The following is a 57,281-nucleotide window of genomic DNA, read 5'->3' on the forward strand; positions in this document are numbered from 1 at the left end:
GCGCGCGCTCGACGCTGCCGCTGCGGGCGTTCAGCGACGACCCCGACCTGCACGATGATCAGCGGGCCGCCGTGACCATGGCGCTGACCAGCACGATCTCCGTCCTCACCGGCGGCCCTGGGTGCGGCAAGAGCCACACGGTGAAGGTGATCGCCTCGACCGTGCGGGCGATGGGCGGCGCCGTCACGCTGTGCGCGCCGACGGGCAAGGCGGCCAAGCGGCTGTCGGAGCTGACCGGGCTGCCCGCGACGACGGTGCACCGGATGCTGGCCGTACAGCCCGATCCTGAGAAGCTCTTCGACCAGACGCCCGCGCAGGCCGACCTCATCGTGGTCGACGAGGCCTCCATGCTCGACCTCCACCTGGCCACGCGGCTGTGCTCGGCGATCCCGGCGGGCAGCCATCTGCTGCTGGTCGGCGACAGCGACCAGCTGCCGAGCATCGGGCCGGGCAGCGTGCTGTCCGACCTGCTGCGGGTCGAGGCGATTCCCCGGATGCGGCTGACGCACGTCTTCAGGCAGGCCGAGGGCAGCGGCATCGTCCAGGCCGCCCACCAGATCAGGGCGGGGGCGGTGCCGTACACGCCGGGTGGCGGAGGGTTCTGGTTCGAGGAGCTCGACGACCCCTCGGCGGTGGCGGCGCGGGTCGTGCACCTGTCGACCGAGGCGATCCCGGCCAAGCAGGGCGTCCGGCCCGACCAGGTCCAGGTGCTCTGCCCCATGCGCAAGGGCGACGCGGGCACGGCGGAGGTCGGCCGGCTCATCCAGGAGCGGCTCAACCCCGCCCGTGACGGCACGCCCGAGCACTGGTCGGGGGCGTCGGTCTACCGGGTCGGCGACCGGGTCATGCCCATCCGCAACAACTACGACAAGGGCGTCTTCAACGGCGAGACGGGCACGGTCGTCGCGCTCGACAGGGAGGAGCGCGTCGTGGAGGTGCTCATCGACGAGGGCGAGGTGGTGTCCTACGGGTTCGACGAGCTCGACGACCTCACCCACGCCTACGCGATCAGCGTGCACCGGTCGCAGGGCAGCGAGTACCCGTTCGTGGTCGCGCCGCTGGTGGTGGAGGCGGGCGGCGTGATGCTGCGCCGACGGCTGCTCTACACGCTGGTCACCAGGGCCAAGGCCTGGGTCGTGCTGGTCGGGCAGCGCGAGGCGCTGGAGCTCGCCGTCCACCGGCTCGGCCAGCGCCGCAACACCGGCCTGACGCGCCGCCTGGCGCTGACACTGGCCCGGTGACCGCGGGCCAGCCGGGCCTCGGCACTGGGCGGGGGTTCCTACGATGAGACGGTGAGGATCCTCGACGAGCGGGAGTGGCAGGCGCGGGCCGAGGCGCATCAGCGGCGGGTCGACGCCTGGGTCGGGCCGCACCTGAGCCGTCGCAGGGAGGGCACGGCCCATCCGGTCGAAGACTTCCTGTTCGACTACTACGGCTACCGTCCCGGGCGGCTGCGCAGGTGGCATCCGGGCGCGGGCGTCGTGCTGACGCAGGCGCAGGGCTACGGGGCCGACTACCTCGACACCGACGAGGGCGCCACCGTCGACGTCGACCGGCTGCTGGCCAAGCGCAGGCCCATGGTCGAGTGGACGGCCGCGCTGCTGTCGGCGACCGCGTCGCGGCAGGGGCAGTTCGGCTGCTTCGGCATGCACGAGTGGGCGATGGTCTACAAGCAGCCCGCCGACGAGGTACGGCACGCCGCCCAGCCGCTGCGCATGCCCCCCGAGGAGATCGCCACCGTCGTCGAGCGCAGGGGCGCCCGCTGCAGCCACTTCGACGCGTTCAGGTTCTTCACCGAGGCAGCCAGGCCGCTCAACGCCCTGCGGCCGACCCGCGAACGCCAGGTGGAGCTGGAGCAGCCCGGCTGCCTGCACGCCAACATGGACCTGTACAAATGGGCCTACAAGCTGTCGCCCCTCGTGCCGAGCGAGCTGGTCGCCGACTGCTTCGAGCTGGCCCGCGACATCAGGACCCTCGACATGCGCGCCAGCCCCTACGACCTGAGCGCGCTCGGCTACGAGCCCGTCCCGATCGAGACGCCCGAGGGCAGGCTCGCCTACGCGGCCGCCCAGCGGCGCTTCGCCGAGCGGGCCGCGCCGCTGCGCCGTACGCTCCTGGAGCTGTGCCAGGCCCTGCTCCTCAGCGCGGTTGGCGAAGGTCACGGCGCGGGGGCTTCCCACGAGGGCTCCAGCGCGGGCGCTCCGCGCGAGGGCCACGCTCCTGGCGAAGGCCACGCCTCGCGCGAAGGTCACGCTCCCTGCGAAGGTCACGCTTCGCGCGAGGGCTTCAGCGCGGGGGCTGCTCGCTGAGGTCGAAGGTGGCGTGGAAGCGGGCGCGGTCGCCGTGCCCGCGCAGGAGGAGGACGCCGAGCGGGCGTCCGTTCGGGTTGCCCGCGGCGGTCGCCGCGTAGGCCTCGAACCCCTCGGGTACGGCCAGCGCCAGGCGGGGCGCGCCGTCGACGTCCCAGGTGCCGCGCAGGACCCGGTCGGGCGGGACGGGGAGCGGGCGGAGGTCACGCAACCCCGCTTCCCCCTGGATCGGCGCGCCCGCCCGTCCGGAGGCGGCGAAGCGGCCGTCGCCGTGGAAGACCCACTCGATCCGGCCGGCCGTGGCCAGCGTGACCGTGAACTCGTCGGTCCACCCGTCGGCCGTCACCTCGACCGAGCGGCGCAACACGGTCCCCTCCCACGCCGACTCCGCCACGAGGTGGCGCGCGGACGACTCCAGCAGGCGTCCCGTGTGCGCGGGCTGGCGGGCCCCGTCGACGATCACCAGGTTGTGGGCGAGGGGCGAGCGCATCCAGGTCGTGAAGTCCGAGCCGTAGCCGCTGGTCCCGAGGTCGAGGCTGGTCCAGCCGGAGGAGGTCTCGACGTCGACGTTGAGCTTGTCGCGGTGGTCGTGCCAGCCGCCGTCGGGGCCGAACCGCATCGCCAGCCGTACCGAGGGGGAGCGCAGCAGCCCGATTCCCGCGTGCGGCCACACGAACGACGCGCGGTCGCGGGAGCCCGTGGGCACGTCGTCAGGACCGAAGACCAGGGCGGCGACGGACGATCGGCCCTCGACCTCCACGCAGCCCCGCACGGTGGCCGGGTTGCCGAACCAGGGACGCACCGGGCCCGGCAGGGAGCGTTCGTAGTAGGGAGCGAGGTCGATCGCCGCCTCGGGCAGGATCGCGCAGGCGGCCTCGGCCTGGGGGGCGAAGTCGCCGACGTGGCACGCGGCCCAGCCGTCGCCGTAGGCGGGCAGGCGGGTGTCGGCGTAGGCGAGGGACGGTGGCGCGGCGATCGCGCGCGCCAGCCGCAGCGCCGCCCGCTTGGACAGCCCCTGTGGCCCCGCGGCCTCGCGGTAGGACAGGAGGGCGGCGAGCGCGTAGTAGTGGTAGTGGGCGTTGACCTCGTACCAGAGGCCCTCCGGCTGGAGACCCTCGATGATCTGGGCCTCCGCGCCGAAGGGGGAGTCGCGGCACCAGGCCATCAGCTCGTGGTCGCCCAGCCGGGCGGCGCACTCGGCCAGCGCGGCCAGCAGCCAGCAGTGGATGTTGTGGACCATGCCGACCTGCGGGCGCAGGAGCTCCGCGATCGCCCTCGCCATGGCGTCGGCCGCGAGGGAGGTGGAGGGGCTGAGCACGTCGCCCGCCCACCGCAGCGCGCGCAGCACGCCGACGGCCCAGACCGCCTCGTCGAGCGACTGCGGCAGGACCCTGCCCTGGCCCGCGTTGACGCCGTGGGGTTCGTAGGAGAGGTAGTCGCGGGCGTAGGCGGCGGCGATCCGTTCGAGCTCGGCCGCCGGTTCCGCGCCGTCCGACAGGCGGATCAGCAGGGCGGCGCGCTGAGCCTGGACGGCCGCGGCGTTGTGCATCGTGGTGCGCCACGCGCCGTCCCACGGCTCGCCGAGGTAGACCCTGTCGCACAGGGAGCAGCCGTGCCGAGCGGGAGCGGCCGCGTCGAACACCAGCGGCGCGCCGTCGCTGTCGCAGAAGTAGTGGTGGGTCCAGGCCGACTGGTGCTCGGGGCCTGGGATGACCAGGTCGTGCGACCAGCGGGTGAAGTCGGTTTCGATGGCGGCGAGGATCGTGGCGGCCCACGGCCTGGTCTCGGCCCTGTGCCGGATCACGGGCCACTGCGGCGTGTACGCGGCGCTCATGTCACCATCGTGGCGCGCCGCCAGCGTCGCGCCACGAGATCGACCCCGGCGTCAGCTCGTCGAGCCGTTCTTGGTGACGGTGCCGTCCTTGGCGTCGACGTAGACCTCGTGCTTGGTCCCGTCAGGGGTCATGAGGACGGCTTCCCAGGCCACCTTGCCCATGTGCCGGTCCAGGTACAGTTCGTTGATCTTGCCTTCTGGCACCGACTCGGTCGCCTTCTCCGCCGCCTCCTTGTAGGTGAGCATGGCGCTCTTGACCATGGTCATGCGCTTGGCCTTCTCCGCCTCGTCGGCCTTCTCGGCCGTGGGTCCCGAGGCGACGTTGCCCGATTCGGCGTCGACGTCCATGCTGTGCTCGGTGCCGTCCGTGCCGACGACGTGAACCTCCCAGGTCTTGCCGTTGTCCTGTGCCTCGATGGAGATGAGCGTGGAGCCCTCGACGGCTTCCACGGCCGCCATGCCCGCCTTCTGGAGGCTCTCCATGTCGCCCGCGCCCATGCTCGGAGCTCCGCTCGGCTCCATGCTGGGAGCTCCGCTCGGCTCCATGGTGTAGCTCGGCTCCATGCTGGGTGCGCCCGAGGGTGACAGGAGGCCCGCGAAGGCGCCTCCGGGGGCGGGCGCGGGAACGTGCCTGGCCACGGCGGTGCCGGACTCGGGGCTGTCGGTCCCGCAGGATGCCGCCCCCAGCAGGACCGAGCCGACGAAGATAGTACCGATGATGGTCTTTGTCCGTTTTCCACCATTCATACTGATGACGCTGCCCGGAACGTCGTAAAGGCACGCCCAGAGGTCAGGCAATACGGTTCAGGCCCGCTGACCGATCACTGCCCGGTCGACCGTCCACTTCGCGGCCCGCTCGCTCAGCGTGAGGCCGAGCCCCGGACGTGAGGGCACCGGCGTCCGGCCGTCGCTGATCTCCAGGCGCTCGTCGAACAGCGGCTCCAGCCACTCGAAGTGCTCCACCCACGGCTCCGAGCCGTACGCGGCCGCGAGGTGGAGGTGGATCTCCATCGCGAAGTGCGGCGCCAGCTGGACCCGGTGGTGTTCGGCGACGCTGGTCAGCATCTCGCCGGTGGCCACAGGCGTGTCGAGCACCTCCTCGAGCGGCGCGTGCAGGAACCCGCCCGAGGTGTTGTAGCAGCGCACCGAGTCGCGGTGCGAACTGAGGAGCTTGGCCAGGGACAGCCCGGCCCGCCTGGCCTTCAGGTCCCACAGCGCGATGTCCACGGCCGCGATCGCCTGCACCGCCGGCTCCAGCCGTGGTGACGCGGCCGGGGACCGGCCCCGGCCGCGGGACCCCTAGTCTCGCGCCCTGCCCTCGGCGGCGTGCAGGCGGCGCCGGTGCTCGTCGAAGACCTCGTCGTTGGACGACACCGAGGCGCCCGGCACGGTCGGCGAGACGAATGTCGGGACCACCACGCCCTTGCCCGCCAGCGCCGCGGCCGTCCTGGTGACGATCTCGTGGCTGACCACGCAGGCCACGACGGTCGACGCGCCGCCGACGGGACGGTCCCATCCGTCGACGTCGACGATCGCGTCCTGCACGGGCACACCTGTGTCGATCGTGACGTCGCAGACCTCGGCGATGCGCCTGCCGCTGGAGTGCTCGGCGGGGCGCTCCAGGTTGGCGACGGAGGTGACGGCCACGGTGAACAGGCCGTGCTTGGCGCCGTACATGGCCGCCTCGACGGGCGCCGCGTTGCGCCCGCCGTGCGAGTAGACGACCAGCACGTCGCCCGCGGTGAGCGGCTCGTGGTCGAGGTACTGCTCGACGTAGCCCTCGGTCCGCTCCAGCCACAGCAGCTCTCGCACGCCGCCGGGGCCGAGCACGTTGTGCCACATCAGGCGGGGATCGGTCAGCGGGTGCAGGCCGGCGAAGCTGCCGTAACGGGGGAAGGCGTCCATGGTGGGGATCACCGAGTGGCCGCTGCCGTACAGGTGGATGAGGCCGCCGTTCTGGACGGCGTCGGCGCAGCGCTCGGCGACGGTGTCGAGGGCGGCTCCCTGGGTGGAGTCGAGGCGGTCGAGCAGGTCGATCATCAGGCGGGTGTAGGTCACGAGATTCCTCTCATCGCAGGGCCAGGCGGATCTGGTAGCGGTCGCCGCGCATCACGCTGCGGACGTACTCGAAGGGGCCGTGGGCGTCGAAGGTGAGGCGCTCGACGTAGAAGGCGTGCGCGCCGGGCGCGACGCCGAGCGTGGGGGCGTCCTCGTCCAGCACGCCGCCGACGGTGAAGGTCTCGATCGCCTCGCGCGGCACGAGGCCGTAGTTCTCGCGCAGCGTCTCGTACAGCGAGCGGTCGGTGAAGTCGAGCAGTTCCAGGCCGGGGAAGCGCTCGAGCGGAAGCAGCGCCGTCTGCACGCCGACGGGGCGGGCGGTGTCGGTCCTGAGCCTGCGCAGCCGCAGCAGCAGGTCGCCGGGGCCGAGGCCCATCTCCTTCGGCAGGTCGCAGTCGGCGGCGGGCACCACGCCCTGCTCCAGCACCTTGGCGCCCGACGGGTGCCCGAGCCCCGCCAGCTCAGCGGTGAAGGAGGTGACGCCGCGAGCGCCCGCGGTCAGGCTGGTGTCGCGGACGAACGTCCCCCTGCCCTGCTCGCGCACCAGCACCCCGCGGTCGACCAGCCTGGCCAGCGCCTGGCGGATCGTCACCCTGCTGACGCCGTAGGCCTTGCCCAGCTCGTCCTCCGTGGGCAGCCGGGCGCCCGGCACCCACTCCCCGGCGTCGACGCGTTGCCGCAGCGACCGCTCCACCTGCAGATAGAGCGGCACACCCGAAGTCGGGTCGAGCCCTCTCATGTTCACCAGTCCACCCCGATCCTGGCCGCGAGCAGCGCGCCCACGACTCCCGCGCTCGATCCGAGGCCCGCCGCGATCACCGGCACCCGCCGCCCGTCGGGCGAGGCGAGCCGCTCGATGTGGACGGCGAGCATGGGGCCCAGCACGTCCATCGCGTCCGCCATGCCGCCGCCCACCAGGACGACCTCGGGATCGAGTGTGCTGGCCAGCGCGGCGATGCCCCGTGCCAGCCGTACGGCGTAGGCGTCGAGCTCGGCGGGCACGCGGCCGGCGCGGGCGGCGGCGACCAGCTCGGGACCTCGCCCGCCGAGCGCCGACCCGGAGGCGGCCCGCTCGAACCCGCCGTGCGCCGATCGGCCGCCAGGCCCCGAGGACCCGCCGTGCGCCGACCCGCCCCCAGGCCCTGAGGACCCGCCGCGCGCAGTGCCGTCAGCGGCGGGGTCGGTGCCGTCGGGGAGCCAGCCCCACGAGCCCGCGCTGCCGTGCGCGCCGCGCCAGATCCTGCCGTCGACGAGCAGCGCGCCGCCGATCCCTGTGCCGACCGCGACCAGCACGGCCGAGCGCCGTCCCTTGGCCGCGCCCTCCACCGACTCGGCGAGCAGGGTGAGGTGGCCGTCGAGGCCCAGCCGTACCGGGGCGCCGAGCCGGGCCTCCAGGTCGGCGGCCAGCGGACGGCCCTCCAGCCACGGCAGCGCGGGCACGAACACAGGGGTCCCTCCGGCCGACGTGCCGGGCAGCCCGATCCCCACCGCGTCGGCCCGCCCCGCGAGCTCGGCGATCAGGTCGAGCAGCGCGTCGTAGGAGCGGGGCACCTCGTGCGTGGCCACGGCCTCCCGCACGCCGTCGCTCTCGGCCAGCCCCCGCAGCAGGGTGCCGCCGAGGTCGAACCCGACGTGCCTCATCCCTTCACCCCCGTCCTGGACAGCGAGGCCACGAACACCCGCTGGGCCAGCAGGAACACCACGATCGTCGGCAGGGAGGCGATCAACGCCCCCGCCATGACCACGTTCTGGTACTGCACGGAGGTGCTGTAGTTGAGCAGCTGGCTCAGCGCCAGCACGACGGGGAACTTCGCGTCGTCCTGCAGGATCGACAGCGGCCAGATGAAGTTGTTCCAGTAGAAGACGAACGAGAAGATCGCCAGGCTCACCACGGCGGGCCGCAGCAGCGGCGTGACCACCCGCCACACGATGCGCAGCTCGCCCGCGCCGTCGATGCGTGCCGCGTCGAGCAGCTCGTCCGGCACGTCGGAGATGAACTGCCGCATCAGGAAGATGCCGAAGGCGTTGGCCAGCCACGGCAGCAGCACGCCCAGGTAGCTGTCGGCCAGGTCCATGGACGACACCAGCCAGTAGAGCGGCACGAGCGTCACGACCGGCGGTAGGAACATGGTCGCCACCACCCCCCAGAACAGTGCCTCGCGACCGCGGAAGCGGTGCTTGGCGAAGACGTACCCGGCCAGCACGCTCGTGACCAGCACCGACACTGTCGCCACCCCCGACAGCAGCAGGCTGTTGGCGAACGCCGTGCCGAACGGCACCGCCTCGAACACCTCGGCGAACGCGCCGAACGACGGCTCGCGCGGCCACCAGGTCGGCGGGACGGTCTGCAGCTCCTCTGGCCCCTTGAGGCTGGAGATCACCATCCAGTACAGGGGGAACAGCGCGGGCAGCATGGCCAGCGCGATCGCCGCCGCGGCGGCCGTACGCCTCATGACCGCCTCCTGGCCGCGGCGAGGAACACGCCGCCGAGCGCCACCAGGAGCACCAGCAGCGTGAACGCCATCGCGCTCGCCTGCCCCGCCATGCCGTGCTGGAAGGCGGCCCGCTGGATCGCGAACGACAGCACGCTCGTGCTCTCCGCGGGACCGCCCTGCGTGAGGATGTAGACGGGGTCGAACACCTGGATCGCGTTGATGATCGCGACCAGCCCGATGAAGACCGTCGTACGGCGCAGCAGCGGCAGCGTGACGTGCGCCGTCTGCCGCCAGAACCCGGCGCCGTCGATGCGCGCCGCCTCGTAGAGGTCGGCGGGGATCTGGGTGAGCCCCGCGATCACCAGCACCGTGTAGTAGCCGGTCATCTGCCAGACATGGAAGATCACCAGCGCTGCCAGCGCGGTGTCGGGCGAGCTCAGCCAGGTCGGGTCCCATGCGCCGAACAGCTGCGACAGCGGCCCGTAGTCGGGGGCGTAGAGCCCGCCCCAGACGATGGAGATCGCCACCGTGGGGATCACGTACGTCGAGAACAGCACCGCCCTGGCCGCCCCCCTGCCCATGACGCGGGGGAAGTACAGGAGCATGCCGAGCGCGACGGACAGCGGCAGCGTCACGACGACCACCAGCGCCACGTACAGCGCGGTGTTGCCGAGGGCGGTGAAGAAGCCGTCGTCGCCGACCAGGTCGGTGTAGTTGCCGAGCCCTCGCCACGACATCTCGCTCAGCGGGGTGTACATCGACCACTCGTGCAGGCTGATCCAGAACGTCAGCCCGATCGGGACCACCGTGAACAGGCCGATGACGAGCATGGCGGGTGACAGGAACGCCACGGCCGCCATGCTGCGACGATGCCGCGTCACGCGCCTGCCTTGGTGAGGATGTCGGCGACCTCCCGCTGGGCCGCGCCCATCGCCGCCTCGGGCGTCTCCTTGCCGAAGACGACGTTCTCCACGTGCTTCTGCACGGCCTGGCTCATCGCCTCGCCGCCCAGCACCGCGGGGAACGGCACGGCGTTGGCCAGCTCGGCGACGTACACGGACAGGAACGGGTCGGACAGCTCCGCCTGGTGCGCCTTCAGGTCGCCGGCGCGGCTCGGCAGGATGCCCATCGAGGTCAGGATGTCGCCCATCGCCGAGGAGCCGTTCTTGCCGCTGTCCTTGCCGTTGAGGTAGGTGAGGAACTTCCACGCGGCCTGCTGCTTGGCCTGGTCGGCCTTGCCGTTCACGATGGTCAGCCAGGAGTAGGACACCGAGGCGCTGCCGCCGCCGTCGGGTCCGACGGGGACGGGGGCGACGCCGACGTCCTGGTACCGCTCGCCCATGGCCTCCTTGAGCGCGCCCTGCCACCAGTTGGCCATGATGATCATGCCGGTCCTGCCGTTGACGAAGTTGTCCAGGTAGGGGCCCGTGGTGTTGGCGTTGGCGTTGCTCATCTTCGCCTGCGTCGCGCCGGACTTCACCAGCCTCGCGTAGAGCTGGGCGGCGGCGACGGTCTTGGGGTCGTCGAGCTTGGGGACGGCGCCGTCGAGGAGCCTGCCGCCGTTGGAGTTGACCAGTGAGAGCCAGGGGTGCACGACGCCCGCGGGCCAGCTGGTGATCACGCCGAAGCCCTGCCTGCCGTCCTTGGACAGCTTCGCGGCCGCCTCCTCCAGCTCCGCCCACGTCTTGGGCGGGGCGGCGACGCCCGCCTCCTTGAGCAGCTTCTTGTTGTAGTTGAGCGCGTAGAGGTCGACCTCGTTGGGGTAGCCGCGCGGACCGCCCTGCTTGGTGACGCCCTCCACCAGGTTCTTCGGCCAGTTGGCGGCGAGGTCGGCCGCGGCGTCGGCGGGCATGTCCCCGGCCAGGCCGTCGCGGACCAGCTCGGGCAGCCACAGGTCGTAGATGCTCGCGATGGTCGGCCCGTTGGGGCTGGCGCCCTGGGTGCGCAGCGTGGACAGCAGGTTCCCGAAGGGGACGGCCCTGATGTCGACGGTGATGCCCGGGTTCTGCTTCTCGAACGCCTGGGCGGTCGCTTCCAGGGCTTTGACCTGGTCGGGGCCCCAGTGCGTGAGGAATGAGATCTTCGTGGCCTTCGGGCCCTCGGCGCCGCCGCCGCACCCTGCCGCCACCACAGCCACAGCCGCGCTCATCGCGGCCACCCGCATCGTCGAGGTCTTCATGGGGGGCCTCCTGATTCATCAGGTCGTTAGGTTGTTATAACGAATTTTTGCCTCTGGGGGAAGTCCTGAGCGGGCTGAACTCGGGCCCGAAGTCCCGCGTTTCCGACACCACGTGCTCGTGGAAGGCGCGCACGACCGGCGTGAGCTGGGCCGGCCTGACGACACCGATCGTGCGGAACACCGCGGGGGAGAGCGGGATCTCGACCACCCCCTGCAGCGGCGCGATCCCGTACCCCGGTAGCAGCGCCACCCCGAGGCCCGCGGCGACCAGGCCGCGCACGGTGTCCGACTCCTGGCCCTCGAAGGTGATGCGGGGCTTGAATCCGGCGGCGGCGCACAGGTCGTCGGTGATCTGGCGCACGCCGTACCCCTGTTCCAGCGTGACGAAGTCCTCGTCGGCCAGTTCCGCGGCGCGCACCCGCCTGCGCCCCGCCAGCCGGTGTGTGGAGGGGACGGTGAGCACCAGCTCCTGCCTGGCCAGCGGGGTCCCGGTCAGGTCGGGGTCACCGGTGGGGAGCGGCGCGACGAAGGCCAGGTCGATCTCGCCCTCGCGCAGCCGCCGGAGCATCACCTGCCGCGAACCCTGGACCAGGCTGAACCGCACCCCCGGATGTCGCTCGCGGAAGCCGCCCACCAGCGCGGGCACGAGCGAGCGGCCGAGCAGGTGCAGGAAGCCGAGCACGATCCGACCGCTGCCCGGATCGATCTCCTCGCGCACCTCGCGGACGCCCGTCGCCATCACCGCCAGCGCGCGGACCGCCGCGTCGGCGAGGGTGCGGCCGGCCCTGGTCAGCCTGACGCCCCTGCCGTGCGGGACGACCAGCGGGGTACCGGCCGTCTCCGACAGCGCGGCGAGCCGCCTGCTCACCGTGGGCTGGGGCACGCCGAGCAGCTCCGCCGCCCTCGTCACGTGCTCGGTCTCCCTGATCGCGGCCAGGAGTTCCAAGTTCGGCGCCAATTCATGCATCACGGTATGGATTTTCGCATATTGCGGTATTAGACGTATTTATTAGCTTTGCTTAGTTTCTGAGGTGTGGCTATCGCTCCTCGGGTGACTGTCGGCGTCGCGGCCGCGGGCATCTCCTCCTTCGCCCTCCTCTACGCGCCGCAGTCGGTGCTGCCCCAGCTCGCAACGGACTTCCGGCTCGATCCCGGCGGCGCCTCCCTCGCCGTGGGGGTGGCGACGGGCGCGCTCGCCGTCGCCGTGCTGCCCGTGGCCGCGCTCTCGGAGGTGGTCGGCAAGAGGCGGGTCATCCTCGTCTCCGTCATCGCCTCGGTCGTGCTCGGCCTGCTGCTGCCGCTCGCGCCGAACTTCGAGACGCTGCTGGTCCTCCGAGCCCTGCAGGGCATCGCCATCGCGGGCTTCCCCGGCGTCGCCGCGGCCTACCTGATGGAGCTGCTGGGCGGGGCGGGGGTGGCCGCCGCGGTCGGCGCGATGATCGCGGGCAACTCGGTCGGCGGCATGGCGGGCCGCCTGGCCGCAGGGCTGGTCGCCGAACCCCTCGGCTGGCACGGCGCGCTCGCCGCCGTCGCGGGCGTCTCCGCGGTGTGCGCGGCGGTCACCGTCCTCACGCTGCCGCCCTCGCCCCCTCGCCCGAAGGTCAGGCAGGGCGGCGGCATGCGGGCGGCCTTCAGCCGCCCCGTGCTCCTCGCGCAGTACGGCGTGGCCGCGGCGGGTGTGGGCTCCTTCGTGGCCGTCTACAACGCCGCGGGGTTCAGGCTCATCCACGAGCTCGGACTCGCCCCCGCGGTCGCCTCGCTGGTCTTCCTCGCCTACGCCATGGGCACCCTCTCCTCGGGCACGGCGGGCAGGCTCGTCGGCAGGTACGGCAAGCGCCCTGTGCTCGTCGCCGCCCTCCTGGTCACCGTCCTCGGCACGCTGCTGACCCTCCCCGACTCCCTGGCCCTGGTGGTCACCGGGCTCGTCGTGCTGACCGGCGGCTTCTTCGCCGCGCACGCCGTGGCCAACGGCTGGGCCGCCGCCGAGGCCCCCGAGGGCGCCCGCGGCCACGTCTCCGGGATGTACACGCTCTTCTTCTATGTGGGCAGCAGTGTCGGTGGCACCCTGGGCAGCATCGTGTACGGCAGGGCAGGGTGGAGCTGGCTGGTCGTGTTCACCGCCGCCTGGCTGCTGGCGGCGATGGCGGGAGTACTGACCGAAGGGAGAAGGCGGCGTGACCATCAACGTCACGGTGTGGGGCGAGAACGTGCACGAACGACAGGAGGAGGACGTCAGGCGGCGCTATCCGGAGGGCATGCACGGCGCGATAGCGGCAGGGCTGCGTGATCGCCTGGGCGAGCGGGTCACGGTCAGGACCGCGACCATGGACGAGCCCTCCCACGGCCTCACGGAGAAGGTACTGGCCGAGACCGACGTGCTGACCTGGTGGGGGCACGCCGCCCACGAGGACGTCTCGGACGAGGTCGTCGCCCGCGTCCACGAGCGCGTGCTGGGCGGCATGGGCCTGCTGGTGCTCCACTCGGGCCACTACTCGAAGATCTTCCGCGCGCTCATGGGCACCACCTGCACGCTCACCTGGCGTGACGCGGGAGAGCGCGAGCTGGTCTGGACGATCGACCCCGCGCACCCGATCGCGGCGGGCGTGCCCAACCCGCTGGTCATCCCGGAGCACGAGACCTACGGCGAGCCGTTCGGCATCCCTGCCCCCGACGAGCTGGTCTTCATCAGCTCCTTCACCGGAGGCGAGGTCTTCCGTGGCGGCTGCTGCTACCGCAGGGGCAAGGGGCGCATCTTCTACTTCAGCCCCGGCGACCAGAAGTACCCGGTCTTCCGCCACGAGGGCGTCCTGCGCGTGCTGGCCAACGCCGTCCTCTGGGCGACGCCCCCCGACGGCGCGGGCGAGCCCCTGCGCAACGCCCACACCCCGATCACCTGGTAGGCGAGCGCATGACCTTCGACACCATCACCGAGGACAGGCCGCTGCGCGCCGTCATCGCGGGCGCGGGGTTCATCGGCCGGCAGTGGGCCACCGAGCTGCGCCTCCACCCCGACGTCGAGCTGGTCGGCTGGGCGGACGTCGACACGGACAAGATGCCGGGCCTGTACGGATCCGTCACCGAGATGCTCGACACGCTGCGACCCGACTTCCTGGTCAACGGCACCGTCCCCGGCGCGCACCACGAGGTGACGCTCGCCGCGCTCGACCGGGGCGTCTCGGTGCTCAGCGAGAAGCCGATGGCGGTCACCTTCGAGGAGGGCGCGGCCATGGTCGCGGCGGCGGACAGGGCACGTCGCCTGTTCATGGTCAGCCAGAACCGCCGCTACCTGCCGGGCCTGGTCGCCTACCGCCGCACGGTCGCGGAGCTGGGCGAACTGGCCATCCTCGCCTCCGAGTTCTACATCCCCTACAAGACCGTCAAGTTCCTCGACGACCTGCCGCACCCGCTGATCCAGGACATGGCCATCCACCTGTTCGACGCCGCCCGCGCGATCTCCGGCACCGACCCTCTGTCGGTCTACTGCGAGTCGTTCAGGCCCGCGGCGAGCTGGTACACGGGAGCGTGTTCGGCCACGGCGATCTTCGAGATGACCGGCGGGCTGCGCTACGTCTTCAGCGGCAGCTGGTCGGCTCCGGGCCTGCAGACCTCGTGGACGGGCAGCTGGCGGGCGATCGGGGCCAGGGGCACCGCCGTGTGGGACGGCGACGCCACGATCAGGGCCGAGGGCGTGCTGCCCGTCGAGCTCGAGAAGGACGTCCACGCGGGGTCCGGCCGCTTCCAGGGACTGGCGTGGGCGCTGCGGGAGTTCGTCGACGCGCTGCGCACCGGCAGGCCGCCGCAGGGCGAGGGCAGGGACAACCTCGCCAGCCTCGCCATGGTCACCTCCGCTCTCGAGTCGGCGATCAGAGGGGAGCGGATAACGTCCCATCTCTATGCTGCTGATTGACAAGGTTCGCGAACTGCGCGGCCAGGGCAAGTCGCCCAAGGAGATCGGCGCTGGGCGTGCCGTCGGCAAGCCACCCGCCTTCGGATACGTCATCGTCTGACCCGCCCCTCGATCAGCTTCGACCCGGGCAAGAGCGCTGGGGGCGGGTTCGAGGACGGCGAAACCCACCGGACCCGGGGAAGATGCCGAACCCACACCCCCAACGCCATTACGCTCGGTTGAGGGCGTTATGGGGTCGGAGGGGCTGAGTGATCGAGAACGGAGTGGCGGGCCGTACGGCGACGCCTGGGGCGGGCGCGTCCGGTGAGGCGGTCGGCAGGGTGCTCGGCACCCAGGCCGCATCCCCGCTCTCCTTCTGGATCGGACTCGAACCTGGCAGGGTCGTCCAGCTCGACGACGTCGTGGTCACCCGCAGAGAGGTCCCAGGCTACGGCCAGGTGCTGGTCGCGGGCGTGGTCGCGACCGTCGAGGCCAGGCACGAGGGCGCCGCCTACGACTCCGACGTCTTCCTCATCGCCGACGGCGCGCTGCCCGCCGCCGTCGTGGAGGTGGCCGAGGTGCGGGTCACCAGGGTCGAGCCCGAGGTGTTCGTCCCGCCGCTGCCGGGCGAGGTGGTCTACCGGGCGGGCTCGGGCGACCGCGACCAGGCGCTCTACTTCGACGTGATGGAGCGCCGCATCCCGATGGGGACGGGCCGCGACGGCCAGCCCCTCTACGTGAACTTCGACTTCCTCGACGGCACGCGCGGCGCCCACGTCTCCATCTCGGGCGTCTCCGGCGTGGCGACGAAGACCTCGTTCGCGACCTTCCTGCTTTACTCGATCTTCAATTCGGGGGTTCTCCACAGCGAGGCCGCCAACACCAAGGCGCTGATCTTCTCGGTGAAGGGCGAGGACCTGCTCTTCCTCGACCACCCGAACAGCCGCCTCGACGCCGCCGCGACCAGCGCCTACGAGCGCCTCGGCCTGCCCGCCAAGCCGTTCGCCAGCGTGCACGTCTTCGCCCCTCCGCGCCCGAACGACCCCAACGCCGTCCCGCACGTCGCGGCCCGCACCCACGGCGTCAGCGCCTTCTACTGGACCCTCGCCGAATTCTGCAAGGAGGAGCTGCTGCGCTTCGTCTTCGCCGACGCCGACGACGAGCGGGCGGGCTACTCCCTGCTCGTCGGCCAGGTGGCGGCAAGGCTGGCGGCGTGGGCGGTGCCGGTGGAGGGCGGTGCGGTCAAGCTGCCCGAGGGCGGGGTGTGCCGCACCTTCTCCGACCTGGTCGACCTGCTCAGCGACCAGCTCATGGACGAGGCGAGCAGGGTCACGTGGACGGGCGGCCAGACCCCGCTCGGCACGGTCAACGCGTTCCTGCGCCGCCTGCGCAGCTCGGTCAGGGCGCTGTCGCCGATCATCAGGGGCGACGTGGCGGGCGGCCGCCCCCATTCGATTCGCACGTCCGACGCGCAGGTCTCCATCGTCGACCTGCACAACCTGCCCGAGCGCGCGCAGCGGTTCGTGGTCGGCGTGGTCCTGCGCGGCGAGTTCGCCAGGAAGGAGAGCTCGGGCACGGCCAGGCCGCTGCTGTTCGTCGTGCTCGACGAGCTCAACAAGTACGCGCCGCGCGAGGGCGACTCCCCGATCAAGGAGATCCTGCTCGACGTGGCCGAGCGCGGCCGCTCGCTCGGCGTGATCCTCATCGGCGCCCAGCAGACCGCCTCCGAGGTGGAGCGCCGCATCGTCTCCAACAGCGCCGTGCGCGTGGCAGGCCGCCTCGACCCCGCCGAGGCCAGCAGGTCCGAGTACGGCTGGCTGCCTCCGGCCGTCAGGGACCGGGCCACGATCGCCAAGCCGGGCACCATGTTCGTCGCCCAGCCCGAGATCCCCGTGCCGCTCGCCGTCGCCTTCCCCTTCCCCGCGTGGGCCACCAGGCCGTCGGAGGCGGTGCCGATCAGACAGGCCAGTGAGGACCCGTTCCAAGGATTGGTCGAAGAAGAGGACATCCCGCCGTTCTGATCGGAGCCCGATGAAGATCCTGCACACCGCCGACTGGCATGTCGGCAAGGTACTCAAAGGCCGCTCCCGCATCGACGAGCACCGCGCGGTGCTGAGGGAGCTGGTCGCGACCGCCCGCCAGGAGAACGTGGACGCGGTCATCGTCGCGGGCGACGTCTTCGACACCTCCGCCCCCACTCCCGAGGCGCAGGCGCTGGTCATGCCCGCGCTGATGGCGCTGCGCGAGGACGGGCGCGACGTCGTGGTGCTGGCGGGCAACCACGACAACCCGCAGCTGTTCGAGGTCTACCGGCCGGTGCTGGGCGCGCTCGGCATCCAGGTCGTCGGCGCGTTCCGCCGCCCCGACAAGGGCGGCACGCTGTCCTTCACCGCCAGGACGGGCGAGCCCGTACGGCTGGCCGTCCTGCCGTTCCTTTCCCACCGGTACGTGGTCCGCGCCGCCGAGGTGCTGACGGGCACCGCGGCCGAGCACAACCGCGACTACGCCGCCAGGGTCGGCGAGCTGCTCGGCGCGCTGACCGCCTCCTTCCACGCCGACACCGTCAACATCGTGACCACGCACGGCACGCTGCCCGGCGGGGCGTTCGGCGGCGGGGAGAGGGAGGCGCAGTCGATCTTCTCCTACTACTTCGAGGCGACCGCGTTCCCCTCCTCGACGCAGTACGCCGCGCTCGGCCACCTGCACCGCAGGCAGCAGATCCCGGGCCCCTGCCCGATCTGGTACAGCGGCTCGCCCGTCGCGGTCGACTTCGGCGAGGAGGCCAACACGCCTGGCGCGCTCCTGGTCGACGTCTCGCCCGGACGGCCCGCCGTGGTGCGCGAGGTGATGTTCGAGCAGGCCCGCACGCTGCGCACGGTCACCGGCACCCTCGAACAGCTCGAGGCCATGGACGTCGGCGACGCGTGGCTGAAGGTGATCGTGGAGGAGAAGCCGCGCCCAGGGCTCGCCGACACCGTGAGGGAGCTGCTGCCGGGCGCGCTCGACGTGGCGCTGGACGAGCGGTTCAGGCCGGTGCGGGCCGTACCGAAGGCTTCGAGCGCCTCGCGCAGCCCTCGCGAGCTGTTCCGCGACTACCTCAACAGCAGCGGGCGGCACGACGACCAGGTGGCGGGGCTGTTCGACCGGCTGTACGACGAGGTGACCGGCTGATGCGACCCCTGCTGCTGCACCTGGAGAACTTCGGCAGCTTCCGCGCGCCCGTCACGATCGACTTCTCCGACATCGACTACTTCGCGCTGATCGGCCCGACCGGCGCCGGCAAGAGCACGGTGATCGACGCGATCTGCTTCGCCCTGTACGGCACGGTGCCGCGCTGGGGCAAGGAGAACGTGATCGCGCACGCACTCGCCCCCTCGGCCGCTGCGGGCAAGGTCGCGCTGGTCTTCCAGAGCGCGGGCCGCCGCCACGGCGTGGTCCGCGCGCTCCAGCGCGACAGCAAGGGCACGGTCCGCACCAAGGAGGCCAGGCTCGACGAGCTCGATCCCGCCGTCGAGGGCGATCTGAACCAGGTGATGGAGGCGGTGCTGCGGCCCGTCGCCGAGGGCGACGCCGTCACTCCCGAGGTGCAGCGGGTGACGGGCCTGGAGTACAAGTTCTTCACCCAGTGCGTGGTGCTGCCGCAGGGCCGCTTCGCCGAGTTCCTGCACGCCGCGCCGCGCGAACGGCAGGACCTGCTGGTCCAGCTGCTCGACGCGGACGTCTACGAGCGGATCAGGCAGCGTGCCGTACGCGAGGAGGAGGCGAGCAAGCAGGCCGCCTCGTTCGCCCGCGACCAGCTCGGCAAGCTGGTCGGCGCCGACGCCGCCGCCGAGCAGGCGGCGGGCGAGCTGGTCGCCAGGCTGCGCGCGCTCGCCGAGCGGCTCGACCTCGACCTGCTGCGCGCCCGCGAGGAGGAGATCCGCAGGGCGATGGCCGACCGCGAGGCGGTCGCCGTCCGGGTCAAGGCGCTGCAGTCGTTGCTGATGCCCGCCGAGGTGCCGACGCTCGCCGAGACCGCCAGGCAGGCCGCGGACGCCGTCACGGCCGTCGCCGAGGAGGTGGCGGCGCTGGAGGCCGACGAACACCGCGCCCACGACGAGCTGGCCGCGCTCGGCGATCGACAGACTCTCGCGCAACGCCTGGCCGCTCTCGACGAGCACGAGCGGGTGACCGCGTCCGCCGCCGACGCCAGGACCGCCGCCGCCCGGGCCCGCGACGCGCTGCCCCGCCTGGCCGAGGCCGCGCGGAAGGCCACGGAGGCGCTGGCCGCCGCCGAACGCGAGCGCGACCGGCTCCGCGACGCCCACACCGCCGCAGACCTGGCCGCCCGCCTGTCGGTCGGCGAGCCGTGCCCCACCTGCCTGCGCCCGCTCACCGAGCTGCCGCACCACCCCGCCCTCTCCGACGTTGGCACGGCCGAGCGCGCGCTGTCGGCCGCCAGGGCCGAGGCCGAGAGCGCCAGGACCAGGTTCGGCAAGGCCGAGACCGAGGCCGCCATGCTCGACTCGCAGGTCGCCGCGTTCGCCGCCAGGCTGGCCGAGCTGCCGCCTCCAGGTGAGCGCACGGCCTTGGAGGAGCGCATGGCCGCCGTGCGGAAGGCCGACGAGGTCGTGGCCGAGGCGCGCAGAGCCGTCCGCGAGGGCCGGGCCAGGCTGGAGAAGGCGCAGCGCGCCGCCGAGAGCGCCGGGCGCAGGTCCGAGCAGGCGTGGCGCGAGCTGGAGCTGGCCCGCGACCGCGTCCTCAGCCTCGGCGCGCATCCCGACGGCGGCGCCCCTCCTCCCGTCGATCGGGAGGACCTGCACAGGGCGTGGACCGCCCTGATCGGCTGGCGGGACGAGGCGGGCCGAGCGGCCCGCGCCGTGCTGACCGAGCGGGAGGCGGAGCTGGCCAGGGTCGAGGCCGGCCGTACCCAGGAACGGGCCAGGCTCGTCAGACTGCTGGCCGACCACGAGATCACCGTGGCCGCGCAGGCCGCGCCCGACCAGATCGGCGCGGCCGTCGCCACCGCCGTCGCCCGCGCCGAAGGCAGGCTCGAACGGGTCAGGGAGGACCGCGAGCGCGCCAGGGGCCTCGAGGCGCTCGCCGTGGAGAAGGAGCAGGAAGCCAGGGTCGCGCACGAGCTGACCCTGCTGCTGCGCGCCAACGCCTTCGAGCGGTGGCTGTGCGCGGAGGCGCTCGAACTCCTGGTCGCCACCGCCTCCGACACGCTGCGCGAGCTGTCCGACGGGCAGTACGAGCTGACGCTCGGCGGCAAGGGCGACATCGAGGTCATCGACCACGGCGAGGCGGGCATGCGCCGCAGCGCCCGCACGCTCTCGGGCGGCGAGACCTTCCAGGCCGCCCTCGCCCTGGCCCTCGCCCTGTCGGGCACCGTCGCGCGCAGCCTCGACTCGATCTTCCTCGACGAGGGCTTCGGCACGCTCGACCCCGCCACCCTCGACACGGTCGCCGCCACCCTCGAACGCCTCGCGGCGGGGCGGGACCGCATGGTCGGCGTCGTCACGCACGTACCCGCGCTGGCCGACAGGGTGCCGGTGCGGTTCGAGATCGGCCGCGACGCCAAGGGCTCGCACCTACGGAGAGTGGGGCCATGACGGCGTCCGTGACCGAGTTCACCGTCGATCCGTGGGATCCGGGCTACGCGGCGGCGCTGTCCGTCGAGGCGCTGGCCGAGCTGGGCCCGACCAGCGCCGAGCTGGTCCTCGACGTCGAGAGCGACGCGGCCGACTGGAAGCCGGTCGACCCGCCGCCCGGCACGGTCGCGCCCGGGGCGCTGCTGATCGCCGACGGGGTCCGCAGGATCGACGCGCGCGTGTGGGTGCACGACCCGTCCGCGCCGATGCCGATCCCGGGCATCGCGGCCTCCTACGCGGCCGGAATCGTCGAATGCGGTCCTGCCGGGGCGACGCTCGCCGCCGTGGAGGTGGGCAGGTCGCTGTTCAGCGCCTCGCCGTACACGCCGGAGGTCAAGACCCCGCACGCCACCTACCGCGCGGAGCGGGCCTCGGGCCCGAGCATGGACGAGCTGTCGCTGGCGCTGCAGCGCCAGGTCACGCAGCTGGAGGTGGACCTGGCGGTCAAGTACCGCTCGCGCAGCGACGACCTGCTGCTCGTCGACGGGCCCCTGCGCGGGCGCACCCACCTGCCACGCACCGTCGGCTACATCAAGACCCACCACACCGCCTACCTGCCGGGGCCGCAGAGCTCGGTCGTCTCGGCGCTCGCCCCGGGCCAGCGCACCCCCGTCTTCCTCATGGGCACCAGCTGGCGGCGGCACGCCTGGTACGTGCGCCTGCCGGTCCGCTCGTCGGCCCCGTGGGCGGGCATCGCCAGGTGCGAGGCGGGCGCGGACCTGTCGCGCGACGAGGTCGTACGGCTCGCCGACACGCTGACGCTCGTGCTGCCCTCGCTTGCCGGAGTCGACTACAAGGATCCACGCGCGCCGCAGAACCTCGTGCCCATCGGCGGACTGGAGAAGCTGCTGCGACACCGGCTCGGCGACTCCAGGCTCCTCTACCGCGCCCTGCGCACCGCCGCCCATTCTTGACCATCTTACTTTCTCGTGTTTCGGTGGTGATCGACACGAGAAAGGGGAGTCATGGGAAACAGCAACTCTGATGGTGTGACCCTGCTCAAACCAGGTGCTTCGGTCCTGGAAGATGAATTCTCGCTCACGCTCGCGGAAATGGTGCTGCTGGACGAGTCGTTCACGGTCCGCTGACCGTGGAGTCGCGCGCCCGGAGAGAGCGCGAGGTGAGCCTCGCCGATTCGCTCGGCATCATCGAGTCCTTATTCCGGGACTCGGGATTATCGGTGGAATTCGTGTCCTCCGGCACCTCGGAGTTTCCCGTCCACCGCTGCTCGGTCGTCACTCCCTCGGGCGAACTCGTGGCTGAGTCGCTCGGCAAGGGGCGTGGCGAACAGAGCAGGGCGAGCGCTCTCTTCGAGGCGTGGCAGCATCTCCAGCACGAGCGCGGCCAGGCGGCTCTGCCGTCCGACACCTCACGCGTGCGGGTGCTGCCGGTGGCCGCCGTCCTGGCCCAGCGGGGGATCGAGGGCGACGAGATGCTCGCCAGGCTCGGGCGCGACTTCCCCTCCGCCTCGCCTGCGTGCCTGCTGCTCGAACCGCTGGCGGAAGGCGGCGAGCCGCTGTGGTACCCCGCCTTCGCCAGGTCCCCGGCCTGTAGGGATCACCCGATTCCCGGCGACGACCTGCGAGGATACGAGCCCTACCTGCGCTACGCCTACGACAGCGGCACCGCGACGGGCGTGACGGAGAACGAGGCCGTGCTCCACGGCCTGCTGGAGGTCGTCGAGAGGGACGCGCTCTCGCACGCCCTGCTCGACTGGTACCTCGGCGACGCGCCGGTCGCCGTCGTGCCTCACGAGGCGGCACTCGTCCTCGACATCACCTCTGACCTGGGCATTCCCGCCTACTGCGCGCTGCCGTTCGAGGCCGGCGAATACCCGGGGGTGCTGGGTTCCGGCGCGTCGCTCGATCCCGTCTACGCGGTCGAGCGGGCGTTCACCGAGCTCGGGCAGTCGCGGTTCAACATGTCGCTCGGCGTGGACCGCACGCTGGAGCGCAGGCTGGAGTCGCTGCGGCAGTGGCCGCTGCTCGACAGGTGCGCGCGCGTGGACCCGGCGCCCCTGCTGGAGCGGCTGACGCACACCGAACTCAGGGACGGCGCTTCGGGGGAGGCCGACGTCGAGGGCCAGATCGGGATCATCCTCGACGCCATGGCCGCCGCCGGCCTGTCGGCCCATCTTTTCCGATGGAATCCCGACGGCCCCGGCTGCCCCGTCGTGACGGTCGTCGTCCCGGGAATGGACACCTTCTCCATGGTGCACAACGCGATTCCCGTGCTGCCCACGGGCCGTGCCATGCGCCGGTTGATTTGATGCGCGCCGTATTCGGCCGCCGGGATTTCCGGATGGTGTTCTTCGGCATGGCCGCGAGTTTGCTCGGAGACGCTTCTCTGCTGCTCATTCCGTCGATTCTGGCGAAGAAGATGACGGGCTCCGACGGGGCCGCGGGGCTGGCGTTGTTCTTCTTCACCGCGCCGATGTGTTTCGCGCCGCTTCTCGGAATGGTGATAGACCGGGTCGACCGGCGGCGATTTCTCGTGGTCGCCTGCCTCGTCTCCGCCGTCGCGCTGCTGCCACTGGCCCTGGTGACCGGAGTGCGGACCTACTGGCTGGTCTATCCGGTCTCCGCCGCGATGGGCTGCTCCTACACGGTGATCTTCAGCGCGCTGAGCGGCCTGCTCAAGGTCATGCTGCCCGACGAGCTCCTCGCCCAGGCCAACAACGCCCTCCAGACCACCCGCCACGGCGCCAGGCTGCTCGGCCCGCTGCTCGGCGTCACCGTCTACACGGGCGCGGGACTGTGGGCCGCCGTCGCCTTCGACATGTTCACCTTCGCTCTCGCCGCCCTCGCCTTCGCCCTGCTGCCTTCCCAGGCTCCCGTCCCCCGCCGTCCTCTCGGCCGGTGGCGTCAGGAGTTCACCGCGGGACTGCGGCACATCAGGGACGAGCGCTCGATCCGGCCGGCCGTCACCGCGTTCGTGCTGATGTTCCTCGCCGCAGGGCTGACCGAGTCGCTCATCTTCGCCGTCATCGAGGGCCTTGGCCGCCCGCCGGAGTTCACCGCCGTCACCTCCACCGCGATGGGCGTCGGCGCCATCGCGGGCGGCTTCGTCGTGGCCCGCCTGGTGGACAGGCTCGGGGAGTTGCGCATGGTCGGCGCCGGCATCGCCCTGTACGGCGTGGCCGTCGGGATGTGGCTCGTGCCCGCCGAGACCGCGATGGTCGGCTCGATGGCGCTGGCGGGGGTCAGCCTCACCCTCGCCGGTGTCGCCGTCCGCACCTTGCTGCAACGCCGCAGCCCCGACGAGCTGGTGGGCCGCGTCTCCACCGCCTTCGACGCGTTGAGCGGGGGGAGCCAACTGCTGTCCGTCGCGGTCGGCGTCGTCCTGGTGACCCTGATCGACCACCGCCTGCTGCTCGTCCTGGTGTTCGCCTGCGTCGTCCTGTCCGGCCTCCACGCCGTCCGCGCCTCCACCCGGCTGTCCGTCGGCTGATCCCGTTCGTGCTCGAATAGCGCGTTATGGATGACATGCGGTTGCGGGAGCTGGCCGGACGTCTTGCCGGGGTGTCGGGAGTGGTGGGGGTGGTGCTCGGGGGCAGCAGGGCTCGCGGGACGCACAGGCCCGACTCCGACATCGACCTCGGCCTGTACTACAGAGGTTCGCTGGATGTGGAGGCGCTGCGGGCGCTCGCCTTCGAGGTGAGCGGGGAGCGCGTGGAGGTGACGGCGCCGGGCGGGTGGGGCCCGTGGGTCGACGGCGGCGGCTGGCTGACGGTCGAGGGGTGGCGGGTCGACTGGATCTACCGCGACCTGGACAGGGTGCACGCCGTGTGGGCCGACTGTCGTCGGGGGCACTACGAGGTCGGTGTCCAGGCGGGGCATCCGCTCGGGTTCTACTCCCACGCCTACGCCGGTGAGATCGCGATGTGCAAGAGCGTTACGGGGTGGAGGGTGACGACCCCGCGTACACGGCGGGGTGTCTGTTCAGAGCGGTGGGAGTCGCCTGCCATGCGCTGCACGGCAGGGCGGGGCGGTGGCTGATCAACGAGAAGGGCATGGTCGCCTCGGCGGCACGGCTGGAGACCGCTCCTGATGGGTTCGCGGAGCGGGTGGCCGCGGTGTTCGCGGAGCGGGTGGCCGCGGTGTTCGCGGAGGGCTCGGTCGAGGAGGCCGCCGAGCTGATCGGGGAGGCGCGGGCATTGACAGGATAACCCTCTTTTCCTACTTTTTATGTAGGCAATGCGGAGAAGAGGAGTCTGTCGTGACCGCTTCCACCGATACACCGGCCTACGCGAGCCCCGTCGACCTGGACGCCTACGGGCCGTACGGGCCTGGCCGAGCGCACACCTCAGCCGGATGGAACCGCCCGATCTATCCCTTCCAGGGGCGGATCGGGTCGCGTGAGCATCCGGTGGAGGCGGGGCGCTACCACCTCTACGTCTCGTGGGTGTGCCCCTACGCCCACCGCGCCGTGATCGTCCGCAGGCTCAAGGGCCTGGAGGAGGTGATCTCGCTGTCCTACGTCGACGACCGGCGCGACGGGCGCGGCTGGGCGTTCAGGGAGCGACGAGGCCCGGACCCGGTCAACGGCTTCACCTTCCTGGAGCAGGCCTACGAGGCCACGGAGAAGGGCTATCTCGGGCACATCTCCGTCCCCGTGCTCTGGGACAGGGTCCTCGGCAGGATCGTCAGCAACCACTATCCGGACATCACCATCGACCTGGCCACCCAGTGGCGGTCGGGCCTCGACCTCTACCACGCCGACCTGCGGCCCGAGATCGACGCGATCAACTCGGGCCTGGACCGCGATCCCGCCCAGGAGACGCTGGAGCGGCTCGACAGGCGGCTCGGCGATCGCCGGTACCTCTTCGGCGAGGTGATCACCGAATCGGACGTGCGGCTGTGGGTCCACCTGGTCAGGCTCGCGGACCTGTCCGCGTACCCGAACCTGGCGGCCTATGCCCGCGACCTCCACCAGCACCCGGCCTTCGCCGGTACCTTCGAGGGCGGCCGGTGAGCGGGAAGCAGGTCCACCTCGCCGCCCACTTCCCCGGCGTCAACAACACCACCGTCTGGACCGACCCCCGCTCCCGCAGTCAGATCGACTTCGCCTCCTTCCAGCACCTCGCCCGTACGGCGGAGCGCGGCAGGTTCGACTTCTTCTTCCTCGCCGAAGGACTGCGCCTGCGCGAGCACAAGGGCCGCGTCCACGACCTCGACGTCGTCGGCCGCCCGGAGTCGCTCACGGTGCTGAGCGCGCTGGCCGCCGTCACCGACAGGCTCGGACTGGCAGGCACCGTCAACGCCACCTTCAACGAGCCGTACGAGCTGGCCAGGCGGCTGTCCACACTCGACCACCTGAGCGACGGACGGGCGGCGTGGAACGTGGTGACCACCTCCGACGCCTTCACGGGAGAGAACTTCAGGCGCGGCGGCTACCTCGACCACGCCGACCGCTACACCAGGGCCGCCGAGTTCGTCAGGCTCGCCCGCACCCTGTGGGACTCGTGGGCCGCCGGCGAGGCTCCCCGTGGACACGCCGTCAGGCCCGGCGCCATCGGCACCGTTCGTCACCGGGGGCGGCACTTCACCGTGGAAGGACGGTTCACGCTGCCGCGCGGCCCGCAGGGGCATCCGGTCGTCATCCAGGCGGGCGACTCCGACAGCGGCAGGGAGTTCGCCGCCGAGACGGCCGACGTCATCTTCAGCAGGCACGGGTCGCTGACCGACGGGAAGGCCTTCTACGCCGACGTGAAGCGCAGGCTCCAGCGGTACGGGCGGGAGCCGTACGAGCTGAAGATCATGCCGGCGGCCACGTTCGCGCTCGGCGACACCGACGAGGAGGCGGCCGAGAGGGCCGCCGAGATCCGCCGGCAGCAGGTGGGCCCGCGGACCGCGATCGCCTTCGTGGAGCAGGTGTGGGGCAGGGACCTGTCGGACCACGACCCCGACGGGCCGCTTCCCGACCTGGAGCTGGGCGAGGGGGTCACGCAGGGGCGGGTGCCCATCGGCGACAGGGCGGCGGTGGCGGCCAAGTGGCGGGCGCTGGCCGAGGAAAAGCACCTGTCGATCCGTGAGCTGGTCATCGAGGTGACGGGCAGGCAGACGTTCGTCGGCACGCCGGAGAGCGTGGCCAGGCAGATCGACCATCACGTGCAGCAGGACGCGGCCGACGGGTTCGTCCTGGTGCCGCACCTGACGCCCGGCGGGCTCGACGAGTTCGTCGACAGGGTGGTGCCGCTGCTGCAGGAGCGGGGCGTGTTCCGCACCGAATACACCGGCAGGACGCTGCGCGACCACCTCGGCATCGGAGGTCCTCGATGATCCATCTGGCAGCCGCGCTCGACGGCGCGGGCTGGCATCCCGCCGCGTGGCGAGAGCCCACCGCCAGGCCGAACGCGCTGCTGTCCGCCAGGTACTGGGCGGGGCTCGTCGCCGAGGCCGAGCGAGGGCTGCTCGACTTCGTGACGATCGAGGACGCGTTCAGTCTTCAGTCCACGCGGCTCGACGGGCCCGACGAGCGGACCGACCAGGTGCGGGGACGGCTCGACGCCGTGCTGCTCGCGGCCAGGCTCGCGCCGCTGACCAGCAGGATCGGGCTCGTGCCCACGGCGACGACCACGCACACCGAGCCGTTCCACGTGGCCATCGGAATCGCCACGCTCGACCACGTGAGCGGCGGCAGGGCGGGCTGGCGGGCACAGATCTCGGCCCGCGCCACCGAGGCCCGTCACTTCGGGCGCAGGGAGCTGCCCTCGCTCGGCGAGGGCCTGCTGCGCGACTTCGCCGCCCTGGAAGGCGACGACAGGGTCAGGGCCCTGCGTGAGGAGACCGTCAGGGAGCTGTTCGAGGAGGCGGGCGACGCCGTCGAGGTGGCCAGACGGCTGTGGGACAGCTGGGAGGACGACGCCGAGATCCGCGACATGGCCACGGGGCGGTTCATCGATCGCGACAAGCTCCACTACATCGACTTCGAGGGGCGCTTCTTCGCGGTGAAGGGGCCCTCGATCACGCCCCGACCGCCGCAGGGCCAGCCGGTGGTGACGGCGCTGGCCCACTCGGCCATCCCTTACGCGTTCGCCGCCGAGCACGCCGACGTCGTCTACGTGACCCCGCACTCGCGGCAGGACGCGGCCCGCCTCGTCGTCGAGCTGCCCGCCAGGGTGAAGGTCTTCGCCGATCTGGTGGTCTTCCTCGGCCGTGACGCGGCCGAGCGCAAGGAGCGGCTCGACGAGCTCGACGGGGCCGATCTGGTCTCCGACGCCAAGATCTTCACCGGCACCCCCGACGAGCTGGCCGACCTGCTGCTGTATTGGCACGAGGCGGGCATCCAGGGGTTCAGGCTGCGGCCGGGGGCGGTGCCGTACGACCTGAAGGCGATCACGCGGGGACTGACCTCCGCGCTGCGGAGAAGGGGCGCGTTCAGGGACGAGTACGAGGCGGACACGCTGCGGGGGCTGCTCGGCCTTCCCCGTCCCGCCAGCCGCTACGGGAAGGCCTCATGAAATTTCTGGCTATCACGTTGATTGTCCACAATGACGAGCGATCGACCACCGAACGCTTCAGGGAGGTCGTCGACAACGCGGTGCTCGCAGAGGAGCTTGGCTTCGACGGGTTCGGCGTGGGGGAGCGGCACGAGCGGCCGTTCATCTCCTCGTCCCCGCCGGTGGTGCTCAGCCACATCGCCGCCCGCACCTCGCGCATCAGGCTGTTCACCGCCGTCACCACGCTCAGCCTGCTCGACCCCGTCCGCGCCTACGAGGACTACGCCACCCTCGACCACCTGTCGGGCGGCAGGCTCGAACTGATCATCGGCAAGGGCAACGGGGCCGCCCAGGCGCAGCTCTTCCACGTCACGCCCGACGACCAGTGGGAGCGCAACCGCGAGGGCTACGAGCTGTTCCGCAGGCTCTGGCGCGAGGACAAGGTCACGTGGGAGGGGAGGTTCCGCCCCTCGCTGACCGACGCGGAGACCTGGCCGCGCCCGCTCCAGCGGCCGATCAGGGTCTGGCACGGCAGCGCCACCAGCAAGGAGTCGGTCGACCTCGCCGCCTTCTACGGTGACCCGCTCTTCTCCGCGAACGTCACCAACCCCATCGAACCCTACGCCGAGCTGATCGCGTACTACCGCGAGCGCTGGGCCGCCTACGGCCACGACCCCGCCGACGCCCTCGTCGGAGCCGGTACGGCGGGCTACTACGCGGCCCGCACCTCCCAGGAGGCGATCGAGACCTACCGGCCGATCTTCGAGGCGAGGATCGCGCTGTTCAGGAAGGTCGGCGTGGACCCCGTCTTCCACACGCTCGAAGACGCCGTCGAACGCAGCTCCATCCTCGTCGGCAGCCCGCAGCAGATCGTCGACAAGGTCCTGCGCTATCACGAGCGCTTCGGCCACGAGGTCATGCACCTGCACGCCGACGCCGACGGGCTCACCTCCGCGCAGCACCGCGCCGCGCTGGAGCTGTTCCAGTCGGAGATCGCGCCCGTGCTGCGCAAGGAGATTCCCAGCCGCCCGTTTCCGGAGGTGACCGTATGACGTCGCTGTCCATCCTCGATCTCGCGCCCATCTCCTCCGGCGGTACGGCGGGGCAGGCGCTGCGCAACACCATCGACCTGGCGGTGCGGGCCGAGCAGTACGGCTACCGCAGGTACTGGCTGGCCGAGCACCACTTCGCGGCGGGAGTGGCCGGCTCGTCGCCCGCCGTGCTGATCGCGCTGGTGGCGGCGGCGACGTCGCGGATCAGGGTGGGGTCGGGGGCCGTACAGCTCGGGCACCAGACGCCGCTGTCGGTGGTGGAGCAGTTCGGCCTGATCGACGCGCTGTACCCGGGACGGATCGACCTGGGAATCGGCCGGTCAGGCCAGCGCAGGGCGGAGCTCGCCACCTCGGGGGCACCCGTCACCCCCGCGAGGGTGGTCGACGGGTTGCTGATTCCGGAGCCGTTCGACTGGTCGGTGCTGGCCAAGCATCCTCAACTCGCCCTCCAAGCCGCCCTCCTGCAGCAGCCGGGCGCCACCACGCCCGACTTCGCCGAGCAGATCGACGAGGTACGGGCGTTCCTTCGCGGGACACACAGGGCGCGGGCCGTACCAGGGACGGGGGCCGAGGTGGAGCTGTGGATCCTCGGCAGCAGCGGCGGTCAGAGCGCGCGGGTGGCGGGCGAGCGCGGCCTGCCGTTCGCCGCGAACTACCACGTGAGCCCCAGCTCGGTGCTGGAGGCGGTCGAGGGCTACAGGAAGGCGTTCCAGCCGTCCGAGGTGCTCGCCGAGCCCTACGTGATCGTGTCGGCGGACGCCGTCGTGGCGGAGGACGCGGCGACGGCGGGGGAGCTGGCCAAGCCGTACGGGCTGTGGGTGCGCAGCATCAGGACGGGCCAGGGCGCGATCCCCTTCCCGAGCCCGGAGGAGGCGGACGCGCACGTCTGGACGGACAGCGACAGGGCGCTGGTCCGGGACAGGATCGACACCCAGTTCGTCGGCGATCCCGACACGGTGGCCGAGCGGCTGAGGACCCTGCAGCGGGTGACCGCCGCCGACGAGCTGCTGGTCACGACCATCACCCACGCGCACGCCGACCGGGTGCGCTCATACGAACTGCTGGCGAAGGCGTGGGCCGATCAGCCCTGACCGACGGATATCTACGGTATAAATCCCTTCTCTACCAGTCTGAAATTAGGGAGGACGGCTGTGGCCCCCAGTCGCCTGGAATACATGACCTTCTTCGGCGTGCAAGCCAAGCTCTTCGTCCTGATCTCGCTGGCCCTCCAGTGGCCCGAAGGGGACCCCGACGGGTCACGGGAGGCGGCGCGCCTGTGGCGGAGCATCGCCAAGCGGGTCGACGACAGCCTGCGCGAAACGGACGGCGTGGCCGAGGCGGTGTGGAAGGGCAACAAGGGCGAGGGGGTCAGCGCGTTCGAGGACTACTGGAAGGGCCGGGTGCGTCCCTATCCTCCGCAGGTCTCGGCCTACGCGCGCGGGCTGGGCAAGGTGTGCGACGACTACGCCGTTGTGGTCGAGGACACCCAGAAGAAGGTCATCCGGCTGGCGATCGTCAGTTTCCTCGAGATGCTGATGTTCATGGCCTGGCCGCAGATCGGCGCGTTCACCAACATGGTGGCGCGGAGGGCGATGCGGAAGGCGCAGGGCGCGCTGCTGCTCAGGATCGCCGAGTACATCGCGGGCAGTCTCTTCTACACCCTCGCGGACGAGGCGATCGTGGTCGGCTCGAAGCTCGCCTTCGGCGAGGATCTCGGTTCTCTGGAGGACAACCTCACCTACATGGGCAAGAACTTCGCCGCGGCCATGGTCTTCTACGGCGTGGACCCCGCCAACGCCCCGCGGGTGGCGAAGATTCTGCCGAAGAATCCGGACCTCAATCAGTTCGTCGTGTTCCTGGCCGGATCCAGCGTCTTCACGACGACGGGGAACGTGCTGAACCGTCCAGGTGACTTCCTCGATGACCCGCTCAGCCTGCTGCCCACCTGGGACCAGATGATCAGCAAGATCCTGGTCGGGGGTGGGCAGCTGGGCGGCAAGAGCGGGACCCCGAAGGCTGAGAACCCCTAGAGGGAATCCAGGAAGCGGTTGGCCTCATCGATGTAGGGCGTCATCGTCTCGCTGACGGCCTCCGCCATCTTGGCGGAGGCGTCGTTCACGGCGGCGGCCACCGCTTCGAGCACCGCCTCGGCCAGTTCGGCCGAGCCCAGCTTCATCGCGCGAGGATCGATGGTCAGGCCGGAGAGCGCGCCGCCGGGGAGGACCTCCAGGCGGATCAGCCCCTGGGCCGCCTCGCCGTGGCCGCGGACTTCGGCCATGCGCTGCCTGGCCTCCTGGATGGGGCGCAGCTCGTCCTCGAAGGCGGCCATCAGCCTGCGGATCTCCGGGTCCATGGTGGGCTCGGTCAAGAGAACTCCGTTCACTTCTTGAGGGTGGGCGGGGCGGGAACCTCGGGGAGCGACTTGATGGAGGCCCAGTCGGCCGCCTCGATCCCGGTCGGTATCCGGCGCAGGCGCTTGGCGATCTCCGGATAGGCGTCGCGCAGCGCCGCGATGTATCCCAGGGCCTCGGCGGCGTACTTGTCGTAGTCGCGCCTGAACTTCCTGCCCCTGTCGTCGTCGCCCGCGAAGTCGCCGATGAAGGTGATGTTGCGGTGAAGGGCGTCCACATCGTCCTTGAGATCCACCTGCTCGAGCTCGAGCGCTCTGGCCGGGGGTTCGAAGGACGATTTCGTGATGTCGGTGTCCGGTGGCACGCGGGTCCTTTCGTGATCGCCGTTCAGGCGGCGTGCGGCGTGTAGGAGGACGCGTCGCCCGACAGCAGCGTGCTGGGCCGGCCGTCGACGCCGACGGGCACGTCCCCCGCGATCGTGACCCTGTGCAGGCGGCGGCGCTGGCCGCCGAAGTCGTGCACCACCCTGTGCTGGGTCGCCCTGTTGTCCCAGACGGCCACGTCGCCCGGCGACCAGCGCCATCGCACGGTGTTCTCCACCTGCGTAACCCGGTCCTGGATGAGCGCGATCACCGAGGCGGAGACGTCCCTCGGCAGTCCCACCAGGTGCTTGGCGAAGTCGCCGAGCAGGATCGAGCGCTCGCCCGTCTCCGGGTGCACGCGGACGACGGGGTGCTCGGTCTCGTAGACGGTGGAGGAGAAGACCTCGGCGTACTTCCTGGCCTTCGACGGGTCGTCGGAGGTGGCGATGCGCACGTAGTCGTGGGCGTTGGAGTGGACGGCCCGCAGCCCGTTCAGCAGCGTCCTGAGGTCGGACGGCAGGTTCTCGTACGCGGTGACCGTGTTGGCCCACAGGGTGTCTCCGCCGGCGGCGGGCACGTCGATGGCGCGCAGGACCGAGGCGAGCGGCGGCCGGTCGATGAAGGTGACGTCGGTGTGCCAGCGGTCGACCTTGTGGCCGTTGCTGTAGTCGAGGTCGAGGATGTTGCCGTGCCCGTTGAGCGAGGGCACGGTCGGGTGGGCGGTGGTCAGCGGGCCGAGCAGGGCGGCGAAGGCGACCTGGGCCGCCTCGTCGAGGTGGTGCTGGCCACGGAAGAAGATCACCTTGTGGGCCAGCAGGGCGAGCCTGAGCTCGGCGACGAGGCCGGCGGGCAGCTCGCCGCCGAGCCGGACGCCGGAGATCTCGGCGCCGATGCTTCCTGACACGCGGGTGATGACCGGTGCGGGCATGTCGTTGATCCTCCCGTTGACAGCAATTCCTGTATTACCTACTTTTTTAATAGGTAAATCGCTCGGTGACAAGCCATCGCGAAAGGACATCGTTGAACCTTCTCAAGGGCGCGTTGCCCCTCCTCGCCGCCGCCGCCCTTGCCGCGTGCGGATCCACCCAGCCGGCCGCCACGCCGTCGCAGGCCGACGGAGGCACTCTGACCTGGGCGATCGAGACCCAGCCGATCACGTTCAACCCGCACCAGTGGGCACAGAACAAGGCCAGGCTGCTGGTGTTCAACCAGTTCGATCCGCTCATCACGCGCGACAAGTCCGGAAACTTCGTGCCGTGGCTGGCCAAGGCCTGGAAGGCGGACGGGCTCACCTACACCTTCGACCTGCGTGACGACGTGACCTTCCACGACGGCACCCCCTTCGACGCCGCCGCCGTCAAGGCCAACCTCGACCAGTTCGCCGAGCCCGGCTACAACCCGGCCGTCAAGGCCATCCAGCTGCGCGCCTTCGACAGGGCGGAGGTGGTCTCACCCCACACCGTGAAGATCACTCTGAAGGAGCCCGACTCCCTCTTCCTCGACTTCCTCGCCTCGCCGTACGGCGGGCAGGTCTCGCCCACGTCGCTCAAGGCGGCCAAGGACCTCAAGGCCGGCGGCCCCGACCTGGTGGGAACCGGCCCCTTCATCCTCGACAGGTTCACCCCAGGACAGGAGATCCACTACCGCCGCAATCCCGCCTACTTCAAGGGGGCGGCGAGCCTGCGCGAGGTGACCTACCGCGTCCTGCCCGAGGCGGCCGTCAGAGTGGGCGCGCTCACCTCGGGACAGGTGCAGGTCATCGAGGGCGTGCCCGCCACCGAGCTCAACCTGATCAAGCAGGACCCCGAGCTGACCGTGCGGACCGCGCTCAACTCGGGAACCGCCTTCTCCTACTACTTCAACACCTCGCACGCCCCCTTCGACGACCAGCGCGTACGGCAGGCCTTCCGCGAAGCCGTGAACCTGGACGCCGTCCTGACCTCTGTCTACCAGGGGACCGCCACCAGAGCGTGGAGCATCGTCGGCAGGACGAGCCCGTTCTACGACGCCACCCTGGAGAGGACCTACGGCGGCGACCCCGCCAAGGCCAACGCCCTGCTGGACGAGGCGGGCTGGAGGCAGCGCGACGCCGAGGGCTTCAGGGTGAAGGACGGCAAGCGGCTCACCGTGCGGACCGTCGCCGCCGCCCCGTTCGTCAGGGACCGCCGCGACATCCTGGCGCAGGCCGTACAGGCTCAGGTCAAGCAGACCGCGGGCATCGACTTCCAGGTCAGGATCGTGGACCAGGGGAGCGCGCAGAAGGCCGTCGACGAGGACCAGTACGAGGTCTTCGAGAACTCCCGCGGCGACTCCGACGCGGGCGCCGCCCTCAACCTCATCCTGCCGGGCAAGGGCGCGATCAACCGCACCCGCTACGCCGACCCGGAGGTGGACGCGTGGCTGGCCAAGGCCTCGGCCACCTCGGACCGGGCCGAGCGCGCCGAGCTGTACGCCAAGGTGCAGCAGCGGGTGGTCGCGGAGAAGGCGATCGTCTTCCCGATCTACGTGCCCGCCGACCAGATCGCCGCGAGCAAGAGTGTGACGGGGCTCGGCTTCGACCCGGTCTCCGGCACCCCGAAGAGCGCCTACGACGTGCGGATCGGCACATGAGACGGCTGCTCGGCGGCCTGGTCGTGCTCTGGGCCGCGGCGACCGCCGCCTACCTGGCGCTGCTGGTGGCACCCGGCGACGTCGTGGACATCCTCGTCGGCGACGGCGCCGACACCCCGCAGATCAGGGCCGAGATCATCCGCGAGTGGGGGCTCGACCGGCCCGAGATCGTGCAGTACGTCGCCTACCTCGGCAGGCTCGTCCAGGGCGATCTCGGCCGCTCCTACCTGCTCCACCGCGACGTCGGCGCGGTCCTGGCCGACCAGCTGGGACCGACAGTGGAGCTGATGCTCGCCGCGGGCGGCGTGGGCGTGACGCTGGCCGTCGTCGTCGCGGTCGCCACCGCGGGCAGGGGCAGGTGGATCCGCTCGGTCGTCGACGCCTTCCAGTTGGTGTCGGTGTCGGTGCCGCCGTTCCTCATCGGCATCCTGCTGCTGTTCGTCTTCTCCTTCTCCCTCGGCTGGTTCCCCGTGTCGGGCGCGAAGGACGCCTCCGCGCTCGTGCTGCCCGCGCTCACGCTGGGCCTGCCGATCGCAGGAGTGCTCGGCCAGGTGCTGAGGGAGGGCCTCGAACGGGCGCTGGAGCAGCCGTTCGCGGTGACCGCCAGAGCGCGGGGGCTGACCGAACGGGCGCTGGTCGTCAGGCACGCCCTCAGGCACGCGCTGCTCCCCGCCGTCACACTGGCCGGCTGGCTCACCGGCGGCCTGCTCGGTGGCGCGATCATCACCGAGGCGCTGTACGGCAGGCCCGGCCTCGGCCAGGTCACGCTGAACGCCGTCACGGGACAGGACCTGCCCGTCGTCATGGCGGTCGTCGTGCTGTCGGCCGCCGTCTACGTCGCGATCAGCACGCTGCTCGACCTGGCCTACCGGCTGATCGACCCCAGGCTGAGGAGCGCGTGATGGCCAGAGCGTTCCTCGTGCTGCTCGTGGTGGCCGTCGCCGTGCCGGGCCTGCTGGCAGGCGCGGACCCGCTGGCCGCCGACCCGCTGAACGCGCTGGCCCCGCCCGGCTCCGAGCACTGGTTCGGCAGCGACCACCTCGGCAGGGACGTGCTGTCCAGAGTCGTGTACGGCGCACGCCACTCCCTCAGCATCGGCGTCGCCGCCACGGGCATCGCGGTGGCGGCGGGCGTGCTGCTCGGCCTGGCGGCGGGGTTGTCGCCCACGTGGGTCGACGAGGCGCTCGCCCGATCCTTCGACGTGCTGTCCACGCTTCCCGAGCTGCTGTTCGCCCTGCTCATCATCGCGATCATCGGCCCTGGCACCGGCAACGTGATCTTCGCGATCGCCGTCGCCCAGATCCCCACCTACGCCCGCGTGATCCGCGCGCAGACCTTCGTCGTCAGGCGCGCGGGCTACGTCGAGCAGGCCGTCACCTTCGGCAGGCCCCGCCTGAGGATCGTCGCGGGGCACGTGCTGCCGAACGTGCTCGCGCCCATCCCCGTGCTGGCCACCATCGGCCTGGGCACGGCCGTCATCGCGGCCTCGGGGCTCAGCTTCCTCGGCATGGGACCCCAGCCGCCCGCCGCCGAGTGGGGCGCGATGCTGTCGGAGGCCCGCAACTACCTGCGCGTCGCCTGGTGGGCGGCGTTCTTCCCCGGAGTCGCGATCACCCTGACCGTCGTCTGCCTGACCGTGATCGGCCGGCGCCTGCAGCGCCGCTTCGAAGGGAGGACCCCGTGAGCCTGGTCAACGTCGAGGGCCTGCGCGTCGGCTTCGACGGCGTCGAGGTCGTGCACGACGTCTCGCTGTCGCTGGCCCCCGGCGAGTGCGTGGCCATCGTGGGCGAGTCGGGCTCGGGCAAGAGCGTCACCGCGCGGTCGCTGCTGGGCCTGGCGGGTCCAGGCTCCACGGTCGAGGCCGAGCTGTTCGAGATCGACGGCAGGGACGCGCTCGCCTTCGGCCGGCAGGAGTGGCGGCGGCTGCGCGGCCGCTTCGCGGGGCTCGTGCTGCAGGACGCGCTCGTCTCGCTCGACCCGCTGCGCACGGTAGGGGCGGAGGTGGCAGAGGTGCTGAGGGTCCACGACGTCGTGCCGCGCGCCCGCCGTACCGAGAGGGTCCTCGACCTGCTGGAGCAGGTCGGCATCCCCGACCCGGCCGCCAGGATCGGCCAGCGTCCGCACCAGCTGTCGGGCGGGCTGCGCCAGCGGGTGCTGATCGCCTCCGCCATCGCCGCCGAACCCGCTCTGATCATCGCCGACGAGCCCACCACCGCGCTCGACGTCACCGTCCAGGCGCAGATCCTGCGCCTGCTCGCCGAGCGCAAGGCGGCGGGCACCGCGCTGCTGCTCATCAGCCACGATCTCGCCGTCGTCTCCTCCCTCGCCGACCGCGTCCTGGTCATGAAGGACGGCCGCCTGGCCGGCGAGGGCGCCGGCCTCGCCCCGCCCCCGCACGCCGTCAGCCGTCCCGCGCCCGACTACGCCGCCCCCGTCCTGACCGCGTCCAACCTGTCCCTGCGGTACGGCTCCCGCCACGCCCTCGACGACGTCTCGCTCACCCTGCACAGGGGCGAGACCGTCGGCGTCGTCGGCGAGTCGGGCTCGGGCAAGACCACGCTCGCCAGGCTCCTGCTCGGCCTGGCCGAACCCGACACCGGCCGGATCGCCCTGCACGGACGGCAGTGGAGCCACCTGCCCGAACGCGCGAGACGGCCGTGGCGCTCGACGATCCAGATCGTCTCGCAGAGCCCCCTCGACTCCTTCGACCCCCGCCACACCGTCGGCAGGCTCCTCGCCGAACCCCTCGCCGACCTGCCCGGGCCCGAACGCGAGCCCCGGGCGCTCGACCTGCTGGAGCGCGTCGGCCTGCCCGCGACCGTCGCCGACCGGCACCCCAGGCAGCTGTCCGGCGGCCAGCGGCAGCGCGTCGCCATCGCGAGGGCGCTGGCCAACCGGCCCGACGTGCTCGTCTGCGACGAGCCGGTCAGCGCCCTCGACGTCTCCATCCAGGCCCAGGTGCTCGACCTGCTCGCCGACCTCCAGACCGAGTACGGCACCGCGATGGTCTTCGTCTCCCACGACCTCGGCGTCGTCCACCGGCTGGCCGACAGGGTGATGGTCATGAAGGAAGGACGGGTGGTGGAGGAGGGGGAGGCCGACGAGGTGTTCCTCAGGCCGCGCCACCCCTACACGGAGGAACTGGTCGCGGCCGTGCCGGGGCTGCCTATCGGCTGAACGCCGCGGCGCGGATGCCCCGCCGTACCAGCGCGGGAAGGCACAGCGCGGTGCCGAAGGCGCCGATCCACACCGCGGCCGACAGCCCGGCCAGCGCGGTGACACCGGCGGCCAGGAGCGCGCCGAGCGACATCGCGCCCCAGGTCAGGAAGCGGTGCACCGCGCCGACCCTGCCGAGCAGTTCGGCGGGGGAGGCCGTGTGCCGCAACGTCAGCGAGGTGGGGCCGAACGCGCCCTCGCCCACGCAGTGCACGATGCTGCCCGCCACCAGCCCGATCGCGCCGACCTGCGCGCCGAGGACCGGCATGGACAGGATGCCTGCCACCGACAGCGCCGCCGCGCCGACCAGCGTGCGCGGCGCGCCGAACCTGCGCACCAGCCGCGCCGAGACCAGGTTGCCGATCGGGAAGCCCGCGGCGGCCGCGCCGAGCACCACGCCGATCCACTGCGGCGACAGGCCGAGCACGTCACGGCAGTAGAGTACCAGGCTCGTCTCCACCATCGACAGGAACAGCACGTAGGTGGTGCCGCACGCGATGATCGGCTCCAGCAGCGGATGCCCGGCCACGAAGCGCAGGCCCTCCACGATGTCCTTACGCAGCCAGCCGCGCTCGCGGGCGGCCGCCTGCCGTACCGGCTCCCTGTGCTTGATCAGTGCCAGCGACAGCACCGAGGCCACGAAGCTGACCACGTTGGCGGCGATCGCGCCGACCACGCCGAGCGCGTGGATCAGCGGGCCCGCGACCATCGGGCCCACCGCGTTGGCGCTCGACTCCGACAGCGCCAGCCGGGCGTTGCCGGTGTGCAGGCGCTCGGGGTCGTGGATCAGAGTGGGCAGATAGGAGGAGTAGGCCACCTGGAAGAAGACCACCGCGCACCCGCTCAGCAGCACCAGCGCGAGCAGCAGGGGGAAGGTCAGCGACCCGGTGGCGAGCAACACCCACACCGCGCCGAACGCGACCACCTGCACGCCGTCGCAGACCAGCATCACCGTCCGGCGCGGCAGCCGGTCGACGATCGCCCCCGCGGGCAGGCCGAGCGGAAGAAAAGGAAGGAACAGCGCGAAGGGCAACAACGCCGCCTGTGCGGGCGAGACCTCCAGCGCGGTCACGGCCACCAGCGGCAGCGCCAGCTTCATGAACTGGTCGCCGAACAGGGAGAGCGACTGCCCGGCCCAGAGCAGGCCGAAGTCGCGGCGCACACGATCGATACGAAGGAACACGATGTCGTAGCCTGCTGCCCCGGTGGGCTGCCCGGCTGGCGGGATTCGGACGACGCGTTTACGAGGTCCGGATCCCGCTACCGAGCTCGGCCCTCGTGGGCAGGCCCTGCCAGTCGCTCGCGCTGGTCACCGCGGCGGCGCCGAGCATGGTGCCCCTGGCCAGCCGCTCCTGCGGGGTCAGCTCGTCGAGCAGGGCGCTGAGATATCCGGCGACGAACGCCTCACCGGCGCCCATGGTGTCGACGACGGGCACCGACAGCGCGGGCGCGTCGTAGCGCACCCCGCCCGAGCGCACACTGGCGCCCTTCGCGCCGCGCGTGACGACGACCTCCCTGTCGGCGGTGAGAGCGGGCTTGACCAGGTCGAGCTCGTCCTGTCTGACGAAGAGGACCGAGCTCCTCCTGGCCAGCGCGCCCAGCACCTCCTCGGCCTCGCTCAGCGAAGGCCACAGGGCGGGCCGGTAGTCGACCGCCATCGACACGGGCACGCCCGCGGTCATGGCGGCGCCGACCGCGGTCTCGACCGCGTCGCGGGGGTCGAGGCCGAGCGCGGGGGTGACCCCCGTGACGTGCAGCAGGCGGGAGGCGGCGATCCTGTCGATGGGGACATTCCCCGGCGACAGCCGCGAACCCGCCGACCTGATGCGGTAGTCGGTGAGGCGGGGGTCGTGGCCGACCCTCGACTCCTTCAGCAACAACCCCGTGGGCGCGGTGCCGTCCTCGCGTATGTCCGAAACGTCCACACCCTCGCCGCGCAGCACCGTGGTGATCCTCGCACCCAGCTCGTCGGCGCCCACCTTGCCCAGGAAGCTCACCCGGTGGCCCAGCCTGGCCAGCGCGATCGCCAGGGTGAACTCGGGGCCGCCCACGTCGAGTCTGGCCTCACTGTCGTGGCGAACCCTGCCACTGGACACCACTCCGAGGGCTTCGCCCATCGTGTAGACGTCGCTCATGTGACGAACCCTACAGAGTTATGAATTTTCACATCAGAACCGCAGGTCGCACGCATGGGGGTTTTATGATCAAAACTTTCTCTCATCTTGAGCCAACCTTTTCTCGTTATGGTGCCTCTAAGTGGTAGAGGGGGTCGGGCAATCCCGAGCTTGACCCCATCGAAACGGGGAGAGGAATCAGCACCCTCATGAAGAAGATCGCAGCAGGCCTCATCGCCGCCACCATGGGTGGCGCTCTGCTTGTCACCGGCGGTACCGCCGCCCAGGCGCGCACCGCGCTGGACGTGCAGATCCAGGACATCCAGCCCGAGCCCGTCGTCGTCACCAAGGGTGGCGAGACGACGGCCACGTTCTTCGTCGAGGCCACGAAGGACGCCAAGGTCGAGCTCAGGGTCGAGCCGGTCAGCAACATCCGGACGTTCGCGGCCAAGAACGTCAACGTCATCCCCGATGGCGCCAACTGGAAGTTCACGGTCCCCTTCTCTTCCGGCGACGAGGGCAAGTGGCGGGCCATCGCCACCGCCACCAAGGGCAGCGAGACCGACCGCGACAAGGCCACCTTCGAGGTCGAGGTCAAGGGCGGCAAGGCCGACACCCGCATCACCAGCTTCAGGGCCAACCCTGACCCGGTGAAGAAGGGGCGCACCATCTGGTTCTCCGGCCGCCTGCAGGCGGACGACGAGGGCTGGGACGGCCTGAGCGACGGCGAGGTCGAGATCTACTTCCGCGCCAGCGGTTCCAGCGGCTGGAAGTACGTCACGAGCGCCGACACCCGCTGGGGCGGCAAGTTCTCCGCCAGGACCCGCGCGTCGAAGAGCGGCACGTTCAAGGCCGTCTACGAAGGTGACGACGACAACAACGGTTCGGAGAGCCGCACCGACTGGGTCCGCGTCTACAGCTGGCACCGCTAAGCACCACTGAGAAAGCCGGTTCGCGTTCGCGCGGACCGGCTTTTTCGCGTCTTCGCGCCTGTGTCTCCGAACCACGCCAGGCGCGGGAGAACGTGGGCTCCTACCTGCGGTAAGTGCCCGCCGGGATGCGTGACAGCCGGGGGCCTGGGTAACGCCCTCAGTATGGAGCAGTTGAAGGACTTCGACCCTTTCGACATCTTCGACGCCGAGGCGACCAGGCTCGACAGGTTCTTCGCCGCGCTCGACGAGGAAGGGTGGAACCGGCCGACTCGCTGTGAAGGGTGGTCGGTGCGTGACGTGCTGGCGCACCTGGCGGGGGAGGAGCTCTACAACCACGCCTGCCTCGACGGCGACCTGGACGGTTTCTTCGCCATGGTCGAGCGGGAGGGCGTCAAAGGATTCGACCAGTTCAACGAGTGGTGCGTGCGCGGGCGCCGCGGGCTGCCCGTCGAGCAGGTGCTGGAGGAGTGGCGGGTCAAGAACGGCGAGACGCGCGAGCGGATGCGCGCGCTCGGTCGCGAGGGCGTCCTGCAGACGTCTGCGGGGCCCTACCCGGCGGACATGCAGACCTGGCACTACGACTCCGAGTACGCCACGCACGCCGACGACGTCGGCGCGCCCGTCCCGGAGCGGGAACTCGACCAGCGGACCTGGTGGCGGCTGCAGCTGGCCAGGCACGTGCTGGCCGAGCAGGGCTCGAAGGCGCAGGTGGAGGTGATGGCCGACCATGTGTGGGTGTACGCGGACGGGGGCAGCGCGAGCATGTCGTTCCCCTCGTTCGTCGAGGCCACGGTGGACAGGACCACCCCCGACCACGAGGTCGACCCGAGGATCGCCACGGCGCTGCGCTGCCTGGCGTGAGAGGAGCAGGAGAGGAGGCGGACATGTGGCAGCGGCACCCTGACGGCTCCGAGCCGGTCAACGCGCACAGCGCGCTACGGGTCCGGAAGATCATGTCTGCGATCGCGCTGCCGGTCGCCCTCGTCGGGGCGATCTGCTTCGCGGTTCTCGCGGTGCGTTCGGGCCGGGAGGTCTGGTGGTGGGAGACGGCCATCGCGGCGGCGGTGGCCGTGTTCGCCGCCGTCGACCTGGGCGTGCTGCACTACAGGACGCGCCGCTGACCGTCGGGCTCGTGTCCCGTCGCCCTGCGGAGGGCGGCGGCCAGCGCGGCGGCGGAGAAGGCGGGAAGCACGGCGGCCAGATGTCCATCCGGCCTGACCAGATGGACACTGTCGGTCGCCGCGCCGAGCAGCGCCGTGTCCACGCCCAGGTCGGTCAGCGCGACCACCTCGACGGGCGCGACCCCGGCCACGGCCGAGCCCGCCGCCGCGACCCTGTCCTTCCGCGCCACCAGCACCACGAAACCCGCGCCGAAGCGCTGCCGTAGCCGCCCGCCCCGCACCCGCGCGTCGGGACAGATCACGCCGGGCACCGGCGGCCGCGCCGCCCCCGGTTCGGCCGGCACCGGCACCGAGGAGCGGGTGGTCAGCGGGGAGTCGACGTACCAGTACGGCTCGGCCAGCTTCCCCGAGTCGATCGACCGGCGCGCCTCGGGATCATCGACGGCCCGCTCCAGCACCCGCCTGCGCCACTCCCACTGCTCGGGGCTCTGCGGGACGAGGAACTCCATCGTCTTCGCCGTCACCGCCAGGTTGACCAGCGCGGCCGCCCGCCGTTCGAGCTCGTAGGAGTCCAGCAGCGCGGCGGGCGCGCCCTGCCGTACCAGGGCCAGCTTCCACGCGAGGTTCTCCGCGTCCTGCAGGCCGGAGTTCAGGCCGCGCGCCCCGAAGGGCGCGAACAGGTGGGCGGCGTCGCCGGCCACGAACACCCGGCCCCGCCCGAACGCGGCGGCCACCCGCGAGTGGAACCGGTAGACCGTCAACCAGACGATCTCGTACGGCAGGCTGCCGGTGATCCGCCTGATCATCGCGTCGAGGTCGGCCGTGCCCGGATCGAAGCCCGGCGGCACCTGCCAGTCGATCCGCCACACCGAGTCGGGACACTGGTGGACGAGCACCTGCCGTCCAGGGTTCCACGGCGGGTCGAAGTAGAAGCGCCGCTCGCTGGGGAACGGCAGCGACGCCTTGATGTCGCAGATCAGGAACAGGTCGGCGAACGACCGCCCGGGGAAGTCGATCCCCGCCAGCCTGCGCACGGCACTGCGCGGACCGTCCGCCCCGACCAGGTGCGTGCCGCGGACGGGACCCTCGCGCGTGAGGACCTCCACGCCGTCCTCGTCCTCGCGGTAGCCGATCACCGCGCTGCCGTACCTGAGGTCGACGCGCGGCTCGGCGGCGACGCGGGCGCACAGCAGCTCCTCCACCCGCGCCTGCGAGATGTTGATCCACGGCGGCACCTCCGCCCTGGAGAAGGTCACCGAGAACAGCTCGTGCTCGCGGAAGTAGGTCCGCCCCGTGGTCCAGGTGACGCCCTCGGAGAGCATCGGGGCCGCGACGCCCACCCGGTCGAGGATGTCGAGCACGTCGCGCTGGAAGCAGATCGCCTTCGAGCCCGACGGGTCGCGGCGCGCCGCCGCCTCCAGCACCACCGTCGGCACCCGCCACCTCGCCAGCAGCAGCGCGGTGGCCAACCCGACAGGGCCGGCCCCCGCGATCACGACTGGAGCTGGTCCCATACCGTCCTGTCCCGTTCCGCCGTCCAGATGACGGGCCGTTCGACGCCGTCGAGCTCGTCCCAGAGCCTGGAGACGTTGAACGGCAGGCAGTGCTCGAAGATTGGCCACCTGCCGTAGCGCGGCTCCAGCGCGGCGTGGGCGGCCTCGAACGCCTCCTTCAGCGTGCCCGCCCGCCGGTGAACCTCGCCGACCTCCCGCAGCATCACCTCGAGGAAGTCGCGGGTCTGCCCGATCGCCGCCCCCACGTCTCGCGTGACCGCGCCCCGACCGCCGATCAGCGTCTCGGCGCCGAGCGCGGCGACCCGGTCCAGCGTGATGGTCGACCACTCGCGGTGGAAGGCGTCACCGGTGTAGAGGGCCGCCCGCGCCTCGACCAGGTCGCCGGCGAACAGGATCCGCTCGTCCGGCAGCCACGCCACGATGTCGCCCTCGGTGTGGCCCCTGCCTACGTGCCTCAGCTCCAGGAACCTGCCGCTGCCCAGGTCGATCCTGACCTCGTCGGTGAACGTGAGCGTCGGCCTGGTCAGGCCGGGGATCGAGTCAGGGTCCTTGAACAGGCGCGGCATCCTGCCGTACTCCGACTCCCAGTCCTGCAGGCCGCGCTCCTCGATGAGGAACCTGGTGTTCTCGTGCGCGACGATCACGTCCGCGCCGAACGCCGACGCGCCCAGGACCCTGACGGCGTGGTAGTGCGACAGGACCAGGTAGCGGATCGGCTTGTCGGTGTGCTCGCGCAGCCGCTCCAGCCAGCGCAGGGCGGCGGTGGGAGTGGCCGTGGCCTCGAAGCAGACCAGGAAGTCGTCGGCCTCGATCGCGCCGACGTTCGGGTCGCCCTCGGCGGTGAGCGCGTACACGCCCTCGCCGACGATCTCCAGGGTCTGTGTCTTGTCGGCCAGGTCGGCGGATGAGGCGAACGCGCGCATACCCGGATCTCTACCCGCGTTCTCCCGTACGGCACGCACGGGACGGGCCCGCCTCCTCCCCAGAGAACGGGCGTGCCACGGGAGAGATCCGGGCGGCGGATCCTCCCGGGGAGAGCGCGCCGGCGGCCTGGGGGATCGACGGCCGGGCCCTCCCCGGGAGAGTTCTGGTGGTCGGGGTCGGGGGTGGGGTGGGGAGGTGCGGGCCAGGGACGAGCCCTGGCCCGCACGTGCCCCCGGCTAGTTGATGGTGATGGTGAACGTCGACGTCGTGTTCCTGACGTCGGTGTGGTTATCGCTGAACCGCAGCCCGTTGAACGTCACCGACCCCACCACGGGGCCCTGGTCGGGCTCGGGCAGCTCGTTCGCCCACAGCCCGAACCCGGACTTGGCGTCGAAGGCGTCCCCGCTCTTCCGCGCCCCGGAGATCGAGATGTTCGTCAGCACCGTGTCAGTGATCGGGTTGACCGGCCGCCCGCCGATGTACTGGGTCTGGAACATGATCCCGGAGTACGTCGGATCCACGATGTCCACGTTGCTGATCCTGATCCCCTGGAACACCTTGGAAGCGGAGAACAGCCAGATCGCGGGGAACGTCTGGTTGCCCCAGAAGTGCCCGCCCGACCTGACGATCGAGATGTTCTCCAGCCGCGTCGGCCTGGTGCCGAAGCCGCGCATCGCGATCCCGAAGTCGAGCGAGCTGATCGTGGCCCCGGAGTAGGTGAGCATGTCGGCGATGTAGATGTTCCTGAAGACGTTGTCCGACCCGCCGTACACCGCGATGCCCGCGGCCCGCCAGGTGAGCGTCGCCGTCAGGTTCTCGTACACGTTGCCGACCGTGTCGGCGTTGTGGATGTCGATCGCGTTGAACATCGCGAAGCTGTCATCGCCCGTGGCGCGCGCCTCGACGTTCCTGACCGTGTTGTTCGTGCTGCCGTTGGTCAGGTTGACGCCGTCGGCGAACGTGTCGCGGATCCGCGAGTTCGTGACGGTGACGTTGTGGATGTTGGTGCCCCACAGCATGCACATCTGGTGCTCCACCCAGATGGTGTCCATGGTGATGTCGGAGACGCCGGTGAGGTTGAAGACCTTGCCAGGCCCGTCGTTGCGCGAGGTGTAGTTGCCGAAGGAGGCGAACCCGCTGAAGGAGGAGCCGTTGGCCGAGCTCTGCACGTCGAACCCGACGTCGGTGTTCTCCTGCCCCGATGGCGAGAGGAACCTGGTGAACCACGGCCCCGCGCCGACGACCTTGACCGCCTTGCCGTACACCTGAAACTTCTGCGCCGTCGAGTAGCCGCCGGCGGGCAGGTAGACGCCCACGAGGTTGGCGTCCTGGCGCACCTTGTCGAGCGCGTTCTGCACGTCCTGGTGGGTGAATCCCGCCGGTACGGCGTAGCGCGCGGGGTCGGGGTTGGCGACGGGGGTGGCCTGCTCCAGGTTGATGAAGTCGATCGCGAACGTGCCGCCGTTCGCCGCGTCCTTCTGCAGCTTGATCTTGCGGCCGGGCCCGACTGTCGTGCCGAGCATGACGTTGGCCTCGTCGTAGATGTGGCGCGGCGCTCCCGCGCCCGGCGAGTTGCTCGGGCCGGCCTCGGCGCCGTACAGCCACGCGTACTTCGAGGTCAGGTTGATCGCCTTGAGGAAGGTGCCGTCGACGTAGATGTTCAGCGTCGAGTTGGTGCCGTCGGGGATGGAGAAGCGGGTGACCAGCGTGTTGGCCGCCGCCTTGGTGGTGAACTCGACGGACGAGCCGGTCGAGTTGAGCGTGACCGCCCTGCGGCCTGACGCCTCGCCGGCCAGGTCGCCGATCGTCCTGTTCGGGCCGACGACCTGCGCGCCGCCGCCGAGCGTGCCGTCCTCCGCCTCGTACATGTCGTACGGCAGGCTCGCGCCGCGCCCCACGAACAGCGGCTCCGTCGTGGTGTTGTTGGCCCGCTTGACCGGCAGCTCGTTGGCGTCGTCGGCGATGACGGTCCTGATCGTGTACTTCCCGTCGGCCGCCGTCCACGTGCCCAGGTTCACAGGGGCGGCCGTGGCGCCCGCGTTGACGACGCCGTTGTGGGCGCCGGTGAGGGTCCGCACAACGGTGCCTGCCTCGTTGGCGATGGTCAGCGTGATGCCGTGGGCGCCCGAGGCGGAGGCCTGGTTGCCCTGGTTCTTGATCGCGACGGTGAAGGTGACGGTGTCGCCCCTCGCCGGGTTGCCAGGGGTCCAGCCGACGGGCGAGGCCAGCAGGTCGGCGCTGTCGACGGGCCTGACGACCAGCGAGGTGGGGTGGTTGTAGGCGTTGTTCGTCTCGTCCTGCTCGATGACGGAGTTGGCCTCGTCGACCTTGGCCGATACGGCGTACGTGCCTGCCGTACGGGTGCCGATGTTTGCCGAGACGGTGGTGGAGGCGCCCGCGGCGAGCGCGCCGACGGCGGCGGTGCCGACCTTGGTCGTGCCGAGGTAGAGGTTGACGTTCGTGGCGGCCGACGACTGGGTGCCGACGTTCTTGACGGTGGCCGACAGCGTGATGGCGTCGCTCTCCACCGGGGAGGCCGGGGAGATCGTCATGCCGGTGATCGTCAGGTCGGGGTTGGGCGCGGGAACGCCGTTGACCTGGAACTCGGCGACCTGGCCGTTCGGGGCGCCGGTGTTGGAGGTGATGGACAGCCGCACGTCGGCGGCCCTGCCGCTGACGGGGATCGTCACCGTGTTGCCGCTGGACGGGTTGAACGTGTACGTCGCCGACGACACCAGGTTCGTGAAGGAGGAGCCGCCCTGGTCCCTGCCGAGCACCTGGATCGTCTGGGTACGGGTGCCCCACGCGCTGTCCGGGTTGAGCTTGAGCACCACCGAGCTGAGGTCGGCGTTCGAGCCGAGCTGCACGGTCAGCGTGTTCGGGTAGCCGCCGCCGCCCTCCCAGTAGGTGGTGAGGCTGCCGTCGTTGGCGTTCGCCGGGGCGTAGATCCAGGTGGATCCCGAGGCGGTGATCGGCTTGCCCTGGGCCAGGTTCGTGCCGCCGCCGCCCGATCCCGTGCGGGTCACGGTGTTGCTGCCGGCGGACTGGTTACCGGCGGCGTCCTTGGCCTTGACGTGGTAGGAGACGGTGGCACTGGCGGGCTGGTTGTCGGTGTAGGTCAGGACGTTTCCCGCGACGCTGCCGCGAAGGGCGTTGTTGGCGTAGATGTCATAGCCGGTCACGCCCACGTTGTCGGCCGACGCCTGCCAGGTGAGCCTGATCTGCCCGGACGACGGCTCGGTGTAGGCCAGGTCGCCGGGCGCGGTCGGGGCCTGCGTGTCGGGTCCCGTGACGGGGCCGTACACCTCGAGCTCGCTCAGTTGTCCCGCGGGCCAGCCGGTGTTCGCGGTGAACGTCACCCGCAGGTACCGCGTGCTGGTCTGCGCGAAGTCGACGGTGGCCGTCGGGTTGAACGTGCGGGCCGCCGACGCGGAGAGCGTGCTGAAGGCCGACCCGTTCGTGCTGCCCTGCACGGTCAGCGTCTGGCTACGGCTCGGCCAGCCGTTCGGCAGCTTGAGCACGACCTGGTCGACGGTGACGGCCGAGCCGAGGTCGACCTGGATCCATTGCGGGAAGGCGTTGTTCGCGCTCTCCCAGTAGGTGGCCTGGTTGCCGTCGTTGGCGTTGCTCGCGGAGTAGACGTCGGTGTGGCTGCTCTCGGACATCTGCTTGCCCGCGGCGAGGTTGGGCCCTGCGGACCAGGCAGGGGTCGCGAGGCCGAGGACCGCTAGCGATAAGGCGGCGAGTAACGCGAGAGTGCGTCTCATGTGGGGGCGGCCTTTCGTCATGGGGGGAGTGGCTGCACCATAAGATGACGAACAGCTACCTGCAATATTTCGACTGCTTTTCGCAAATCCATGACGCACCCATGGGACCGGTCCCATGGCATGTCGGCGCAGATGGGCCTGCAAGGAGATGTGTTCAGATCTCTTCATGCGAACGCAAGCGAAGCTGCAAGCATTTGCAATGACTTACGCGGATCGGCGTATAGTTTGCGCATGACGCGACGACTGGCAGAGGTGGCCAAGAAGGTCGGGGTGAGCGAGGCCACCGTGAGCCGGGTGCTGAACGGCAAGCCCGGGGTCTCGGAGGCGACCCGCGAAGCCGTGCTGACCGCACTCGACGTGCTCGGCTACGAGCGTCCCACTCAGCTGCGCGGCGACCGCGCCCGCCTGGTCGGCCTGGTCCTGCCCGAGCTGCAGAACCCGATCTTCCCGGCCTTCGCCGAGGTGGTCGGCGGCGCGCTGGCCCAGCAGGGCTTCACCAGCGTCCTGTGCACCAGGACCGTCGGCGGCGTCTCCGAGGCCGACTACGTCGACCTGCTCCTGCAACAGCAGGTGTCCGGCGTCGTCTTCGCCGGAGGCCTGTACGCCCAGGGCGACGCCTCGCACGAGCACTACGAGCTCATCCTCGAACGCAAACTCCCGACCGTGCTGGTCAACGCCGCCGTCGAGCACCTGGGCTTCCCCCAGGTCTCCTCCGACGACGCCGTCGCCGCCGAGATGGCGCTCGGCCACCTGCGCGCGCTCGGCCACGAACGCATCGGCATGGTGCTCGGGCCCAAGGACCACATGCCGTCCAGGCGCAAGCTGGAGGCCTTCCTGGCGCGGGGCGGCGACTACGACCTGGTCGAGTTCACGATGTTCTCGCTGGAGGGCGGCCACGCGGCCGCGACCAGGCTGCTGCGCAAGGGCGTCACCGGCGTCATCTGCGCGAGCGACCTGCTCGCGCTCGGCACGATCAGGGCGGCCAGGCGGACGGGTCGCGACGTGCCCTCCGACCTGTCGGTGATCGGGTACGACGACTCGGCGCTGATGACCTGCACCGATCCGCCGCTTACCACCGTCCGTCAGCCGATCGACGCGATGGGGCGGGCGGCCGTCGACCTGCTCGTGGCGTTGATCGACAAGGCGGTGGTCCCGGCCGACGAGCTGCTGTTCGAGCCCGAACTGGTCGTGAGAGCCTCCACAGCCCGCGTCCACTGACCCGCGCTGCCGGCGAGCTGACCGGGCGAGCCGGCGTCCAACCCGTCCGCCGCGCCCGCCGTCCCGCGCGCACGGCGTCGTCCAGCGCCCGCATGGTCTCCTCGAGAGGCGGGCGGGTGGCCGCCGCGCTGTTCGGGTCGGTGCCGTCGCGCGAGCGGGGTGGGCGAGCTCCCGTACGGAGACCGTCCGTCATCTCGCGGTAAATCGAGGTCAAGCCCGGCGACGTCGGGATCTTTGCTGTTCAGTACGGCTGAGCGGCTGGTGAGCCTCCGCGACACTCCTGTGAACGGCGTCATTCAGTCTTTATATTTCGATCTACTGTCAAAATATTGCAAGGATGTGTCACTGCTGCTTATCGTGTGGGCCTCCTCATCCCCATCAGAAGGGTCCAGACCGATGAGCAGCTCCCGCAGAGCACTCGGCCTGCTGATCGTCACCGGCCTCGGCCTGTCGGTCGCGGCCTGCGGTTCCACGGCCGAAAAGCCCGCGCCCGCGGCAAGCGGGGCGCCCCAGGCCGCGCCCGTCACGATCTCCGTCGGCTGCCAGCCGCCCAAGACCAACCCGCTGCAGCGCAAGGACTGGGAGGACGACGTCGCCGCCTTCCAGAAGCTGCACCCGAACATCACGATCGACAGCAAGGACGGCTTCCCCTGCCACGACGTGAAGACATACGACGCCAAGCTGGCGGGCGGCCAGATGGAGGACGTCTTCTACGGCTACTTCGGCGACGTGCAGACCGCGATCAAGGCGGGCCAGGCGGCCGACATCACCGCCTACGTGGACACGGTCTCCACGCTCAAGGACATCGACCCCAGCGTGATGGCGGCATACACGGTCAACGGCAAGATTTACGGCGTACCGCGCGGAAATTACAAGGTCGGCCTGGTCTACAACCGCAAGCTGTTCACCCAGGCGGGTCTCGACCCCAACACGCCGCCCAAGACCTGGGCGGAGATCCGCGAGGCGGCCAAGAAGATCAGCGCGCTGGGCCCCGGCTACATCGGCTACGGCGAGTACGGCGCGGGCAACACCGGCGGCTGGCACTTCACCCAGTCCATCTACGGCAGGGGCGGCGCCGTCGTCGACGAGACGGGCAAGAAGGCGGCCTTCAACACCCCTGAGGGCAAGGCGGTCCTGCAGAACCTCAAGGACATGCGCTGGACCGACAACAGCATGGGGACCAAGCAGCTCTACCAGTGGGACGACCTCATGCGCCTGATGGGCGCGGGCAAGATGGGCATGATCCTCGGCGCGCCCGACGTCATCACCGAACTGCACGACAACCGCAAGGCCAAGTACGAGGACTTCGGACTCGCCGCCTTCCCCGAGGCCACGGCCACGCTGGGCGGCGGCGACGGCTACATGTTCAACCCCAAGGCCACGCCCGAGCAGATCAAGGCGGGTCTGCTGTGGATGGACTACTACGTGCTGACCCCCGGCAGGGGCCAGTTCGACTACACCCGCCAGAAGGCGACAGGCAGGGCGGTCGGCCTCCCCGACAACAACGTCTGGGGTGACAGCCCGACCGGGCAGAAGCTGCTGGAACTGCGCAAGACCAACGCGACCCTGCCGCTGGAGAACTTCTCCGCGTACGTGGACGGGATGGCCACGGTGCCGCTCAAGCTCGAGCCGCCCATGAACCAGCAGATCTACCAGATCCTCGACACCCCGATGTCGGCCGTGCTCACCAGGCAGGACGCGGACATCGACAAGCTGCTCGCCGAGGCGGAGGCCAAGGTCAACGACGTCCTGAGCAAGTCCACCAGCTGACCCTCGCCTAGCCTGCCGCTCCCGCCCGCTCGCGCGGTCCGAGCCCGGGCCTCGGGTCCCCGCCGTCCCAGGCGGCGGGGACCCAGCAGCCTTGATCCACAGGAGTGACCCCTTGAACGTAGCAAGCATGGGACGAAGGCCCCCGTCCAGGACAGGCAGGGAGGTGAAACGCAACCTCACCGCCTACGGCTTCCTGTGCGCCGCCCTGATCTGCTTCGCCGTCTTCTCGTGGTGGCCGATGATCCGCGAGGTCCTCCTGAGCCTCCAGGAGAACAACTTCGTCGACCCCCCGAAATGGGTCGGCCTCGACAACTTCGCGACGGTCATCGAGGACCCCGCCTTCGCCCAGGCCTGGATCAACACCGCCGCCTTCACCGGTCTGGCCCTGCTGATCGGCTACATCGTCCCCTTCACCGCGGCGATCATCCTCAACGAGCTCCGCCACGCCAAGGCCTACCTGCGGTTCGTGGTCTACCTCCCGGTGATGCTGCCGCCGGCCGTGTCAGTCCTGCTGTTCAAGTGGTTCTACGACCCTGGTCCCGGCCTGTTCAACCAGATCCTCGACTTCTTCCACCTGCCGACGCTCGCCTGGCTCGACTCGACCGACACCGCGCTCATCTCCCTGGTCATCGTCTCCACGTGGATGAACCTCGGCAGCGGCACGCTCATCTACCTGGCCGCCCTGCAGACCATCCCGAGCGAGCTGTACGAGGCGGCGGAGCTCGATGGCGCGGGCCTGTTCAAGCGCATCTGGCACGTCACCATCCCCCAGACCAAGCTGATCCTCCTGGTGATGCTCCTGCTGCAGGTCATCGCGACCATGCAGGTGTTCATCGAGCCGTTCATGCTCACCGGCGGCGGCCCCGAGAACGCCACCGTGACCGTCGCCTACCTGATGTACCAGTACGCGTTCAACTTCGGGAACTTCGGCGGCGGCGGCGCGATGGGCCTGATGCTCATGATCGTGCTCATCGTCTTCTCCGCCGTGTACGTGCGCGTTTCGCGGGAGACCTCATGATCGCCACCGCCGTACGGCACCGCAGGCCCAAGCCACGCAGGCTCATCCAGCGGCGCATCGAGACGCAGTTCCGCACCCTGGTGTCCCCGCACCAGCTCAACACCCGCAAAGGCCGGACGATCTACTGGATTGTGCTGGTGGCGATGGTCGTCGGCTTCACCGCGGTCTTCATGTTCCCGCTGTACTGGATGGTGACGGGCGGGCTCAAGGCCCCCGAGGAACTCGACCAGATCCCGCCCACGCTCATCCCGCGGAAGCCCAGCTTCGACGCCTACATTGAAGCGTGGAACCTGCTCGATCTGGGCCTGCTGCTGAAGAACACCGCCCTCTACGCGGCCGGCGCCTGGCTGTTCACACTGGCGGTCGACGTGTCCGCCGCGTACGCGCTGTCGAAGCTGCGCCCGATGTTCGGCAAGCTGATCACCGGCCTGATGCTGGCCACCTTGATGATCCCGCCTATGGTCCTGATCCTGCCCCTGTACGTGACGGTCGTCGACCTCGACCTGCTCAACACCCCATGGGCGATCTGGCTGCCCGCGGCGGCCAACGGCTTCAACATCTTCCTGCTCAAGCGCTTCTTCGACTCCATCCCGAGAGAGCTCATCGAGGCGGCGGAGATGGACGGCGCGTCGCCCGTGCGGATCCTGTGGTCCATCGTGCTGCCGGTCTCACGGCCCATCCTGGGTGTCGTGTCGATCTTCACCGTCGTCAACGTGTGGCGGGACTTCGTCTACCCGCTGCTCGTGCTGCCCGACACCGATCGCATGACGGTGAGCGTCGCCATCAACTCGCTGTCGCAGACGATGCCGACCAACGCGCTCACCGCCGCCCTGGTGATCGCCAGCATCCCGACGATCGTCATCTTCCTGTTCTTCCAACGGCACATCATGGCGGGCCTCACCGCCGGAAGTCTCAAGGGTTAGGAGCGCAATGTCCGACACGTGGTGGCGGGGCGCCGCGATCTACCAGGTCTACCTGCGCAGTTTCGCCGACGGGAACGGCGACGGCGTCGGCGATCTGGCCGGGCTGCGGGACCGCCTGCCGTACCTGAAGGACCTGGGGGTGAACGCGATCTGGCTCAACCCGTGGTACCCGTCGCCGATGGCCGACGGCGGCTACGACGTGGCCGACTACCGCGACATCGAGCCGGTCTTCGGGACGCTGGGTGAGGCGGAGCGGTTCATCGAGGAGGCCCACGAACTAGGCATCAAGGTCATCATCGACGTCGTGCCGAACCACAGCTCCACCGCCAGCGCCTGGTTCCAGGAGGCCCTGCGGGACCGGTCGAAGCGCGACCGCTTCTGGTTCGGCGACGAGCCGAACGACTGGCAGTCGATCTTCGGCGGGCCCGCGTGGACCCAGGTGGACGACGGCCAGTGGTACCTGCATCTGTTCGACCCGGGACAGCCCGACTTCAACTGGGACAACCCCGAGGTGCACCAGGAGTTCCACGACGTGCTGCGCTTCTGGTTCGACAGGGGCGCGGACGGCATCCGCATCGACTCCGCCGCGCTGCTGGTCAAGTCGGCGACCGCCTACGAGGACCTCGACGGCGTCCACGACATCTACCGCGGCTGGCGGCAGGTGGCCGACGAGTACGACGACCGGATCCTCGTCGGCGAGGTGTGGCTGCCCGACCAGGAGCGGTTCGCCCGCTACCTGCGCCCCGACGAGCTGCACACCGCGTTCAACTTCGACTTCCTCGCCTGCCCGTGGGAGCCTGCGGCGCTGCGGGCCAGCATCTCGCTGACGCTGTCGACCCACGCCTCCGTGGGCGCGCCGCCGACGTGGGTTCTGTCCAACCACGACGTCGCCCGCGTGGTCACCAGGTACGGCCGGGCCGACACCTCGTGGGACCACGCCGCGCGAAGGGACGGCGTGCCCGCCGACCTGGAGCTCGGCCACTGCAGGGCCAGGGCCGCCGCGCTGCTGGCGATGGCGCTGCCCGGCGGGGTCTACGTCTACCAGGGCGAGGAACTGGGCCTGCCCGAGGTCGACGACATCCCCGACCACCTGCGCCAGGACCCCATGTGGACCAGGTCGGGGCACACCGTCCCAGGACGGGACGGCTGCCGCGTGCCGCTGCCGTGGTCGGGCGACGCGCCGCCGTTCGGGTTCGGCCCCGGCGCCGGCGAGCCGTGGCTGCCGCAGCCGCCGGAGTGGAAGGAGCTCACCGCCGAGGCGCAGACGGGCGACCCGGGATCCATGCTCACCCTCTACCGCACGGCCCTCCGCCTGCGCCGCGACCTGCTCGGCGACGGATCGCTGACCTGGCTCGACCTGGGGGCCGACGTGCTGGCGTTCACGCGGGACTCGGGGGTGATGTGCGTGGTGAACCTGGGCCCCGACCCGGTACGGCTCCCGCCCCACTCGGCGATCCTCCTGGCCAGCGGCCCCACGGGCGACGGCCTCCTCCCTCGCGACACGGCGGTCTGGCTGCGACCCTGACCGAGCGCCTGGGGTCCTGCGGGGTCGGCTGAGTGAACCCACCGGGGTGCGGCCGGCCCCCTGAGGGGTCAGCGCACGGCTTTCAGGTTGAGGATCCACAGGTCGTGGCCCTCGGAGTCGCTCCAGGCCAGCATCGTCCCCGGGTCGTTCTTGTCCCCCAGGCTGACCGCCATCGAAGGGTCGGCGGGGTCGAAGGTCGCCAGCGTCCCCGTCCGCAGATCCTTGATCACCTGTAACCCGGCCCGCAACCGCAGCACCACGAACCGGTTCAGCACCGGCCCGCCCGACGTCGACCCGGGCAGCTCAACGGTCCCCGACCCGTCCGTCCTGTGCGCGACCATCATCCGCGAGATCGCGTTCCGCTCCACGCACCAGTCGGGCGAGCACTGCGCCACCCCCTGCCCCCTGGTCACGAACTCCCGCGACCTGCCCGTCTCCAGGTCGGTCAGCATCCCCTTCGCCACGTCGGCGGCCCACGGCCACTCCAGCAGCAGCCCGTCGCGCACCTTCTCCCTGCCGCCCCTGCCCGACAGCGGCTGCCGGTAGATCGCCTTGTCGGCGTTCCAGAGCAGGTGCCCGCCGCCCACCTGGAAGTGGACCTCCGGCGGCGCCGCCTTGTCACCCTCCGCGGCGGTCGTCACGAGCCGGGGCTTGCCGCCCTTGACCGGCACCCGCCAGAACTGCGTCTCCAGCGTGTCGTCCGCGCGCAGCCCGAGCGCGCTCCACACCACGAACCGCCCGTCGGTGGCGAACCACCGCACCTCGTCACCCGTGGGCAGCTTGGCGAACCTGCCGATCCTTCCGGTGATCGCGTCGTAGACGTCCAGCCGTACGTCGTCGTAGCCGAGCCGTTCCTGCGCCAGCAGCACCACGCGGCGGTCGTCGATCGCGATGGCCGGCTGGTACACCAGCCCGTCGACCGATCGGGCGGGCAGCCGGGAGACGGCGCGCGGCCACACCTCCTGGGCGGCTCTGGCGAGCCCGACCCTGGAGGGAGCGGGGCGGGCGGCGGCGGCGACGTGGTCGGCGGGTGCCGCCACCGTGGGCCTGACCAGCACGACCAGCCCGGTCACCGTGGCCAGCGCGAGACCCGCGGCCGCCGCCGACCGCAGCCTCCTCCTGGTACGGCGCCGCCGCAGCCGGGACAACCCCGACAGCAGGTCGGCGGGCTGCGCCGTCGCGGCCGCCGCGTCGAGGGTTCTGACCAGGTCGTCCTGCCTGAAGGCGACGGCCTGGTCGCGCACCCTGGACGGCGGCAGGTCGAGGACGTGCGCGATCTCCTCGTTCGACAGCCCGCCGTACGCGCGGAGCACGATCACCGCTCTGGGCAGCGCGGGCAGCTCGGCCAGTTGCCGCCAGATGTCCGGATCGCCGCCGTGCCCGGCGATGTCGGACTCGGGGACGCCCTGCCCGTGGCGGCGCCGCCGGCCCGTCACGAACAGGCGGGCCATCGTGGTGCCGATGTAGGTGTCGGGATTGCCGGTCTTCGTGACGTTCAGCCCCGCCAGCGCCTCCTGGGCCAGCGAGACGCCTTCACGCTGGTCGCCGGTGAGCACGAGGCCGTAGCGCACGAACCCCATGCCCTTGATGAGGACGAAATCGGTGAAGTCGCCTGGAGGACCCATCCAGCCACCTCCGTGGCCAGCATCTCAGGCGGATTCGCGGATGACCAGTTCGGTCGGCAGGATGACCGGATCGGCGGGGCCGCCCTCGAACAGCCCGAGCAGCAGCCTCGTCATGGCCGCGGCCTGCTCGAAGATGTGGTGGCGGACCGTGGTCAGCGGCGGGTCGGTGTACTTGGCGGCCTCGATGTCGTCGAACCCGACCACGGCCACGTCGTCGGGCACCCGGCGCCCGGCGTGGCGCAACGCCTGGAGCGCGCCCACGGCCATGAGGTCGTTGCCGCAGAAGACCGCGTCGAGGCCGGGGTCGTCCTCCAGCAGTTGCCGCATCGCGATCGCGCCCGACTCGCGGGTGAAGTCGCCGATCGCGACGATGGAACGCCGGTCGGAGTCGCGCAGCGCGGTGCGGTAGCCGGCCAGCCGGTCCAGTCCCGCGATCATGTCCTGCGGGCCCGCGATGGTGGCGATCCTGCGCCTGCCCGACTCCACCAGGTGCCGTACGGCCTCGGCCGCCCCGCCCACGTTGTCGTTGTCCACGAACGGGATGTCGATGGGGACGGCGGGCCTGCCGTACGAGACGACGGGCACCCGCATGCGCGCGATCGCGGCCGGCAGCGGGTCGCCGCCGTGCATGGAGATGAGCATGACGCCGTCGACGTGCCCGCTGGCGATGTACCGCTCGATCCGCGCGTGGCTCTTGGCCGAGCTGGTCAGCATGAGCACGACCTGCTTGTCGGCCGCCTCCAGCTCCACGCTGGCCGACCTGATGACCGTGGAGAACATCGGGTCCTCCGAGAACACCCTGGTCGGCGGCTCGGAGAAGACGAGGGCGATCGAGTCGGTCCGCTGGGTGACGAGGCTGCGCGCCGCCGGGTTGGGCACGTACCCGAGCTCGTCGACGGCCCGCAGCACCGCGTCGCGGATGTGCGGGGCGACCGTCGCCTGCCCGTTGACCACCCGGGAGACCGTGGCACGCGACACTCCCGCTCTGGCGGCGACCGCCTCCAGCGTGGGCCGCTTCACCCTTTGACGCTTCCGGCCAGGAGACCGCGGACGAAGTAGCGCTGCATCGACAGAAAGACCACGAGAGGAATGATGACAGACACGAATGCCCCGGCGGTCAGGCGCTGCCACTCGTTGCCCTTGGTCCCGGCCATCTGGGCCAGCCGTACGGTCATCGGGGCGCTCTCCGCCGTGCCGCCTCCGAAGATCAGCCCGACGAGCAGGTCGTTCCACACCCACAGGAACTGGAAGATCGCGAAGGTGGCGAGCGCGGGCGCCACCAGCGGCAGCACGATCCTACGGAAGATCGTGCCGTGGGTGGCGCCGTCGACCCTGGCCGCCTCCATGAGCTCGTGCGGGAGCTCGGACATGAAGTTGTGCAGCAGGAAGACGCCGAGCGGCAGCGCGAAGCAGGTGTGGGCGAACCAGACCTGGACGAACCTGCCCGTGCCCTCCAGGTTCCAC

Annotated in this window: 50 protein-coding genes and 2 pseudogenes (2 of these 52 running past the window's edge); 31 read left to right on the forward strand and 21 right to left on the reverse strand. The window is 70.9% G+C overall.

The annotated features are described in order from the left end of the window. Together AB0B45_RS16780 and AB0B45_RS16785 are read left to right on the forward strand one after the other, a co-directional pair. Nucleotides 1-1,241: the 3' portion of an ATP-dependent RecD-like DNA helicase gene (locus AB0B45_RS16780; protein ID WP_358131234.1), read on the forward strand. The gene continues 880 nt to the left of window position 1, outside the view; only the last 1,241 of its 2,121 coding nucleotides appear in the window; its start codon lies off the left edge, out of view; it ends in the stop codon at nt 1,239-1,241. A gap of 51 nt (nt 1,242-1,292) precedes the next feature. Then, a pseudogene (locus AB0B45_RS16785) lies at nt 1,293-2,144 on the forward strand (3-methyladenine DNA glycosylase); the annotation flags it as partial. Between the two features lie 142 nt (nt 2,145-2,286). On the opposite strand, the gene AB0B45_RS16790 reads toward AB0B45_RS16785, so the two are convergent. The 10 genes and pseudogenes from AB0B45_RS16790 to AB0B45_RS16835 form a co-directional block, all read right to left on the reverse strand. After that, the gene (locus tag AB0B45_RS16790) at nt 2,287-4,143 is read right to left on the reverse strand and encodes a heparinase II/III family protein (RefSeq protein ID WP_358131236.1); all 1,857 of its coding nucleotides are present in this window, start codon (nt 4,141-4,143) and stop codon (nt 2,287-2,289) included. A gap of 51 nt (nt 4,144-4,194) precedes the next feature. Continuing rightward, complete coding sequence (locus tag AB0B45_RS16795; RefSeq protein WP_358131238.1) at nt 4,195-4,890, reverse strand: PepSY domain-containing protein; 696 nt, start codon at nt 4,888-4,890, stop codon at nt 4,195-4,197. A gap of 57 nt (nt 4,891-4,947) precedes the next feature. Beyond that, a pseudogene (locus tag AB0B45_RS16800) lies at nt 4,948-5,391 on the reverse strand (enolase C-terminal domain-like protein); the annotation flags it as partial. Between the two features lie 51 nt (nt 5,392-5,442). Next, nucleotides 5,443-6,201 carry an SIS domain-containing protein gene (locus tag AB0B45_RS16805; RefSeq protein ID WP_358131241.1) on the reverse strand — a complete coding sequence of 253 codons (759 nt, stop codon included), beginning with the start codon at nt 6,199-6,201 and terminating at the stop codon, nt 5,443-5,445. 10 nt (nt 6,202-6,211) lie between these two features. Continuing rightward, nucleotides 6,212-6,940: a GntR family transcriptional regulator gene (locus AB0B45_RS16810; protein ID WP_358131700.1), complete on the reverse strand. Its 729-nt coding sequence runs from the start codon at nt 6,938-6,940 to the stop codon at nt 6,212-6,214. 2 nt (nt 6,941-6,942) lie between these two features. Then, entirely contained in the window at nt 6,943-7,842 is a 900-nt protein-coding gene (locus AB0B45_RS16815) for an ROK family protein (RefSeq protein WP_358131244.1), read from the reverse strand. Beyond that, the gene (locus tag AB0B45_RS16820) at nt 7,839-8,654 is read right to left on the reverse strand and encodes a carbohydrate ABC transporter permease (RefSeq protein ID WP_358131248.1); all 816 of its coding nucleotides are present in this window, start codon (nt 8,652-8,654) and stop codon (nt 7,839-7,841) included. Before AB0B45_RS16820 ends, AB0B45_RS16815 begins: the two co-directional genes overlap by 4 nt. Continuing rightward, complete coding sequence (locus tag AB0B45_RS16825; RefSeq protein ID WP_358131251.1) at nt 8,651-9,496, reverse strand: sugar ABC transporter permease; 846 nt, start codon at nt 9,494-9,496, stop codon at nt 8,651-8,653. The genes AB0B45_RS16820 and AB0B45_RS16825 overlap by 4 nt, the downstream gene beginning before the upstream one ends. Nucleotides 9,497-9,513: 17 nt before the next feature. Next, nucleotides 9,514-10,815: an extracellular solute-binding protein gene (locus AB0B45_RS16830; protein WP_358131254.1), complete on the reverse strand. Its 1,302-nt coding sequence runs from the start codon at nt 10,813-10,815 to the stop codon at nt 9,514-9,516. Nucleotides 10,816-10,849: 34 nt separating this feature from the next. Beyond that, the gene (locus AB0B45_RS16835) at nt 10,850-11,782 is read right to left on the reverse strand and encodes a LysR family transcriptional regulator (protein WP_358131702.1); all 933 of its coding nucleotides are present in this window, start codon (nt 11,780-11,782) and stop codon (nt 10,850-10,852) included. 66 nt (nt 11,783-11,848) lie between these two features. Between AB0B45_RS16835 and AB0B45_RS16840 the strand changes: the two genes are divergently transcribed. The 17 genes from AB0B45_RS16840 (at nt 11,849) to AB0B45_RS16920 (ending at nt 30,857) form a co-directional block, all read left to right on the forward strand. Then, nucleotides 11,849-13,102: an MFS transporter gene (locus AB0B45_RS16840; protein WP_358131256.1), complete on the forward strand. Its 1,254-nt coding sequence runs from the start codon at nt 11,849-11,851 to the stop codon at nt 13,100-13,102. Next, complete coding sequence (locus AB0B45_RS16845; RefSeq protein WP_358131259.1) at nt 12,990-13,715, forward strand: ThuA domain-containing protein; 726 nt, start codon at nt 12,990-12,992, stop codon at nt 13,713-13,715. The genes AB0B45_RS16840 and AB0B45_RS16845 overlap by 113 nt, the downstream gene beginning before the upstream one ends. 8 nt (nt 13,716-13,723) lie before the next feature. Beyond that, nucleotides 13,724-14,722: a Gfo/Idh/MocA family oxidoreductase gene (locus AB0B45_RS16850; protein ID WP_358131261.1), complete on the forward strand. Its 999-nt coding sequence runs from the start codon at nt 13,724-13,726 to the stop codon at nt 14,720-14,722. Between the two features lie 248 nt (nt 14,723-14,970). Beyond that, nucleotides 14,971-16,722, forward strand: coding sequence for an ATP-binding protein (locus tag AB0B45_RS16855; protein WP_358131264.1), 1,752 nt, complete (start codon nt 14,971-14,973; stop codon nt 16,720-16,722). Nucleotides 16,723-16,732: 10 nt separating this feature from the next. Continuing rightward, on the forward strand, nt 16,733-17,872 hold the full coding sequence (locus AB0B45_RS16860; protein WP_358131267.1) for an exonuclease SbcCD subunit D: 1,140 nt from the start codon (nt 16,733-16,735) through the stop codon (nt 17,870-17,872). Then, nucleotides 17,872-20,295, forward strand: coding sequence for an SMC family ATPase (locus AB0B45_RS16865; RefSeq protein WP_358131270.1), 2,424 nt, complete (start codon nt 17,872-17,874; stop codon nt 20,293-20,295). Before AB0B45_RS16860 ends, AB0B45_RS16865 begins: the two co-directional genes overlap by 1 nt. Further along, nucleotides 20,292-21,248, forward strand: a complete 957-nt coding sequence (locus tag AB0B45_RS16870) for a hypothetical protein (protein WP_358131273.1) — start codon at nt 20,292-20,294, stop codon at nt 21,246-21,248. The genes AB0B45_RS16865 and AB0B45_RS16870 overlap by 4 nt, the downstream gene beginning before the upstream one ends. Before the next feature lie 266 nt (nt 21,249-21,514). Continuing rightward, nucleotides 21,515-22,603: a YcaO-like family protein gene (locus tag AB0B45_RS16875; RefSeq protein WP_358131276.1), complete on the forward strand. Its 1,089-nt coding sequence runs from the start codon at nt 21,515-21,517 to the stop codon at nt 22,601-22,603. 47 nt (nt 22,604-22,650) lie between these two features. After that, nucleotides 22,651-23,784, forward strand: coding sequence for an MFS transporter (locus tag AB0B45_RS16880; protein WP_358131279.1), 1,134 nt, complete (start codon nt 22,651-22,653; stop codon nt 23,782-23,784). A gap of 26 nt (nt 23,785-23,810) precedes the next feature. Continuing rightward, nucleotides 23,811-24,332, forward strand: coding sequence for a nucleotidyltransferase domain-containing protein (locus AB0B45_RS16885; protein WP_358131282.1), 522 nt, complete (start codon nt 23,811-23,813; stop codon nt 24,330-24,332). Beyond that, nucleotides 24,284-24,502 (forward strand): hypothetical protein, encoded by a 219-nt coding sequence (locus AB0B45_RS16890; protein WP_358131285.1) that lies wholly within the window; start codon nt 24,284-24,286, stop codon nt 24,500-24,502. The genes AB0B45_RS16885 and AB0B45_RS16890 overlap by 49 nt, the downstream gene beginning before the upstream one ends. Before the next feature lie 50 nt (nt 24,503-24,552). After that, on the forward strand, nt 24,553-25,308 hold the full coding sequence (locus AB0B45_RS16895) for a glutathione S-transferase C-terminal domain-containing protein (RefSeq protein ID WP_358131288.1): 756 nt from the start codon (nt 24,553-24,555) through the stop codon (nt 25,306-25,308). Beyond that, nucleotides 25,305-26,615, forward strand: coding sequence for an NtaA/DmoA family FMN-dependent monooxygenase (locus AB0B45_RS16900; protein ID WP_358131291.1), 1,311 nt, complete (start codon nt 25,305-25,307; stop codon nt 26,613-26,615). The genes AB0B45_RS16895 and AB0B45_RS16900 overlap by 4 nt, the downstream gene beginning before the upstream one ends. Further along, the gene (locus tag AB0B45_RS16905; protein WP_358131294.1) at nt 26,612-27,796 is read left to right on the forward strand and encodes an LLM class flavin-dependent oxidoreductase; all 1,185 of its coding nucleotides are present in this window, start codon (nt 26,612-26,614) and stop codon (nt 27,794-27,796) included. Before AB0B45_RS16900 ends, AB0B45_RS16905 begins: the two co-directional genes overlap by 4 nt. Continuing rightward, a complete protein-coding gene (locus tag AB0B45_RS16910) occupies nt 27,793-28,827 on the forward strand; it encodes an LLM class flavin-dependent oxidoreductase (RefSeq protein WP_358131297.1) in 1,035 nt (344 codons plus the stop codon). Before AB0B45_RS16905 ends, AB0B45_RS16910 begins: the two co-directional genes overlap by 4 nt. Further along, nucleotides 28,824-29,918: an MsnO8 family LLM class oxidoreductase gene (locus tag AB0B45_RS16915; RefSeq protein ID WP_358131301.1), complete on the forward strand. Its 1,095-nt coding sequence runs from the start codon at nt 28,824-28,826 to the stop codon at nt 29,916-29,918. The genes AB0B45_RS16910 and AB0B45_RS16915 overlap by 4 nt, the downstream gene beginning before the upstream one ends. Nucleotides 29,919-29,978: 60 nt before the next feature. Further along, the gene (locus AB0B45_RS16920; protein ID WP_358131304.1) at nt 29,979-30,857 is read left to right on the forward strand and encodes a hypothetical protein; all 879 of its coding nucleotides are present in this window, start codon (nt 29,979-29,981) and stop codon (nt 30,855-30,857) included. Here the strand turns inward: AB0B45_RS16920 and AB0B45_RS16925 are convergent. From AB0B45_RS16925 to AB0B45_RS16935, 3 genes are read right to left on the reverse strand one after another with little or no spacing between them, the layout of a single operon-like run. Then, a complete protein-coding gene (locus AB0B45_RS16925) occupies nt 30,854-31,195 on the reverse strand; it encodes a YbaB/EbfC family nucleoid-associated protein (RefSeq protein WP_358131306.1) in 342 nt (113 codons plus the stop codon). The genes AB0B45_RS16920 and AB0B45_RS16925 overlap by 4 nt on opposite strands. An 11-nt stretch (nt 31,196-31,206) precedes the next feature. Beyond that, entirely contained in the window at nt 31,207-31,542 is a 336-nt protein-coding gene (locus AB0B45_RS16930) for a hypothetical protein (protein ID WP_358131309.1), read from the reverse strand. A 23-nt stretch (nt 31,543-31,565) separates the two neighbouring features. Then, a complete protein-coding gene (locus AB0B45_RS16935) occupies nt 31,566-32,468 on the reverse strand; it encodes a TauD/TfdA family dioxygenase (RefSeq protein ID WP_358131312.1) in 903 nt (300 codons plus the stop codon). A gap of 92 nt (nt 32,469-32,560) precedes the next feature. Between AB0B45_RS16935 and AB0B45_RS16940 the strand changes: the two genes are divergently transcribed. Genes AB0B45_RS16940 through AB0B45_RS16955 form a run of 4 tightly spaced genes read left to right on the forward strand, consistent with a single transcriptional unit; the run spans nt 32,561 to nt 37,327 of the window. Beyond that, nucleotides 32,561-34,150: an ABC transporter substrate-binding protein gene (locus AB0B45_RS16940; RefSeq protein WP_358131315.1), complete on the forward strand. Its 1,590-nt coding sequence runs from the start codon at nt 32,561-32,563 to the stop codon at nt 34,148-34,150. Then, nucleotides 34,147-35,052 (forward strand): ABC transporter permease, encoded by a 906-nt coding sequence (locus AB0B45_RS16945; RefSeq protein WP_358131318.1) that lies wholly within the window; start codon nt 34,147-34,149, stop codon nt 35,050-35,052. Before AB0B45_RS16940 ends, AB0B45_RS16945 begins: the two co-directional genes overlap by 4 nt. Then, nucleotides 35,052-35,834: an ABC transporter permease gene (locus tag AB0B45_RS16950; RefSeq protein ID WP_358131321.1), complete on the forward strand. Its 783-nt coding sequence runs from the start codon at nt 35,052-35,054 to the stop codon at nt 35,832-35,834. Before AB0B45_RS16945 ends, AB0B45_RS16950 begins: the two co-directional genes overlap by 1 nt. Continuing rightward, entirely contained in the window at nt 35,831-37,327 is a 1,497-nt protein-coding gene (locus AB0B45_RS16955) for an ABC transporter ATP-binding protein (protein ID WP_358131324.1), read from the forward strand. Before AB0B45_RS16950 ends, AB0B45_RS16955 begins: the two co-directional genes overlap by 4 nt. Here AB0B45_RS16955 and AB0B45_RS16960 read toward each other — a convergent pair. Then, nucleotides 37,317-38,549, reverse strand: coding sequence for an MFS transporter (locus AB0B45_RS16960; protein ID WP_358131326.1), 1,233 nt, complete (start codon nt 38,547-38,549; stop codon nt 37,317-37,319). The genes AB0B45_RS16955 and AB0B45_RS16960 overlap by 11 nt on opposite strands. A 58-nt stretch (nt 38,550-38,607) precedes the next feature. Further along, nucleotides 38,608-39,501: a sugar kinase gene (locus AB0B45_RS16965; RefSeq protein ID WP_358131329.1), complete on the reverse strand. Its 894-nt coding sequence runs from the start codon at nt 39,499-39,501 to the stop codon at nt 38,608-38,610. 188 nt (nt 39,502-39,689) lie between these two features. Here AB0B45_RS16965 and AB0B45_RS16970 point away from each other — a divergent pair, with 188 nt between their 5' ends. The 3 genes from AB0B45_RS16970 to AB0B45_RS16980 all read left to right on the forward strand — a co-directional run bounded on the left by AB0B45_RS16970 (nt 39,690) and on the right by AB0B45_RS16980 (nt 41,533). Beyond that, nucleotides 39,690-40,412 (forward strand): hypothetical protein, encoded by a 723-nt coding sequence (locus AB0B45_RS16970; RefSeq protein WP_358131332.1) that lies wholly within the window; start codon nt 39,690-39,692, stop codon nt 40,410-40,412. 162 nt (nt 40,413-40,574) lie between these two features. Then, nucleotides 40,575-41,273, forward strand: a complete 699-nt coding sequence (locus tag AB0B45_RS16975) for a maleylpyruvate isomerase family mycothiol-dependent enzyme (RefSeq protein WP_358131335.1) — start codon at nt 40,575-40,577, stop codon at nt 41,271-41,273. Then, nucleotides 41,270-41,533 (forward strand): DUF6343 family protein, encoded by a 264-nt coding sequence (locus AB0B45_RS16980; protein ID WP_358131337.1) that lies wholly within the window; start codon nt 41,270-41,272, stop codon nt 41,531-41,533. Before AB0B45_RS16975 ends, AB0B45_RS16980 begins: the two co-directional genes overlap by 4 nt. Here AB0B45_RS16980 and AB0B45_RS16985 read toward each other — a convergent pair. From AB0B45_RS16985 to AB0B45_RS16995, 3 genes are all read right to left on the reverse strand, one after another. Next, the gene (locus AB0B45_RS16985) at nt 41,515-43,047 is read right to left on the reverse strand and encodes an FAD-dependent monooxygenase (protein WP_358131340.1); all 1,533 of its coding nucleotides are present in this window, start codon (nt 43,045-43,047) and stop codon (nt 41,515-41,517) included. The genes AB0B45_RS16980 and AB0B45_RS16985 overlap by 19 nt on opposite strands. Next, nucleotides 43,026-43,970 (reverse strand): MBL fold metallo-hydrolase, encoded by a 945-nt coding sequence (locus tag AB0B45_RS16990; RefSeq protein WP_358131343.1) that lies wholly within the window; start codon nt 43,968-43,970, stop codon nt 43,026-43,028. The genes AB0B45_RS16985 and AB0B45_RS16990 overlap by 22 nt, the downstream gene beginning before the upstream one ends. Nucleotides 43,971-44,207: 237 nt before the next feature. After that, entirely contained in the window at nt 44,208-47,738 is a 3,531-nt protein-coding gene (locus AB0B45_RS16995; protein ID WP_358131345.1) for a discoidin domain-containing protein, read from the reverse strand. Between the two features lie 231 nt (nt 47,739-47,969). Between AB0B45_RS16995 and AB0B45_RS17000 the strand changes: the two genes are divergently transcribed. The 5 genes from AB0B45_RS17000 to AB0B45_RS17020 all read left to right on the forward strand — a co-directional run bounded on the left by AB0B45_RS17000 (nt 47,970) and on the right by AB0B45_RS17020 (nt 54,192). After that, nucleotides 47,970-48,956 (forward strand): LacI family DNA-binding transcriptional regulator, encoded by a 987-nt coding sequence (locus AB0B45_RS17000; protein WP_358131348.1) that lies wholly within the window; start codon nt 47,970-47,972, stop codon nt 48,954-48,956. 396 nt (nt 48,957-49,352) lie between these two features. Further along, nucleotides 49,353-50,726, forward strand: a complete 1,374-nt coding sequence (locus AB0B45_RS17005) for an extracellular solute-binding protein (RefSeq protein ID WP_358131351.1) — start codon at nt 49,353-49,355, stop codon at nt 50,724-50,726. A 163-nt stretch (nt 50,727-50,889) separates the two neighbouring features. After that, nucleotides 50,890-51,744, forward strand: a complete 855-nt coding sequence (locus tag AB0B45_RS17010) for a sugar ABC transporter permease (protein ID WP_358131353.1) — start codon at nt 50,890-50,892, stop codon at nt 51,742-51,744. Next, nucleotides 51,741-52,667, forward strand: coding sequence for a carbohydrate ABC transporter permease (locus tag AB0B45_RS17015; protein ID WP_358131355.1), 927 nt, complete (start codon nt 51,741-51,743; stop codon nt 52,665-52,667). The genes AB0B45_RS17010 and AB0B45_RS17015 overlap by 4 nt, the downstream gene beginning before the upstream one ends. 7 nt (nt 52,668-52,674) lie before the next feature. Next, entirely contained in the window at nt 52,675-54,192 is a 1,518-nt protein-coding gene (locus tag AB0B45_RS17020; RefSeq protein ID WP_358131358.1) for a glycoside hydrolase family 13 protein, read from the forward strand. A 68-nt stretch (nt 54,193-54,260) separates the two neighbouring features. On the opposite strand, the gene AB0B45_RS17025 is transcribed toward AB0B45_RS17020, so the two are convergent. The 3 genes in view from AB0B45_RS17025 to AB0B45_RS17035 are tightly spaced (at most 24 nt apart) and all read right to left on the reverse strand, a layout consistent with a single transcriptional unit that may run on beyond the window. Then, the gene (locus tag AB0B45_RS17025) at nt 54,261-55,817 is read right to left on the reverse strand and encodes a sigma factor-like helix-turn-helix DNA-binding protein (protein ID WP_358131360.1); all 1,557 of its coding nucleotides are present in this window, start codon (nt 55,815-55,817) and stop codon (nt 54,261-54,263) included. Between the two features lie 24 nt (nt 55,818-55,841). Continuing rightward, nucleotides 55,842-56,837, reverse strand: a complete 996-nt coding sequence (locus AB0B45_RS17030) for a LacI family DNA-binding transcriptional regulator (protein ID WP_358131363.1) — start codon at nt 56,835-56,837, stop codon at nt 55,842-55,844. Then, a protein-coding gene (locus AB0B45_RS17035) for a carbohydrate ABC transporter permease (RefSeq protein WP_358131366.1) crosses the window boundary here: on the reverse strand, nt 56,834-57,281 show its final stretch. It continues 467 nt past the right edge of the window; the window shows 448 of its 915 coding nt (coding positions 468-915); the start codon falls outside the window, past its right edge; its stop codon occupies nt 56,834-56,836. The genes AB0B45_RS17030 and AB0B45_RS17035 overlap by 4 nt, the downstream gene beginning before the upstream one ends.

Source organism: Nonomuraea sp. NPDC049152, assembly GCF_040648355.1.
Classification (GTDB): Bacteria; Actinomycetota; Actinomycetes; order Streptosporangiales; family Streptosporangiaceae; genus Nonomuraea.

Excerpts from the sequence above, each read along its gene's own strand:
- AB0B45_RS16790 (WP_358131236.1), bottom strand. The coding sequence starts at position 4,143 with ATGAGCGCCGCGTACACGCCGCAGTGGCCCGTGATCCGGCACAGGGCC.
- AB0B45_RS16795 (WP_358131238.1), bottom strand. The coding sequence starts at position 4,890 with ATGAATGGTGGAAAACGGACAAAGACCATCATCGGTACTATCTTCGTC.
- AB0B45_RS16810 (WP_358131700.1), bottom strand. The coding sequence starts at position 6,940 with ATGAGAGGGCTCGACCCGACTTCGGGTGTGCCGCTCTATCTGCAGGTG.
- AB0B45_RS16815 (WP_358131244.1), bottom strand. The coding sequence starts at position 7,842 with ATGAGGCACGTCGGGTTCGACCTCGGCGGCACCCTGCTGCGGGGGCTG.
- AB0B45_RS16820 (WP_358131248.1), bottom strand. The coding sequence starts at position 8,654 with ATGAGGCGTACGGCCGCCGCGGCGGCGATCGCGCTGGCCATGCTGCCC.
- AB0B45_RS16825 (WP_358131251.1), bottom strand. The coding sequence starts at position 9,496 with ATGGCGGCCGTGGCGTTCCTGTCACCCGCCATGCTCGTCATCGGCCTG.
- AB0B45_RS16830 (WP_358131254.1), bottom strand. The coding sequence starts at position 10,815 with ATGAAGACCTCGACGATGCGGGTGGCCGCGATGAGCGCGGCTGTGGCT.
- AB0B45_RS16835 (WP_358131702.1), bottom strand. The coding sequence starts at position 11,782 with ATGCATGAATTGGCGCCGAACTTGGAACTCCTGGCCGCGATCAGGGAG.
- AB0B45_RS16850 (WP_358131261.1), top strand. The coding sequence starts at position 13,724 with ATGACCTTCGACACCATCACCGAGGACAGGCCGCTGCGCGCCGTCATC.
- AB0B45_RS16860 (WP_358131267.1), top strand. The coding sequence starts at position 16,733 with ATGAAGATCCTGCACACCGCCGACTGGCATGTCGGCAAGGTACTCAAA.
- AB0B45_RS16865 (WP_358131270.1), top strand. The coding sequence starts at position 17,872 with ATGCGACCCCTGCTGCTGCACCTGGAGAACTTCGGCAGCTTCCGCGCG.
- AB0B45_RS16870 (WP_358131273.1), top strand. The coding sequence starts at position 20,292 with ATGACGGCGTCCGTGACCGAGTTCACCGTCGATCCGTGGGATCCGGGC.
- AB0B45_RS16880 (WP_358131279.1), top strand. The coding sequence starts at position 22,651 with ATGGCCGCGAGTTTGCTCGGAGACGCTTCTCTGCTGCTCATTCCGTCG.
- AB0B45_RS16885 (WP_358131282.1), top strand. The coding sequence starts at position 23,811 with ATGGATGACATGCGGTTGCGGGAGCTGGCCGGACGTCTTGCCGGGGTG.
- AB0B45_RS16905 (WP_358131294.1), top strand. The coding sequence starts at position 26,612 with ATGATCCATCTGGCAGCCGCGCTCGACGGCGCGGGCTGGCATCCCGCC.
- AB0B45_RS16910 (WP_358131297.1), top strand. The coding sequence starts at position 27,793 with ATGAAATTTCTGGCTATCACGTTGATTGTCCACAATGACGAGCGATCG.
- AB0B45_RS16915 (WP_358131301.1), top strand. The coding sequence starts at position 28,824 with ATGACGTCGCTGTCCATCCTCGATCTCGCGCCCATCTCCTCCGGCGGT.
- AB0B45_RS16935 (WP_358131312.1), bottom strand. The coding sequence starts at position 32,468 with ATGCCCGCACCGGTCATCACCCGCGTGTCAGGAAGCATCGGCGCCGAG.
- AB0B45_RS16945 (WP_358131318.1), top strand. The coding sequence starts at position 34,147 with ATGAGACGGCTGCTCGGCGGCCTGGTCGTGCTCTGGGCCGCGGCGACC.
- AB0B45_RS16950 (WP_358131321.1), top strand. The coding sequence starts at position 35,052 with ATGGCCAGAGCGTTCCTCGTGCTGCTCGTGGTGGCCGTCGCCGTGCCG.
- AB0B45_RS16965 (WP_358131329.1), bottom strand. The coding sequence starts at position 39,501 with ATGAGCGACGTCTACACGATGGGCGAAGCCCTCGGAGTGGTGTCCAGT.
- AB0B45_RS16970 (WP_358131332.1), top strand. The coding sequence starts at position 39,690 with ATGAAGAAGATCGCAGCAGGCCTCATCGCCGCCACCATGGGTGGCGCT.
- AB0B45_RS16975 (WP_358131335.1), top strand. The coding sequence starts at position 40,575 with ATGGAGCAGTTGAAGGACTTCGACCCTTTCGACATCTTCGACGCCGAG.
- AB0B45_RS16985 (WP_358131340.1), bottom strand. The coding sequence starts at position 43,047 with ATGGGACCAGCTCCAGTCGTGATCGCGGGGGCCGGCCCTGTCGGGTTG.
- AB0B45_RS16990 (WP_358131343.1), bottom strand. The coding sequence starts at position 43,970 with ATGCGCGCGTTCGCCTCATCCGCCGACCTGGCCGACAAGACACAGACC.
- AB0B45_RS16995 (WP_358131345.1), bottom strand. The coding sequence starts at position 47,738 with ATGAGACGCACTCTCGCGTTACTCGCCGCCTTATCGCTAGCGGTCCTC.
- AB0B45_RS17000 (WP_358131348.1), top strand. The coding sequence starts at position 47,970 with ATGACGCGACGACTGGCAGAGGTGGCCAAGAAGGTCGGGGTGAGCGAG.
- AB0B45_RS17005 (WP_358131351.1), top strand. The coding sequence starts at position 49,353 with ATGAGCAGCTCCCGCAGAGCACTCGGCCTGCTGATCGTCACCGGCCTC.
- AB0B45_RS17015 (WP_358131355.1), top strand. The coding sequence starts at position 51,741 with ATGATCGCCACCGCCGTACGGCACCGCAGGCCCAAGCCACGCAGGCTC.
- AB0B45_RS17020 (WP_358131358.1), top strand. The coding sequence starts at position 52,675 with ATGTCCGACACGTGGTGGCGGGGCGCCGCGATCTACCAGGTCTACCTG.
- AB0B45_RS17025 (WP_358131360.1), bottom strand. The coding sequence starts at position 55,817 with ATGGGTCCTCCAGGCGACTTCACCGATTTCGTCCTCATCAAGGGCATG.